The sequence below is a fragment of the uncultured Aliivibrio sp. genome (genome assembly GCF_946479765.1).
GTDB lineage: Bacteria > Pseudomonadota > Gammaproteobacteria > Enterobacterales > Vibrionaceae > Aliivibrio.
In genome coordinates this window covers 1-46,788 of record NZ_CAMLHO010000031.1, presented here as the reverse complement: position 1 = coordinate 46,788, position 46,788 = coordinate 1, and the positions used below count along the sequence as shown (strand labels likewise).

32 protein-coding genes are annotated in these 46,788 nt (G+C 39.3%); 21 read left to right on the top strand and 11 right to left on the bottom strand.

Translation table 11 applies throughout. The features are described 5' to 3' along the window. The first annotated feature begins 308 nt into the window (after window positions 1–308). From mtnN to Q1K78_RS12270, 4 genes are all read left to right on the top strand, one after another. Entirely contained in the window at window positions 309–1,004 is a 696-nt protein-coding gene (gene mtnN / locus Q1K78_RS12285; RefSeq protein ID WP_300179042.1) for a 5'-methylthioadenosine/S-adenosylhomocysteine nucleosidase, read from the top strand. 78 nt (window positions 1,005–1,082) lie between these two features. Continuing rightward, window positions 1,083–2,036, top strand: coding sequence for a cobalamin biosynthesis family protein (locus Q1K78_RS12280; protein WP_300179039.1), 954 nt, complete (start codon window positions 1,083–1,085; stop codon window positions 2,034–2,036). Window positions 2,037–2,079: 43 nt separating this feature from the next. Further along, a complete protein-coding gene (locus Q1K78_RS12275; RefSeq protein WP_300179036.1) occupies window positions 2,080–2,691 on the top strand; it encodes a TRIC cation channel family protein in 612 nt (203 codons plus the stop codon). 188 nt (window positions 2,692–2,879) lie between these two features. After that, window positions 2,880–4,187: a peptidoglycan DD-metalloendopeptidase family protein gene (locus Q1K78_RS12270; protein WP_300179048.1), complete on the top strand. Its 1,308-nt coding sequence runs from the start codon at window positions 2,880–2,882 to the stop codon at window positions 4,185–4,187. Window positions 4,188–4,249: 62 nt separating this feature from the next. On the opposite strand, the gene Q1K78_RS12265 is transcribed toward Q1K78_RS12270, so the two are convergent. From Q1K78_RS12265 to erpA, 3 genes are all read right to left on the bottom strand, one after another. Further along, window positions 4,250–7,345: an efflux RND transporter permease subunit gene (locus Q1K78_RS12265; RefSeq protein WP_300179033.1), complete on the bottom strand. Its 3,096-nt coding sequence runs from the start codon at window positions 7,343–7,345 to the stop codon at window positions 4,250–4,252. Window positions 7,346–7,354: 9 nt separating this feature from the next. After that, window positions 7,355–8,467 (bottom strand): efflux RND transporter periplasmic adaptor subunit, encoded by a 1,113-nt coding sequence (locus Q1K78_RS12260; RefSeq protein ID WP_300179030.1) that lies wholly within the window; start codon window positions 8,465–8,467, stop codon window positions 7,355–7,357. A 138-nt stretch (window positions 8,468–8,605) separates the two neighbouring features. Continuing rightward, the gene (erpA, locus tag Q1K78_RS12255) at window positions 8,606–8,947 is read right to left on the bottom strand and encodes an iron-sulfur cluster insertion protein ErpA (RefSeq protein ID WP_300179027.1); all 342 of its coding nucleotides are present in this window, start codon (window positions 8,945–8,947) and stop codon (window positions 8,606–8,608) included. Window positions 8,948–9,180: 233 nt separating this feature from the next. Here erpA and hemL point away from each other — a divergent pair, with 233 nt between their 5' ends. From hemL to Q1K78_RS12185, 14 genes are all read left to right on the top strand, one after another. After that, window positions 9,181–10,476: a glutamate-1-semialdehyde 2,1-aminomutase gene (hemL, locus tag Q1K78_RS12250; protein WP_300179024.1), complete on the top strand. Its 1,296-nt coding sequence runs from the start codon at window positions 9,181–9,183 to the stop codon at window positions 10,474–10,476. Window positions 10,477–10,730: 254 nt separating this feature from the next. Next, complete coding sequence (locus tag Q1K78_RS12245) at window positions 10,731–11,816, top strand: AI-2E family transporter (RefSeq protein WP_300179021.1); 1,086 nt, start codon at window positions 10,731–10,733, stop codon at window positions 11,814–11,816. Window positions 11,817–11,943: 127 nt separating this feature from the next. Then, window positions 11,944–12,963 carry a 16S rRNA (guanine(1207)-N(2))-methyltransferase RsmC gene (rsmC, locus tag Q1K78_RS12240; protein ID WP_300179018.1) on the top strand — a complete coding sequence of 340 codons (1,020 nt, stop codon included), beginning with the start codon at window positions 11,944–11,946 and terminating at the stop codon, window positions 12,961–12,963. A 161-nt stretch (window positions 12,964–13,124) separates the two neighbouring features. After that, entirely contained in the window at window positions 13,125–16,505 is a 3,381-nt protein-coding gene (locus Q1K78_RS12235; RefSeq protein ID WP_300179015.1) for a response regulator, read from the top strand. 619 nt (window positions 16,506–17,124) lie between these two features. After that, complete coding sequence (locus Q1K78_RS12230; protein WP_300179012.1) at window positions 17,125–18,798, top strand: ABC transporter substrate-binding protein; 1,674 nt, start codon at window positions 17,125–17,127, stop codon at window positions 18,796–18,798. Window positions 18,799–18,944: 146 nt separating this feature from the next. Beyond that, entirely contained in the window at window positions 18,945–19,931 is a 987-nt protein-coding gene (locus Q1K78_RS12225; RefSeq protein ID WP_300179009.1) for an ABC transporter permease, read from the top strand. A gap of 2 nt (window positions 19,932–19,933) precedes the next feature. Next, window positions 19,934–20,959, top strand: coding sequence for an ABC transporter permease (locus tag Q1K78_RS12220; protein WP_300179006.1), 1,026 nt, complete (start codon window positions 19,934–19,936; stop codon window positions 20,957–20,959). Between the two features lies 1 nt (window position 20,960). Further along, window positions 20,961–21,944 carry an ABC transporter ATP-binding protein gene (locus Q1K78_RS12215; protein WP_300179003.1) on the top strand — a complete coding sequence of 328 codons (984 nt, stop codon included), beginning with the start codon at window positions 20,961–20,963 and terminating at the stop codon, window positions 21,942–21,944. A gap of 22 nt (window positions 21,945–21,966) precedes the next feature. After that, a complete protein-coding gene (locus tag Q1K78_RS12210) occupies window positions 21,967–22,962 on the top strand; it encodes an ABC transporter ATP-binding protein (RefSeq protein WP_300179002.1) in 996 nt (331 codons plus the stop codon). Window positions 22,963–23,013: 51 nt separating this feature from the next. Beyond that, window positions 23,014–24,729, top strand: coding sequence for a glycoside hydrolase family 9 protein (locus tag Q1K78_RS12205; RefSeq protein WP_300178999.1), 1,716 nt, complete (start codon window positions 23,014–23,016; stop codon window positions 24,727–24,729). Window positions 24,730–24,734: 5 nt separating this feature from the next. Next, window positions 24,735–25,610: an N-acetylglucosamine kinase gene (locus tag Q1K78_RS12200; RefSeq protein ID WP_300178996.1), complete on the top strand. Its 876-nt coding sequence runs from the start codon at window positions 24,735–24,737 to the stop codon at window positions 25,608–25,610. A gap of 22 nt (window positions 25,611–25,632) precedes the next feature. Next, entirely contained in the window at window positions 25,633–27,534 is a 1,902-nt protein-coding gene (locus Q1K78_RS12195) for a family 20 glycosylhydrolase (protein ID WP_300179045.1), read from the top strand. A gap of 38 nt (window positions 27,535–27,572) precedes the next feature. After that, window positions 27,573–29,978 (top strand): N,N'-diacetylchitobiose phosphorylase, encoded by a 2,406-nt coding sequence (locus Q1K78_RS12190; protein WP_300178993.1) that lies wholly within the window; start codon window positions 27,573–27,575, stop codon window positions 29,976–29,978. Window positions 29,979–30,046: 68 nt separating this feature from the next. Next, window positions 30,047–31,459, top strand: a complete 1,413-nt coding sequence (locus tag Q1K78_RS12185) for a phosphoglucomutase/phosphomannomutase family protein (protein ID WP_300178990.1) — start codon at window positions 30,047–30,049, stop codon at window positions 31,457–31,459. Window positions 31,460–31,550: 91 nt separating this feature from the next. Here the strand turns inward: Q1K78_RS12185 and Q1K78_RS12180 are convergent, their stop codons facing one another. The 6 genes from Q1K78_RS12180 to Q1K78_RS12155 form a co-directional block, all read right to left on the bottom strand. Then, window positions 31,551–32,591, bottom strand: coding sequence for an ABC transporter ATP-binding protein (locus Q1K78_RS12180; protein WP_300178986.1), 1,041 nt, complete (start codon window positions 32,589–32,591; stop codon window positions 31,551–31,553). Next, the gene (locus Q1K78_RS12175) at window positions 32,591–34,222 is read right to left on the bottom strand and encodes an iron ABC transporter permease (protein ID WP_300178983.1); all 1,632 of its coding nucleotides are present in this window, start codon (window positions 34,220–34,222) and stop codon (window positions 32,591–32,593) included. Before Q1K78_RS12175 ends, Q1K78_RS12180 begins: the two co-directional genes overlap by 1 nt. A gap of 67 nt (window positions 34,223–34,289) precedes the next feature. Then, window positions 34,290–35,303 (bottom strand): Fe(3+) ABC transporter substrate-binding protein, encoded by a 1,014-nt coding sequence (locus Q1K78_RS12170; RefSeq protein WP_300178980.1) that lies wholly within the window; start codon window positions 35,301–35,303, stop codon window positions 34,290–34,292. A 173-nt stretch (window positions 35,304–35,476) separates the two neighbouring features. Then, window positions 35,477–36,706, bottom strand: coding sequence for an ammonium transporter (locus tag Q1K78_RS12165; protein ID WP_300178977.1), 1,230 nt, complete (start codon window positions 36,704–36,706; stop codon window positions 35,477–35,479). A 17-nt stretch (window positions 36,707–36,723) separates the two neighbouring features. Beyond that, on the bottom strand, window positions 36,724–37,062 hold the full coding sequence (locus tag Q1K78_RS12160) for a P-II family nitrogen regulator (RefSeq protein ID WP_045101235.1): 339 nt from the start codon (window positions 37,060–37,062) through the stop codon (window positions 36,724–36,726). A 167-nt stretch (window positions 37,063–37,229) separates the two neighbouring features. Beyond that, window positions 37,230–37,598 carry a YacL family protein gene (locus tag Q1K78_RS12155; RefSeq protein ID WP_300178972.1) on the bottom strand — a complete coding sequence of 123 codons (369 nt, stop codon included), beginning with the start codon at window positions 37,596–37,598 and terminating at the stop codon, window positions 37,230–37,232. A 144-nt stretch (window positions 37,599–37,742) separates the two neighbouring features. On the opposite strand from Q1K78_RS12155, the gene Q1K78_RS12150 reads away from it, so the two are divergent. From Q1K78_RS12150 to Q1K78_RS12140, 3 genes are all read left to right on the top strand, one after another. Then, a complete protein-coding gene (locus tag Q1K78_RS12150) occupies window positions 37,743–38,885 on the top strand; it encodes a sugar diacid recognition domain-containing protein (RefSeq protein WP_300178969.1) in 1,143 nt (380 codons plus the stop codon). Between the two features lie 131 nt (window positions 38,886–39,016). After that, complete coding sequence (locus Q1K78_RS12145; RefSeq protein WP_300178966.1) at window positions 39,017–40,282, top strand: GntP family permease; 1,266 nt, start codon at window positions 39,017–39,019, stop codon at window positions 40,280–40,282. A 12-nt stretch (window positions 40,283–40,294) separates the two neighbouring features. Further along, window positions 40,295–41,437 carry a glycerate kinase gene (locus tag Q1K78_RS12140; RefSeq protein ID WP_300178963.1) on the top strand — a complete coding sequence of 381 codons (1,143 nt, stop codon included), beginning with the start codon at window positions 40,295–40,297 and terminating at the stop codon, window positions 41,435–41,437. Window positions 41,438–41,500: 63 nt separating this feature from the next. On the opposite strand, the gene acnB is transcribed toward Q1K78_RS12140, so the two are convergent. Both acnB and Q1K78_RS12130 read right to left on the bottom strand, forming a co-directional pair. Then, a complete protein-coding gene (gene acnB, locus Q1K78_RS12135; protein WP_300178960.1) occupies window positions 41,501–44,089 on the bottom strand; it encodes a bifunctional aconitate hydratase 2/2-methylisocitrate dehydratase in 2,589 nt (862 codons plus the stop codon). 222 nt (window positions 44,090–44,311) lie between these two features. Continuing rightward, window positions 44,312–46,579 carry a patatin-like phospholipase family protein gene (locus tag Q1K78_RS12130; RefSeq protein ID WP_300178957.1) on the bottom strand — a complete coding sequence of 756 codons (2,268 nt, stop codon included), beginning with the start codon at window positions 46,577–46,579 and terminating at the stop codon, window positions 44,312–44,314. Window positions 46,580–46,788 lie beyond the last annotated feature (209 nt).

The window sequence follows — 46,788 nt, the reverse complement described above, 5'->3', positions numbered from 1 at the left end:
GATTATCAACTCACAAGTGCCCACACAGATTAATAGGTTCAAATTGTTAAAGAGCGCACCAATATTTGCTGAACTTGTGATTTAAATCACCGTTCTGCGTTGGTGGAGTCGGAGTATAGGCCGATGCGGATTTCATGCAAGCGTTTTATTTAAAAAAACAACCAACCGAACAATAAGCAACCATTCCGTATATAAAGCCATCAAAAAATTTAGTTTACCCTCCTTTTATCTCAATAAAACTCTTATTCCTCCACCTTAAATAGCTATGTTACAATTCAGTTCTATTCAAACGTTACTGAGATAAACAAATGAAAATCGGTATTATTGGTGCAATGGAACAAGAAGTTGCCATTCTAAAAGAACAAATTAACGGCTTACTAACAACAGTTAAAGCGGGTTGTACTTTTCATACAGGCACATTAAATGGGGCTGACGTCGTTTTACTTCAATCAGGCATTGGTAAAGTAGCAGCTGCCGTAGGGACAACTCTGCTTATCTCAGATCATAATGTAGATATTGTTCTTAATACCGGCTCTGCGGGTGGATTTGATTCATCATTAAATCTTGGTGATGTCGTTATTTCTACAGAAGTTCGTCATCATGATGCTGACGTAACTGCATTTGGTTATGAGATGGGACAGATGGCACAACAGCCTGCTGCTTTTAAAGCAGATGAAAAACTAATGGCAGTAGCAGAAAAAGCATTAACTCAAATGGAAGATAAGCATGCTGTACGTGGTTTAATCTGTACTGGTGATGCTTTTGTATGTACACCTGAGCGCCAAGCATTTATTCGTTCTCATTTTCCTTCTGTTATCGCTGTTGAAATGGAAGCTTCTGCCATTGCTCAAACTTGTCATCAGTTTGACGTTCCATTTGTTGTCGTTCGCGCAATCTCAGATGTGGCAGATAAAGAATCACCAATGAGCTTTGAAGAGTTTTTACCTCTTGCTGCACAAAGCTCATCAGAAATGGTAATTAAAATGGTTGCTTTATTAAAGTAGTCACATCGATATTGAGCTAGCCGCCTTGGTTGGCTCAATACTTCCTCTATATAGTATATATAATGATAGTAACTACTAATGTTTGATAAATTCTCTTTATTAATCGCAGATTATTCCCTACTTGTTTTATGGGGAGCTTTATTATTCCATTTACTTTTACCAATCCCTGTACACGCCCACCCCATGACAATTTGGCGTAAGTTCGCTGAATTACTCGCTACAAAAGTAAATACAGCTCGCTCTTATCAACAACGTTTAATTTCAGGGTCTCTTGCTTGGGCGTTAATGATTATCCCTGCAATTATTGTTTATATTGCTGCATTACCTCTTATCTGGAATCTACCTTTATTTAATTTAGGATTACTATTAATCTCTTTAGAATGGCGCGGTGTAGAAAAGTTATGTAAAGATGCAATACAAGCGATCAATCAAGAAAATAAACAAGAAGCAAAAACAGTTTTAATGCCTTGGTTAAATAGAGATGTAGAACCACTATCTCTTCTTGGTTTAGGTAAAGCAAGTGCTGAAACAATTGTTTTGGGTTATGCAAGAACCGTGATTGGAGTACTGTTCTGGTATGGCATTGCTGGAGGGATCGGGGCTTTTATTTATCGTTTATCTTTAGAATTAGCTCGCGCTTGGTCACCTTCGAGAGATACATTTAGGCCATTTGGTATTCCAGCACTAACCATTCAAACCATTCTAGATTTCGTCCCTTTAAAACTTTTTAGTTTTTTATGCCTTTTCGGGAAACATTTTCAAATCGCTCTCCACACACTCAAACAACAGAAAAAAAGTTGGCCAAATAAAAATAATGCATGGCTACTTATCATTATTGGCAAAAAATTTGAGCTTTCTATGGGCGGTCCTGTTATTTATCAAGGCAAGAAAATCAGTAGACCAAAACTTGGAGGAAAGATCGCACCTTCTGCAATTCATTTGGCACAAATACATCGTTTTTTAAGTTGGAGAATAGCTATCTGGCTAATCCTTCAAAGCACTCTAATGGTTATAATCAAACACGGTTTATAACTGTATTCTCAACAACATCATGCAGTAAGTCATAGAGGACAAGATGTTAATCTATACAATTGATATGTTCGGCACCGCCATCTTTGCTATTTCAGGAGTGTTATTAGCAGGACGATTAAAAATGGACCCTTTTGGCGTCACAGTACTTGCCAGTGTTACCGCTATTGGTGGTGGTACTATTCGAGATATGGCACTTGGTGCCACCCCTGTTTTCTGGATTACTGATACCAACTATTTATTAGTCATTTTTGTTACCTGTATTTTAACCATGTTAATCATCAGAAAACCTAAACGTCTCCCTTGGTATGTTTTACCTGTATCCGATGCTATTGGATTAGCTGTCTTTGTGGGGATAGGTGTTGAGAAAGCATTAAAATATAATGCAGACCCTATGGTCGCCGTAATTATGGGCGTTATCACTGGTTGTGGCGGTGGAATAATTCGAGATGTACTTGCCCGAGAAGTCCCAATGGTATTAAGAAGTGAAGTATATGCGACTGCTTGTATTTTAGGTGGCATAGCTCACACCTCTGCTCTCGAGTTTGATGTTCAGGGTTCAACAGCAATGCTTTTAGGGGTTGCTACTACATTGGTTATTCGATTAGCAGCAATTCGTTGGCACCTTTCATTGCCTACGTTCGCACTGAACAAATAGACCAATAGACAGGCAGCAATAGGCTGCCTTTCTATCAATTACCATTAACTTTGATGATTTATTGAACTTTTAATAAAAAAAAGGTGACTAAGCCTTATACTATAATCTTCTCTCATAGTAGTTAGGCTAAAAAAAAGCTACACTCTTATGTTGTTATTTGTATTCAATATTTACTACCTAATCGAATGATATTATCTAAATTAACTCGCATTCCTGTAATTCATCGCATTCTTATTGGTATTTGCAGCGCAGGGATAATCGCCGCTGTAGCTACTATTCCAGATTCTGTTGCACCTGATTCTGGGTTTTATAAACTCACCATTGGGCAAACTTATCCAACAGAAATTCGCCAAGAAGCTCTCATTTCTCATGACCAGACCTCTCCCAACAAGCAATTATCTTGGGAAAGCTACACGGTAAAATCGGGAGAGAGTGCATCCGTTTTATTTAGTCGAGTCGGGCTAACTGCTCGTCAACTATATAATCTAACCAATAGCGATAAAGAGATTGAAAAACAGCTGACTCGCCTTCGCCCTGGAGATAAATTAAAATTTGGCTTTAATAAAAATCAAGAAATCATCCAACTTATCCGTCCAATAAGTCAGTTTGAAACCTACCGTATTAGCAAAATTGGCGATAGCTATCTTGGTTTATTTGAAAAACAAGATATCGATACTCAACTTAACTACACGAAAGCTACCATTACTTCGAACTTCTGGAATGCTTCTATTGGCGCAGGACTAAATGCAAACCAAATCATGGAGCTGGCGGGTATTTTTGGTTGGGATATCGATTTTGCATTAGATATTCGAGAAGGTGATAACTTTAAAGTTCTTTATGAAGAGCGATATGTAGAAGGTGAATACGCTGGCAAAGGTAATATAATTGCAGCTTCTTTTACAAACCGTGGTGATACCTTTACCGCTATTCGTAATGATAAAAATGGTAATTTCTACGAGCCAAATGGCCGAGCAATGAAAAAGGCATTTTTACGCTCTCCAATTAACTTTCGTTATGTGAGTTCTAACTTTAATCCTCGTCGCTTACACCCAGTGACAGGCCAAAGAAAAGCACATAAAGGAACGGATTATGTCGCACCTATTGGCACCCCTATTTGGGCTGCGGGTGACGGTGTCGTCGATAAAGCAGGCTACAATAAGTTCAATGGTAACTATGTATTTATTCGCCACAGTAATACCTACATTACTAAATATTTGCACATGACTATACGTTATGTAAAAACAGGCCAACGAGTAAAACAAGGCGATACTATCGGTACCCTTGGTGGCACAGGGCGAGTGACTGGTCCTCACTTACATTATGAATTCTTAGTTAACGGTGTTCATAAAGACGCAAGAACGGTCTCGTTACCACAATCAACATCATTAGCAGGTAACGATAAGACAGAGTTTGAACTTGTAGCAAAAGAACGCCTAAAGCAACTTGAGCAGTACAGCCAATTTATTGTTGGCAACCACCCGGTACTCACTCACTAACAAGTTAAAGTACGATAATGCCCTACGGCGTCATGATCTGATGACGCCGTAGGGCATTATTTTTATCTCTCGTTCGAGTATTCTTTATCTCTACCTAACATCAGTAAACAAGGCGTTAATACCAGCGTTAATACCGTCGCAAATGCTAAGCCCCCAGCGACTGCCGTTGCTAGTTGTGACCACCACTGAGTACTAGGTGCACCAAACTCCACTTTTTGGCTCACCAGATCAATATTCATTTCCAGTACCATAGGCATTAAACCTAGGATCGTCGTCACCGTAGTTAATAGCACTGGGCGTAAACGTTGAACACCTGTTTGTAATATCGCATCTACTTTTTCAAGCCCTTCTTTACGTAACGTATTGTAGGTATCAATAAGCACAATATTATTGTTTACGACTATCCCAGCCAAAGAGATCACCCCTATCCCTGACATTATGATCCCAAACGGACGCTGGAATATCAGCAAACCAGCAAAAACACCAACGGTTGAAAATAAAACCGCACTCAGAATAAGAAAAGCCTGATAGAAACTATTAAATTGCGTTACCAAGATAATTGCCATTACAGCCAGTGCGACAATAAAGGCATTTTGAAGAAATTTAGCTGAATTATTTTGCTCTTCATTTTGCCCTCTTAATTTAAACTCAACATCCTCAGGTAAATCTAAAGAGTTCAATGCTGATTCAATCTTTGGTAACTCAATACTTAAGTTATAGCCATCACTCATATCTGCTTTAACAGTTAAGATCCGATGGCCATCAATTCGATGAATCGTATCTTGTTTATGAGTCGGAATGATCCGCGCAAAATTCGTAATAGGAACCAACCCATTTACCGTTTTTACTCTTAACTCATCAAAGCGCCCAATATCCCGATGCTCTTCAGGAAAACGAACAAGAATATCAACTTGTTCATCATTATCATCTGGTAAGTAATCACCAATTTTGAGCCCATTCGTAACAAATTGCACCGTATTACCAACCAGTGTCGCATCTGCACCAAAGCGCGCAGCATCATCTCGACGAATGTCTATTTTCCAATCAATTCCTTGTTTATTCGAGGTATCACTCACATTGGTAAAGGCTGGATTAGCGTCAATCCACTCTCTCACTTTCATGACTGATTGATTAAGCTGAACGCCATTTCTAGCACTGAGTTCGATAACTAAATCATGCTCACTCGGAGGCCCTGCATTTGGCGTACTGAACTCTAATTCAATACCTGCAATACCCTTTGTTTGCGCTCTTAAATCACTAATGATCTCTTTTACTGGCCGACGATATTGCCAATCGACTGGAGTGATCTGTATTTGTCCAATCTCATCATCACCTCCAGTTCGCGTGTAAATACTGTCTAACTCTTTCATTCCTAGTATTTGGTCTTGCACCTCAACCATTAATTTATCTTTTTCATTAATAGAGAGATCACCATGAGAACGCACTTTGACCGTTAAGAACGGAGGGTCAACATCAGGGAAGAAGACGACACCTAAACCGGCTTTAGCGTAAGTAAAACCAATCCCAACCGCTAGCACAATTGCCAACAGTAAAATTTTAAACGGGTGTTTTAATGCCATCGATAGCGTATGGAAGTAGAGTTTTGTAATTCCTTCAGCCTGACTATAATCTCCCTGACTCAGGGAATACAACCTCTCTCTCTTCTTTGGTAATACTTGTTGCGGCTTACCAAATAAACTCCCTAAAACAGGAACAAATAACAGAGCCATAACAAGGGATGCACTCAATGTCGCGATTAAGGTGAGAGGCAAGTACTTCATGAACTCACCCGTAATATCAGGCCAAAATAGCAAAGGAGCAAAAGCGGCTAATGTCGTTGCTGTTGAAGCGGTGATCGGCCAAGCCATTCGCTGCGCGGCTTCTCGATATGCATCAATGCGATGTGACCCTTCTTGCATTCGTCGATCGGCATACTCTGTAACTACGATCGCTCCATCAACCAACATCCCTACGGCCATAATAAGAGAAAACAACACCACGATATTGATGGTTAATCCCGACAATGCCAGCATTAATAAGCCAGTAAGAAATGAGCCTGGGATCGAGATCCCGACCAAAAGAGCTGTTCTTGCTCCCAAAATAGCAATAATAACAATCACAACCAGTAAGATGGCTGAAAGAATATTATTTTGCAGATCATTAAGCATGATCTTAACGTCTTTTGATTCATCCCATGTGTATTTTACCAATAAATTATTCGGCCATGAATCAAGCTCTTGAGCACCAGCTAAAACCGCTTTTACTATTTCAACCGTTTCAATAATATTTTCGCCAGAGCGTTTTTTGATGTCTAAAACAATCGCTTTTTCACCATTTAGCCGAGCGTAACTGTTTGGGTCTCTAAAGGCTTTTCGAACCGTTGCAATATCTCCAAAAGTAACAACTTGCTTACCATCCACTTTAATCGGTAGCTCAAGGACATCTTTTAATGAATCAAAAACAGAAGGCACCTTAACTGAAAATCGTCCATAACCGGTATCAACAAACCCTGCGGCTACCACTCGATTATTCAGTGCTATCAGGTTATAAATAGCGGCTTGATCTAATCCGTAACTTTCCAATAAAAGAGGATCGACAATAATTTCGACCACATCTTCCCGATCACCAGCAATATCAACTTCTAGTATTTGCTTATAGCTTTCAAGCTTATCTCGTAATTTACGAGCTATTTGTACAGTGGTTCGCTCAGGAACGGTTCCATATAAGACAACAGACAACACCGCTTGCTCTGCTGCTAAAGTAACTTCATTGACTGTTGGTTCATCACTCTCTTCTGGCAAATCTGGCTTTACCAAATCAACCGCGTCCCTTACATCCGTTAACGCTTTATCTAAATCAGTACCCACGTTAAATTCTAATGTCACTGAACCATGCCCTTCACCAGCAACGGCTGTCATTTCTTTAATTCCTTCAATAGAGCGCAACTCTTGCTCCATTGGACGAACTAATAAACGTTCTGAATCTTCAGGCGAAATGCCTTGGTGACTCATCGACACATAAATAATAGGTATAGTGATGTCTGGATTAGATTCTTTTGGAATGACTATATACGTAGATACACCGGCCACAAGCAGTAACACAAGTAGCATCAACATAGTTCGAGCACGACTTAATGCCGCATTAATAATAGCTAACATATGACGTCCCTATTTACGTTGAGCGTGAATGAAATCACCATCACGGACAAATCCTTGCCCAACAGTAATAATGTCGACTTCATCACCAAGCCCCGTTAACCAAATACCATCATCTTCTGCTTTTACTAATTGGATCGGCACAAATTTTACTTTCTGATCACTATCAGAATTCCCTTCACTTTGAATAACCGTTTTTACTCCTAAATCCCCCGCTTCATTTAGCGCTAACATGGCAGGAGAGACTTTTAACGCCAACTGAAGATCGAGGTTTATTTCTACTTCAGAACTCATGCCTGCATAGATCTCTGCTCCAACATTCGGTATTTCAACCTCAACAGAAAAAGTGTTGGTCGACAATGAAGAAACACTCGATATATAACGAACATAACCCTCAATTGAAGAACCATTAATAAAGAATACCTCTGCTTTTTGACCTTTATTAATCTGCTCAATATGCCTTTCACTGGCGTTAACTTCGATAACTAAAGGATCTAATACCACCACTTTAGCAACAGGATCACCACGACTGACAAAATCACCTACTTCAACAAAGAGGTGTTCAACAATGCCATCAAAGGGTGCTGTGATTGTGGTATTTTTTAAGATGAGTTCAGCATTTCTTACGCTTGCTCTGGCTTCTGCCAAAGAGGCCTCTGCTTGACTAAAAGCGACGTCTCCTTGCAGACCTTTACGACGAAGCTCTTTTGCTGCTTTAAATTCTTTCAGACGAACTGAGTAGATGGCTTTAGCTTGGCTTAAACGTAAATCAAGATCTGCCATATCTAGATGAGCAATCGGCTGACCTTTTTTTACTCTAACCCCTTTTCTTACTAATAAATCTTCAACTTGAGCAGCAACTTGAGCCCCTAATATCGTTTTACGATCAGGCGCTGTTCTTCCATATAATGAAATCGTTTTATGGGTGGGGGTTGATTCGAAGCGCTCAACAATAACATTCGCTAAAGGTACTTTTAAGGCGACATTATCTGATTTTATTTCTGTATTTTCGGCGTGAGAAGGGCCGCTCATTATCCAGAGAAATAAGCTCAAAAATAAAAAAGAAGAAATAATCCAAGGGCGATGAATAAGATAGGGAAAAAAGGCAGATGTGTATTTACCCATAGCAACAATCCTTAGTGCTTAGAAGGTAGGTAAACAGTAATACATCCTGATTTACTGTAAGTTTGATTCTCTTTTATACCGTAAATTTATAAAAAAAGGTAAGTAGAGAGTACTCAACTTACCTTTCTATCTCAGTTGTTACACACTAAACGATGCGCCACAGCCACATGTTGTTGTCGCATTTGGGTTATTAATAAAGAAGCGAGAACCCTCTAGGCCTTCTGTATAATCAACAACACCGCCAATCAAGTACTGTAAACTCATTGGGTCGACAACTAAAGTGACGCCATCATTTACTAGCGTCATATCGCCTTCGTTTACGTCTTCATCAAAAGTAAATCCGTATTGGAAACCGCTACAGCCACCACCTGTAATATATACACGTAGTTTTAGATTTGGGTTTTCTTCTTCTGCTATTAACGTTTTTACTTTTGCTGCAGCAACATCAGAAAACGTTAACGGCACAGATATATCACTCATTTCAACCTCTCAGATTGGTTTCCAATTCTATTTTAATTCTGATTATCTAATACCTGACTGTTTCATTCAAGTATTCAATACATCCATCACGCTTAACAGAGCAAGTTAGTTCTCATTCAGCATCATTATTTACTTATTAGATGGGGATTAATACGATCAACTCAAGCATTCTGATTCAATTTAGGTACAATAACCGACAACTGGTCCAATTGATTACTACGAGGATATAAGTAATGACCAAATCAGCAGAACTATTTGCAAAAGCGCAAGAGAAAATCCCTGGTGGCGTAAACTCACCTGTTCGTGCTTTTGCTGGCGTTGGTGGCTCACCAATTTTCATTGAGCGTGCCGATGGCCCATTAATTTTTGATGCCGATGGAAAAGCTTATATTGACTACGTTGGCTCTTGGGGTCCAATGATCCTTGGTCATAATCACGCAGCTATTCGTGAAGCCGTAATATCTGCTGCACAACGTGGCTTAAGTTTCGGTGCTCCAACAGAGACTGAAATTAACATGGCTGAACTTGTTTCTGAATTAGTACCATCAATGGAACAAATTCGCATGGTGAGTTCTGGCACAGAAGCAACCATGAGCGCAATTCGTCTTGCTCGTGGTTATACTGGTCGTGACAAAATCATGAAATTTGAAGGTTGTTACCACGGCCATGCAGACAGTTTATTAGTAAAAGCGGGCTCAGGTGCACTAACACTTGGTCAACCAAGTTCTCCTGGTGTACCTGCCGATTTTGCTAAATACACACTGACAGCGACATTCAATAATTTAGACTCTGTTCGTGAAATGTTCGCAGCAAATAAAGGTGAAATAGCGTGTATTATTGTTGAGCCAGTTGCTGGTAACATGAATTGCATTCCACCAATTAAAGGCTTCCATGAAGGTCTTCGTGAGATTTGTGATGCTGAAGGCGCTCTACTAATTTTTGATGAAGTAATGACGGGGTTCCGTGTTGCTGAAAATTGCGCTCAAGGCTATTACAACATTAAACCAGACCTAACTTGTTTAGGTAAAGTTATCGGCGGCGGTATGCCTGTTGGTGCTTTTGGTGGTCGTAAAGATATTATGCAATACATTGCGCCTACTGGTCCTGTATATCAAGCGGGTACACTTTCTGGTAATCCTGTCGCAATGGCTGCCGGTTTCGCTTGTTTGAAAGTACTAACCGAAGAAGGCAATGAAAAACGTCTTGCAAGTACAACGAAACAATTAGCACTAGGTTTGAAAGAACTAGCAAGCAAACACGGGATCCCAATGGTTGTTAATTACGTTGGTGGCATGTTTGGTTTCTTCTTTACAGATCAAGAAACTATCACTACCTACGAAGACGTAACTAAGTGCGACATCGAACAATTCAAACGCTTTTTCCATCTAATGTTGGCACACGGTGTTTATCTTGCACCGTCAGCATTTGAAGCAGGGTTTACCTCTTTAGCTCATGGACCAAAAGAAATTGAAGCAACACTAGAAGCGGCAGATCGTTGTTTTGCTAAAATGGCTTCTGAAGCTAAATAACTTCAAAGACAGTTAAATCATGGCTTCTCTATAAATTAGAGAAGCCATTTTTATTGCCAATAATAAATCACTAATATAACCAACCCCACAACAATTATCGGCATGATTGGTAATTTTTTTTTATTACTGCTACACGTCTCTTTCTCACAACAGCCCATTTTTACTCTCCATTATTCTTGCTAAGCTAACCAAGTACCTATATAACTTAACTCATCATTATTTATAAATAGCTTACCGCATCATAAGGGAAGAATGTGTCTCATTTCAATAAACTAAATTCTAGCCATTGGGTTTTAATCGCCGCTTTACTTGCAGCCGGTTATGCGTGTTTTCTATTAATACAACCTTATCTAAACCCTATTATTCTCGCCTTTATTATGTCTCTTTTATTTGCTCCTCTACATAATAAAATCAGCGAAAAACTACCAAACAGCCCCAATAGTGCTGCTATTTTATCTTGCATGGCACTCACATTTATTATTGCAATCCCTCTGTTTTTTGTCTTTGTTGCTATCGTTCAACAAGGTGCTACATTCTCTAAAGATGCCTATCATTGGGTTATAGAAGGAGGGGTACAAACTCTATTTGAACACCCAATTGTGTCTCAAGTATTAGCATTTATTAACAAGCATTTACCTTTTGATACTATTGACCCCGCAGAAATAACTCAAAAAGTCGCTCAATTAGCATCTCAAGTAGGAACGAAGGTCGTCGGTGTTAGTGCTCAAATTCTAGGTGACGTCACTAATGTATTAATGAACTTCTTCTTAATGTTGTTTGTTCTGTTCTTTTTATTACGAGACCAAGATAAAATTATTTCAGCTTTCCGTCATGTCCTCCCTCTTTCAAGAAGCCAAGAAGATCGCTTACTGGATGAGATCGAACAAGTATCAAAATCAGCTATTCTTGGTTCATTCTTAACCGCTATAGCTCAAGGCTTAGCTGGCGGTTTTGCAATGTGGCTAGCTGGCTTCCCAGGTTTATTCTGGGGAACCATGATGGGGTTTGCTTCATTTATACCTGTCGTTGGTACTGCTCTTATTTGGGTACCAGCAACAATTTACTTACTCTTAACGAACCAATGGGAATGGGCTATTTTCTTAACCGTTTGGGGGGTCTTAGTGGTAGGTTCAATTGATAACATCGTTCGTCCATTATTAATGCAAGGTAACTCTGGAATGAATACTTTGCTTATCTTCTTCTCTTTATTAGGTGGTATTCACTTATATGGCTTAATTGGTTTAATTTACGGTCCTATTATCTTTGCATTAACCTTAGTTCTTTTTAATATGTATGAGACTGAATTTAAATCATTTTTAGATCAACAAGATAATAATTAATACCTTAAACTCTATCAGGTAGAGGCTGTATTTCTTTACTCACGTAAACAGCCTCTTACTTTCCTTTTCCTTCCCCTTCCTTTATGGGACAATCTCGTCAGTTTTTTTGTATTCTTTCGAGGCCATCATGTCTTATTCTGCAGCAAGTCAAATCACCCAACGTCAACTCGCTTATTTTGAAGGTAAGCGTGTACTTATTGCTGGTGAACTTATTGATGATTTTCCACTTGAGCTAGTGAAACATTGCACTTCAACCTCCATTTTTACCACAAATTACGGCTATTATAAGCAGTTTGAAAATAACCATGACATCAAGTGTTACTTTGGAGTAGAGCTCACAGAAGAAACCGATGCCGATATGATCTTGCTGTACTGGCCAAAAGCAAAAGCTGAAGCTGAGTATTTACTCACTATGCTACTGGCAAAGTTAGGTAAAGATACTGAAATTGTGGTCGTTGGTGAAAATAGAAGTGGCGTTAAAAGCATTGAAAAGATGTTTGCCGATTTCGGTCCTATAAGTAAATTTGATTCAGCTCGTCGTTGCAGTTTTTATTGGGGGCAATGCACTGAATCTGTGCCTAGTTTTACTCTTCAAGAGTGGTTTAAAGAGTATCAAGTTCAATTTAAAGAGCACACTATTGAAGTACGAAGCTTACCTGGCGTGTTTAGTCATGGCGAATTTGATAAAGGTTCAGAATTATTACTGCAAACCTTACCTAACTTACGCGGCCATGTTCTAGATTTTGGTTGTGGCGCAGGGGTTCTTGGATCGGTAATGAAAACACTCAATCCTAAAATTCACTTAGACATGGTGGATATTAGCGCTCTTGCTATTGCTTCCTCTATTGAAACATTAAAAGCCAATAACCTTGAAGGCAATGTATTTGTGAGTGATGTTTACTCTGACACCAAAGAGAAGTATCAATTTATTATCAGCAATCCTCCGTTTCATGCAGGATTAAAAACTCATTATTCTTCAACTGAGGAGTTACTAGAAAAAGCACCTAAAAATCTAACCCATAAAGGGCAGTTAATTTTAGTTGCCAATAGTTTCTTACAGTATCCACCTATTATTGAAAAATCTTTTGGTGAATGCTTAACCTTAGCAAAAAATAATAAGTTTAAGATTTATTCCGCACAAAAATAATCGCACCCCGCCGCACTTTACTATTCTGCTGCTTGATTTTTAACGTAACTTACGTATAAGAAGCAGCAGAACTTCACGTTAAAATTAATTATCACATACTCACTGACACGTTAATTGTGTCAATTTTGCTGAATGGAATACAGAGCAAACTAGGCCTAAAAATGGAAAAAAAACAACACTTTAAACGTCTTCAAAATACGTTAATGATTGCATTTCTTGTATTAAGCATTACCCCATTGTCAATTATTGCCATCTTCTTCCTTCAATCGCATAGCCAAGATCTTGCAACACAAAGTACTGCGCACCTTGTATCCTTAAGGGATAATAAAGAACAACAAATTACCAATTACTTTAAAGCTAGAAAATCTGAAGTATTAGGGTTTGCACGATCTGAACTCGCTAACGCCAGTGGTGGTCGATTTTATGGTTTAGTCAGTGCTTTCCCAAACTTAGGCTCCTCTATTGAAAATGCCAGAGAAAATGCACAACAAAGATACATAGAAGGCTCTGGTAATAAAATTCGCACCAGTATTTTACCTGAATCAGATTCATATATAGGTAGTGAACGTTATCGCCTCCTACATAAACGCTATCACTGGGCTTATCAAGAGTTACTCAAACGCTCTGACTTTACCGACATACTACTCATTGATATTAATAGTAATGTCGTCTATTCAACCAAAAAAGAAGATAACTATGGAACCAATTTACTCACAGGTAAATATAAAGGAACCACATTAGAAAAAACTTACAGCCAAGTACGTTCAATGGTTGAAAACACTAAAAACAAAGACAATATACCCGTTATATTTTCAGATTTTTCTTATGTAAATGGAGAAAATATCTCATGGTTTGCTGCTCCTATTGTTCAACAAGGCTATTTACATAGTTTCGTTTTATTTAAGCTACCAAATACTGGGCTTACCAACCTTTTAGATAACAACCAAGAAAATACATCAACTAAAACTTACTTTGTTGGTGAAGATTCTTATTCTCGAATTACTAATAATGATAAGAACAAAAATCTAACGGATAATATAGCCGCTGCACTTTCTGGAAAAACTAACGTCGGTAACTTTATAAATAAATACGACCAAAAAGTATTAGCTGCTTTTACTCCGATAAATATAGATAATCACACCTGGGGCCTATCTATTGAACTACCAGAACAAGAAGCCTTTGCTCGAATACAGCAATTAGAGAAAATATTTATTATTGCTATGATCATCGCTATTGTTTGTGTAGTCGTCGCCTCTCACTTTTTATCAAATTCAATAACTGCGCCTCTATTACGACTGACTTGGGCTGCTGAACGAGTATCCGCAGGAGATCTCGATCAAGACATGATCAGCACAGATAGAAAAGATGAAATTGGCCGCCTTGCGGTTAGTTTTGCACGAATGCAGCGCTCAATCCGAGACAAAATACAGCTGATTAAAACTCAAAATGAAGAATTAGAAGTAAACCTGACGATTATTCAAAATAAGAATAGTGAATTAGAAGCAGCAGATAAATTAAAAGATGAATTCTTAGCGACAACATCTCATGAATTGAGAACGCCATTACATGGGATGGTTGGTATTGCAGAAGCTCTCTATACGGGGGCAAATGGACCAATATCAGCCTCTCATAGGCACCAACTGGAGATCATTATTAATAGTGGTCAACGATTAACGAATCTCGTAAATGACTTATTAGATTACCATAAAATGCGCCATGGTAATTTAGACATAAACCGTCATGTTGCCGAACTCTCCTCAGCAACGAGCTTAGTTCTTGAGTTATCTCAACACTTACTTGGTAATAAATCGATTCGGATCATCAACCAAGTAGATAAATCATTACCTTCAGTTTATGCCGATGAGCAACGCCTCGAGCAAGTTCTCTATAACTTAATTGGTAATGCAATTAAGTATACCTCAGAAGGGAAAATTGTTATTTCAGCCAGTGTAATCGACCAATTTTTACGAGTTCAAGTAGTAGATACAGGCCATGGAATCCCTGCAGATGAATTAGAGCATATTTTTGAACCCCTTATTCAAGCTGGTCATGATTCAAATCGCTATAGACAAGGTTCTGGACTTGGTTTATCGATTAGTCGTCAATTGATCGAATTAATGGGCGGATCTCTTTATGTAAGTAGCCAACCAATGGTAGGTGCAACCTTCAGCTTCACTGTGCCATTAGCAACTAAGGAGCAAATCCAACAGCATAAATTACTCACGAAAGAAGATATCGCTCATTATCAAACACCAGAGAAATTAGAATATAATCTAGATGAATTAACAGAAGATCTACCAGAAAACCCTAACGGCCCCTTACTGTTAGTCGCCGATGATGAGCCTGTTAACCTCCAAGTATTAAGTAGCTTTTTAAAACTTGAAGGCTACCGTGTAAAAACAGCTAATGATGGCCCTGAAACCTTACAAGTGCTTGAAGAGGAAAAACCAGAGCTTCTGCTATTAGATGTTATGATGCCAGGGATGAGTGGTTATGAAGTATGCCAATCATTAAGACAAAAATATAATCACTCACAACTGCCTATAATCATGCTAACCGCATTGAATCAAACTCAAGATCGCGTTCGTGGATTTGAATCTGGAGCAAACGATTATTTAAGTAAACCATTTAACAAACAAGAGTTAGCGGCAAGAATTAAAGCTCATATTCAGGCAAGCCAAGCCGAAGGCTTTATTAATGAAAATAGTCGTTTACAGCAAGAAATACGTCATAGAGAACAAGTTGAAGTAAGCCTACTAGAAACACAAAGTCATATTTTAGAGCAATTAAACCACGCTCACGAAGCCATCATTTGCGCCAAAAAAGATGGTTACATCCAATATGTGAACCAAGCGGCAGCTAAATTATTTCAGCTAACTAAAGAACAACTTTCTCGTTACTCGATTGATGAACTGATTGCTAAACGAAGCTTAGTAGAAAGCAAACTGAATTATAGAGGTAATATTGACGTCTATATTAATAGTGAAATTAAACAAATTAACGCAGACCTATTACACCTGCCAGCAGAGTCAGGGCTATCACTAATGCTTATCGTCAGTCATAAAAATGAGGCTAGTGAACAAAGAATTCATGATTTAGAGCACGCCGTAGAGGCCCTGTCCGCCTTTGCGTTTGAAGGTGATAAACAAATGCTAGATTCGTTATCTTTAGTCGGTGGAGATATCGCTCAGCTTGTAATTAAAGCAAATGAAAACAAAGATGATAAAGGTACAATCATGCGCGAATTGATTGTAGATGGCATGATTTCAGGGCTGAGTTACTGGGAAGAGTCAACAGGACAAACAAAATACACCCTAGCTGAAGAAAGTGGATTATGGCGTGTATATCTTGATAGAAGTACGCTACAAACTCGTACTCTTGATAAGTATCTTAGGGTTGAAACTTTACCTAAGACACCAAGATGGCGCACAGTAATAAGTACATTAGAGTATATTTTAGAACACTGCAACCAGCTCAATACTCAACGAGATAAGCTCATTAGAATAAAAGATAAGTTAAAAGTATTAATCGTATCAAGTTAATAATATACAAATTTTACTCAACTAAAAACCTACCTTTATTGTAGGTTTTTTTTCAATTATTCAAATTTACATAGCGAAATAAGCATACCTAACCATGACTTTCACCCCTCTGATTTTGTTATTTTTACATGCTAATAATTGGCTCTTAATAGATTTGTCATAATAATGAGAAGCGACTCACAACAAACCTAGCATGATAATTTTAGCAAAAAAATTAACGACACAGATCACTAGTGACCAGTATCACCATCTATTTAAAATCAAACCAAACCTTTACGAATAAAGAATATAACAGTAAGTAAGCACTAACATTCCACTTTACAGGTCGCCATACAAGAGAGGGAGATCACACTGAGAAGTGTGACCACAAAACAAACAAGCACATTCAAAGTAACGCTTTTAACGTCAAAATGGTGAATTTTGCCGTTTTTAACGGTAATGGAAATTGACGTTTTAGTGGAAAAACGGTTTCCTATACATGCCCAAGGCCTACAGGCCACTCAAAAAACATTTAAAAAGTAATTTTAAAAATGAAATTGAGGTAGGTCTTAATGTGTGTTTATCAAACTGATAAAGACGTATATATCGTGAAACATAAAGCAAAGAGTAAGGAACAGCTATGCTTGCCAATATTAAAAAAACTACACTAGCTGCTGCAGTACTTGCAGCAACAACGGGTTTTGCAGCTACGGATGCAGCAGCTCGAAGTGAGCTAACAATAGTACCTGATTTCTACCCTACAATGATTCAAAACTTTAACCCGTACCTTGCAACTAACCTTCGTACAACAACAGATTTTGTTTACGAACCGCTAGTTATCTTTAATGAAATGCACGGTAATAAACCAGTAATGCGTCTTGCAGAAGACTTCCGCATGTCCGATGACCTAATGAGTGTTACTTTTGACATTCGTAAAGGTGTTAAATGGTCTGACGGCGAAAAATTCACTGCGGACGATGTTATCTACTCTTATCAACTACTGAAGGACAAGCCAGAACTTGACCAACGTGGTATCAATAAGTGGGTTACAAAAGTTGAACGTTTAAATGAATACCAAGTTAAATTCACTTTATCAGAAGCTAACTCAAACGTACCTTACGAAATTTCACTCGTTCCAGTTGTTGCTGAGCACATTTGGTCAAAAGTGGAAAATCCAACAACGTTTACTAATGAAAACCCAGTTGGTACTGGTCCGTTCACTGAAATCGATACATTTACACCTCAACTTTATATTCAGTGTCGTAACCCTAATTACTGGGATAACGATAACCTAGATGTTGACTGTTTACGTGTACCTCAAATCGCAAACAATGATCAATTGTTAGGTAAGGTAGTTAACTCGGAACTAGACTGGACATCTTCATTCATTCCGGATATCGACCGTACTTACGCATCAGCTAGTCCTAACCACCAATACTGGTACCCGCCATCAGGTACGCAGGCGTTAATGGTTAACTTCAAAAACCCAGATGCAGCTAAAAACGAAGCATTAACAAACGTTGAGTTCCGTCGCGCTATGGGTATGGCTCTTGACCGTCAAACTATCATTGATATCGCATTCTACGGCGGCGGCACAGTGAATGATTTCGCATCTGGGATGGGTTATACATTTGAAGCATGGTCTGACGAAGCAACTCATAATAAGTATAAGAAATTTAATACTTACAATGTTGAAGCGGCTAAAAAACAACTTGCTAAAGCTGGTTTTAAAGATGTGAATGGCGATGGTTATGTTGATACTCCATCAGGTAAATCATTTGAGCTTCTAATTCAATCTCCAAATGGTTGGACTGACTTCAACAACACCGTACAGCTAGCTGTTGAACAATTAGACGAAGTTGGTATTAAGACAAAAGCACGTACTCCTGAATTTGCAGTTTACAACCAAGCAATGCTAGAAGGCACATACGACCTTGCTTACACCAACTACTTCCACGGTGCAGATCCACATCTATACTGGAACAGTGCATACAACTCAGCACTGCAAGAAGGCGATGGTATGCCTCGTTTCGCAATGCATTACTTTAAAGATGCGAAACTAGATGCACTACTTGATAGCTTCTACAAAACAGCAGACAAAGACGAACAAATCGAAATTGCTCATGGTATTCAGAAGATCATTGCTGAAAATCAAGTAACGCTTCCAATTATGTCTGGTGCTTACATGTACCAATATAATACAAAACGCTTCACTGGTTGGTGGAACGAAAAGAACCCTCAAGGACGTCCAAATATCTGGGCTGGTATTCCTGAGCGTCTTCTACACGTTCTTGACCTAAAACCTGTTAAGTAATATGTAAGCCTTTGCGGTGTACCTCTTGTGCACCGCCTATTCTCCCCCTTCCCTACTAGCTAAAGGATTGGCGCTTGTCGTCAGGGGATTTTGCGTCCTGATTTCCAGGTCAGGCAAATAATATCTGGATGAGTAAGGTGTGAGTTATGGGATTTTTTCTAAGACGTTTATCGTTCTATTTTATTGCGTTGGTCGTTGCTGCAACGATTAACTTTATCATTCCGCGAGCAATGCCAGGTGACCCCGTTGTCATGATGTTTGCGAATGCCACAACTCAGGTAACTCCTGAGCGTATCGAAGCTATGAAACAACTACTTGGTTTTGTTGATGGTCCTCTCTATCAACAATACTTTATTTACATCAAAAACATTCTAACTTGGGAATTAGGCACTTCTATTAAATTCTACCCATTAAGTGTAAATACACTATTAGGTGGCGCATTTGGTTGGTCTCTTTTCTTAGCCGGTACAGCCGTTATTTTATCTTTCTCTCTAGGCTCTATCTTAGGTATTTTCGCAGCATGGAAACGCGGTAGTGCTTACGACACCTTTATTTCTCCTGGGATGTTGGTTATCCAAGCAGTACCACAGGTGGTTATCGCCATGCTTGCCATGTTTACCTTTGCCGTCGGATTAAAATGGTTCCCTACAGGATATGCATATACTCCCGGAACAATTCCAGACTGGACCAGTTGGGCGTTTATTAAAGATGTCGCTTATCACGCAATACTTCCCCTACTTTGTGCGTCAGTCGTTCAAATTGGCGGGTTCTTAATTAACATGCGTAACAACATGATTAACCTGTTGGGTGAAGATTACATCACCATGGCAAAAGGAAAGGGATTAAGCGAAAACCGAGTGGTATTTAACTACGCAGCACGTAACGCAATGCTACCAAGTGTTACTGCATTATCTATGTCTTTAGGTATGGCTATCGGTGGTCAACTTATCGTTGAAATTATCTTTAACTACCCAGGTCTTGGTTCTGTATTGTTTAACGCAATTACGTCTCGTGACTACCAAGTTCTTCAAGGTCAGCTACTTATCATGACTCTGTTCATGCTGTTCTTTAACCTTCTTGCTGACATGTTATACGTTGTTCTAGACCCTCGCCTACGCAAGGGAGGAAAATAATAATGAAAGGCTTAATTAAACTTCTTTCTGGTAACCCTAAATCTCTATTTGGTTTAGGTATCTTATTCATATTTATCTTCGTTGCAGTGTTCGCACCGTTTCTTAGCGACCATGCTCCAGATAAACGTTCAGGTAAACCACATGAATACCCAAGTTTTGTAGTAAATGCTGCTGAAAACAACCCTGATGGCTGGGTATCTGAAAACTTAGCAACCGATCGTCGTACATTACTTATGTCTAAAAAAGCAGACCATGTAATGGGGACAACTCGTATGGGTCGTGATGTTTGGTCTCAACTTGCTCATGGTGCTCGTGTATCACTAGCGGTTGGTTTTGGTGCAGGCTTAGTGGTGTGTTTCTTAGCAACAGTTATCGGGATCTCTGCAGGTTATTTCGGTGGCAAGGTTGATGACATATTAACGGCTGCGATGAACATCATGTTAGTTATTCCTCAGTACCCATTGCTGTTCGTACTTGCAGCCTTTATTGGTGAAGCAGGACCAATGACCATAGCCCTCATAATTGGGTGTACATCCTGGGCTTGGGGCGCGCGCGTTATTCGCTCTCAAACCTTAGCTCTACGTGAAAAAGAATTTGTAAGAGCCGCAGAAGTATTAGGTGAATCATCATGGCGCATCATCTTTGTTGAGATTCTTCCAAACCTTATCTCTATCGTAGGTGCTAGCTTCATCGGTTCGGTAATGTACGCAATCATGATGGAAGCAACTATTTCATTCTTAGGTCTAGGTGACCCAAGTACGATTAGCTGGGGCATCATGCTGTACAACGTACAAACGTCTTCATCTATCTTGATTGGCGCTTGGTGGGAACTAATAGCTCCTTGTATGGCACTGACTCTTCTCGCTGTCGGCCTTGCAATGCTTAACTTCGCAGTCGATGAAATTGCTAACCCACAACTTCGTTCTCACAAAGGAATGAAACGCTGGAAAAAATTAGCAGCTCAAGATACGACTGAACGTAAACCAGATTTAGCTAAACCCGTATTAAATTGGAACAGGGAAGATTGATATGACTGACCCACAAATTTCTATCCGCAATCTGTGTGTGGATTACATTACTGAATCAGGTGATGTGCGTGCTGTAAACAATGTGAGTTTTGACATTGGTAAAGGTGAAGTCTTTGGTCTGGCTGGTGAATCAGGTTGTGGTAAATCAACCATTGCATTCTCTTTAATGCGCCTACATAAACCGCCAGCATTCATCACTGGTGGTGAGGTTATATTTGATGGCCAAGACATCTTAAAATATAGCGATCCACAAATGCAGGCTTTCCGTTGGAGTCAAATGTCAATGGTATTCCAAAGTGCCATGAATGCATTAAACCCTGTACTTCCGATGGAAGAGCAGTTTTGTGATGTAATCATGCGCCATACGACGATGACTCGTGAACAAGCGATTACTCGTGCTCAAGGCCTATTGGAAATAGTTGATATTCACCCTAGTCGTTTAAGTGATTATCCTCATCAGTTCTCTGGCGGAATGCGCCAGCGTTTGGTTATTGCAATTGCATTAGCACTAAACCCTAAAATGATCATCATGGATGAACCAACGACGGCACTAGATGTTGTTGTTCAACGTGAAATTTTACAAAAGATTTATGCGCTTAAAGAAGAGTTTGGTTTCTCCATTCTATTCATTACGCACGATTTATCATTAATGGTTGAGTTCTCAGATCGCATTGGGATCATGTACTCAGGTGAATTGATCGAAGTTGCTTCGTCAAAAGAGATCCTTACCTCGCCTTACCACCCATATACGAAAGGATTGGGGAGTTCATTCCCACCGTTAACGGGACCAAAAACTAAATTAACCGGTATCCCAGGAAATCCTCTTAATTTATTAGAGATTCCACAAGGTTGTCGCTTCCAGTCTCGTTGTGACCGTGTACATGAAGCATGTCGTACGATTCCTACACAGCTTCGTCAGATTGAGCCTGGTCACTTGTCAAATTGCCACCTTTACGGTGAGACAATTGCACAAGCAAAAGCATAAAACGGATTTTCTGGAGTAAATTATGAGCAAAGCATTTGGCAAACTACTGATTGAAGGTAAAAATCTAGTTAAAGATTTCCCTGTAAGTAGCAACGCACTTAAGAACCCAATGATGCGAGCAATCAACGACGTATCATTCAAAATGTACAAAAGTCGTGGTCTTTCCGTTGTTGGTGAATCAGGTTCTGGTAAATCCACCACAGCAAAAATGATCGCAAAAATGTACGCACCAACAGACGGCATCATCGAATATAAAGGCCGTGATATTCAAGATATCGTTAAGAAAAATGATCTCATGAAATATCGAGAAGGCGTACAAATGGTATGGCAAGACCCATTTGGCTCTTTAAACCCAACGCACAATATTTTTCACCATATTGCTCGTCCACTTCTTATTCATAAGAAAGTCACTCCGGGTAATAAAAAAGAACTAGAGGAACGTGTTTACGATCTTCTAGAACAAGTTGGGCTTATCCCACCAAAAGAGACCGCTGAAAAATATCCGCATCAACTTTCAGGTGGTCAACGTCAACGTGTCAACCTTGCTCGTAATATCGCAGTAGGTGCTGAGGTTGTTCTTGCTGATGAACCAACATCTATGCTTGATGTATCTATCCGTGCAGGTGTTCTAAACCTAATGGAAGAGATGAAGTTTGAAAAAGAAATGTCTCTACTTTACATCACTCACGATATCGCAACTGCTCGTTACATCGCAGAAGATCTAGCAGTAATGTATGTCGGACATATGGTTGAATGGGGCGACACCGATGAGATCATTCACGATCCTCAACATCCATATACTCAACTATTAGTATCAGCAGTACCAGATCCAAGCAAATCGATTCATACCAAACTGAAAGGTAACAAGGGGGAAATACCTCTTTGGACGCCAGAATCAGTAGGTTGCCCATTTGCAGGTCGTTGTATTCACGTAACAGAAAAATGTAAAGAACGTATGCCTGCCGTAACAAAGCTGTCAGACAACCATTTTGTTCGTTGTTATTTGTACGAAAATTAATTTCATACAAGTTAACCTCAAACAGCAGTAATTGGTATTTTGGAGAAATAGATGCAACTGTTAACAAACCACATTGGCTACGAATTTAATGGCCCTAAGTCAGCCGTATTATTAACTGGCACCCCTCTTAATAAAGAGCTATTAGGTAAAATCATTTGTACTCAAACGCAGCAAGTAAAACATCAGTTTTCTATTTCTTCATCACTCCAAGTGGCAAATTGGCACCAAGGATACTTTTCAGAAATCCATTTTTCTGATTTTACTGAGCATGGTGAATTTACTTTAGTGATTGATGAGATAACTTCCCATCCTTTCACTATTGGTACTGATTTATTAATAAAAAATACCTTTTCTGATGTTTTGCATTATTTTAAATCTCAACGCTGCAGCGGCATTTTTGACAAGCAAGATAAGAAAGCCCCTGTATTAAATAGTAATGAAACCGTTGATGTTCATGGCGGTTGGTACGACGCGTCTGGTGATGTAAGTAAATACTTCAGTCACCTTTCTTACACTAATTATTTGAACCCTCAGCAAATTCCGATGGTAGTTTGGAATATGCTAAAAGGGCTTGAATTAACTCAAAACCTATCGGATTTTGCAGCATTCTCCCGCACACGCCTTAAGGAAGAGGCATTGTTTGGTGCTGACTTTTTAGTTCGAATGCAAAATCCGGCAGGTTTCTTTTACATGACCGTATTTGATAAGTGGAGTAAAGACGTTAATCAACGTGAACTCTGTGCTTACGCGACTCAAGAGGGTCTTAAGTCAGATGATTACCAAGCCGGTTTCCGTCAAGGTGGAGGTATAGCCATTGCAGCTCTTGCTTCTGCTTCTCGCTTAGATATTGATGGTGAATTTACTAGTAAAAACTATGTAGAAGCCGCGATAAAAGGCTATTGGCATCTGAAAGAGAATAACCTTAATTATTTAAATAATGGCGAAGAAAATATTATTGATGAATATTGCGCCCTTCTTGCCGTTATCGAACTATTTAAAGCAACTCAAGATAACGCATTTTTACTTGAAGCTCGTTCATGGGCAGAAAAATTATCAGCTCGCCAGCAAAGTGATGAACATCAAAATAATTTCTGGTCTGCAACTCAAAATGGCGAACGTCCTTATTTCCACGCAGCAGAAGCCGGTCTTCCTGTTATTGCTCTTTCGCAATATTTAGATATTGAGTCTGATAATAGTCGTTGTGCGCATGCACTAACCGTTATTACTCAAGCTATTGAATTTGAAATAAACATTACTGCTGAAGTAAATAATCCTTTTGGCTACCCTCGTCAATATGTCAAACCCGTTAATTCAGAGAAACGCAGTGCATTTTTTGTTGCTCATGACAATGAATCTGGTTACTGGTGGCAAGGAGAGAATGCTCGCCTAGGTTCTTTAGCAAGTATGAGTTATTTAGTCTTACCTCATATTACTTCTAATGATATTAAACAGAAGTTAGAGAGCTTTGCTCAGAACAATTTGAACTGGGTATTAGGGTTAAATCCTTATGATATGTGCATGTTAGATGGCCATGGTCATAACAATCCTGATTACCTTCCTCACCTTGGCTTTTTTAACGCTAAAGGTGGTGTCTGTAACGGTATTACTGGCGGTTTTGACGATGAAGAAGATATCGCTTTCAATCCTGCGCCACACGGTGAGGATATGCTACAAAACTGGCGTTGGGGTGAACAATGGATCCCTCACGGCGCATGGTATTTATTAGCAATTATGACTCAGTCATCTTATCAAGCGAAGCAAGGATAATAATCATGACCTATTTTTATGTTGGAATTGATGGTGGTGGTACTTCTTGTCGCGCTCGAATTCGCAATGCACAAGGTGAGTTATTAGGTGAAGCGAAAAGCGGCAGCGCCAACATCTTACTTGGTGTCGCAGTCGCAATGGATTCGATCATTACAGCAATAACTCAAGCAGCAGCACAAAGTGAATTATCAGAAAATGACTTTGCAACAATGCATGTTGGTCTTGCCCTTGCTGGTGCAGAGCAAAAATCAGCTTGGCATGAGTTTATGCAACTAAAACACCCTTTTGCTTCAATGACATTAAATACAGATGCTTACGGCGCATGTTTAGGTGCTCATAAAGGCAAAAATGGAGCAATCATGATTGCAGGAACTGGTTCTTGTGGTATCTACATCCAAGATGGTCAACAGCATGTTGTTGGAGGGCGAGAATTCCCAATATCAGACCAAGGTGGCGGTGCGATTATGGGGCTTCATTTAATTCAACGTACGCTTTTAGCTTCCGATGGTATAAAACCTACGACAACTCTAACCGAACATGTATTAGCGCATTTTACTCATGATATCGACAGCATTGTTGATTGGTCTAAAACGGCTCGTCCATGCGATTACGGACAGTTTTCTCCAACTATTTTCGCTCTTGCATTAAAAGGAGATGATCTTGCTATTGAGCTATTACAACAAACAGCTAGCGATATAGAAATGTTCTTAACTGCTTTAAATAAAAAAGGCGCAACACAAATTGCGTTAATGGGAAGTATTGGCGAACGCATTGTTGAATGGTTATCCCCTTCTATTCGCCAGTATTTAGTTCAACCACAATGTGATGCTATTGAAGGTGGCATCATGATGGCAGGGAAAGCTGAACATAACTTGTTCTAGCATTTTTATAAGGAAAAAGATGATGGATTATCGTGTAGATCTTGTTGTTCTGTCAGAAAAAGACAATCTAAGCCGCTTTGGCTTAACGTTACACAATTTAAGCGATGTGGATCTTCATCATTGGCAATTTCATTTTACAATTGATCGCTTCATTGCTCCACACAGTAATACGCAAGGTACTTTGGAACAAATCGGTAGCTTCTGTAAGCTCATTCCAAATGCCAATCAAATGCTAAAAGCCAATAACCATTATTACGTAGAATTCAATATTGGAACCGCCCCTTTTCGTTTTATTTCTGATGGTCTTGATGATGCTGCTATATTCATTGCCGATAGCGAAAAACCTCAATTTTTAGAGGTCTCTATATCTCCAATAGTATTAGCGTCACCACATACTGAACGAACTCAAATACCAAGAGTGGCACCTGCTGAATTATCGTTAATCCCAAAACCAGAATCAGTGCAACGTCTTGATGGTTTGTTTGATTTAAATGATATTTCACTCGAAACCCAAACTCATCTAGCGGATGGGGCTGCAACTTGGTTAAGTGAAGAACTTCAAGTAATAACATCAAAAAACTACCCTATGAGTACAGATGGTCAAATTCTATTTATTGCCAATCCGACCTTGGATAGAGGGGCTTATCAGCTTACGGTTACTGAAAACACAATTAAAATTAAAGCCGGTTCAAATGAAGGTTTCACCCATGCTTGTGCCACATTATTGCAACTGGTAAATGAGCATACTCAGAAAATTCCATGCACTAAGATTAAAGACCAACCTCGATTTCATTACCGCGGCATGATGCTTGATTGTGCCCGTCATTTTCACCCTCTTGAAAGAGTGAAAAGACTCATAAATCAATTAGCCCAGTATAAGTTTAATATGTTCCATTGGCATCTAACTGATGACGAAGGCTGGCGTATTGAAATTAAAGCGTTTCCAGAATTAACTGACATTGGTGCGTGGCGTGGGCCAGAGGAAATAATCGAACCTCAATATACTCACGTAGCAAAAAAACACGGCGGATTTTATTCACAAGAAGAGATCAAAGAGGTAATAGTTTATGCCGATATTCGCGGTATTACGGTTATTCCTGAAATAGATATCCCAGGCCACTGCCGTGCAGCAATTAAAGCATTACCCCATTTATTGGTTGATAAAGACGATCATTCAAACTACCGCAGTATTCAACATTACACCGATAATGTTTTATCTCCGGCAATTGAAGGAACCTACACCTTTATTGATACCGTACTTGAAGAAATTGCAGAGCTATTTCCAGCTCCTTACATTCACATAGGTGCAGATGAAGTACCTAAAGGTGTCTGGACTGATAGCCAAAAATGCCAAGCATTAATGAAAGAACAAGGCTATAGCGACCCAGTTGAACTGCAAGGTCATTTATTACGTCATGCTGAAAATAAACTCAAACAACTTGGTAAACAAATGTTGGGTTGGGAAGAAGCTCAACATGGAAACAAAGTCAGTAAAGATACCGTTATCTACTCTTGGTTAAGCGAAGAAGCAGCACTTAACTGTGCAAAGCAAGGCTTTGATGTCGTCCTTCAGCCAGGCCAAACTACTTACCTAGATATGGCACAAGATTATGCTCCTGAAGAACCGGGGGTTGATTGGGCTAACGTGCTGCCTCTTGAAGATGCATATAACTATGAACCATTAGCAGAACTTGCTGATAACGACCCTATTCGTAAACGAATTCTTGGTATTCAATGCGCGCTTTGGTGTGAAATCATCAATAACCAAGAACGCATGGACTACATGATTTTCCCACGCCTTTTAGCGATGTCTGAAGGTATGTGGACACAAAAACAACACAGAAACTGGACAGACTTTTTATCAAGGTTAAATGGACGATTACCAACCCTAACACGTCAGGGTATTAATTTCCGTCAACCATAAGTCACCCATTTATTAGTATTTTAGTTAAGGATAGAACAATGAAATACGGCTTTTTTGATAACGACAATCGTGAATATGTAATCACACGCCCTGACGTACCAGCACCATGGACTAACTACTTAGGCACAGAGAAATTCTGTACGGTTATTTCTCACAATGCTGGCGGTTACTCTTTTTATAACTCTCCAGAGTATAATCGTGTTACTAAATTCCGTCCAAACGGCACATTTGATCGCCCTGGACACTATGTATACCTTCGTGATGATGAAACTGGCGATTACTGGTCAATCTCATGGCAGCCTGTAGCAAAAAGCTTAGATGAAGCAAGCTACGAAGTTCGTCACGGCCTGTCTTACTCTAAATTCAAATGTGATTACAACGGCATTGAAGCAACTAAAACCTTATTTGTTCCAAAAGGTGAAGATGCTGAAGTGTGGGATGTGGTAATTAAGAATACCAGCGATAAGCCTCGTGTTATCTCTGCATTCTCTTTTGTTGAATTCTCATTCAGCCATATTCAATCTGACAACCAAAACCACCAAATGTCATTGTACTCCGCAGGTACGTCTTATAATGAAGGTGTGATCGAATACGATCTTTACTATAACACCAATGATTTTGAAGGCTTCTACTACTTAGCTTCTACTTTTGATCCAGATTCATACGACGGTCAACGTGATAGTTTCTTAGGTGCATACCGTGATGAAGCCAATCCAATTGCCGTTGAAAAAGGTCAATGCTCTAACTCAGCACAAACGTGTTACAACCACTGTGGTTCTCTCCATAAGCAATTTACTATTCAACCGGGTGAAGAAGTACGTTTCGCTTACGTGCTTGGTTTAGGTAAAGGCAACGGTGAACGTCTACGTCAAAAATACCAAGATGTCGCAAATGTTGATGCTGCATTCCAAGAGATCAAAGATCATTGGAGCGAGCGTTGTGAAAAATTCCAAGTTAAATCACCAAACGAAGGTTTGGATACGATGATCAACACTTGGACACTGTATCAAGCAGAAACCTGTGTCGTGTGGTCTCGTTTTGCTTCATTCATTGAAGTTGGCGGACGTACAGGCCTTGGCTACCGTGATACCGCTCAAGATGCGATATCTGTTCCTCACTCTAATCCTGAAATGACACGTAAACGTATTGTCGATTTACTACGCGGCCAAGTGAAAGCGGGTTACGGTCTACACTTATTTGATCCTGATTGGTTTGATCCTGAAAAAGCTGACGTTGTTCCATCAAAGTCACCTACGGTTGTTCCAACCCCATCGGATGACGATAAGATCCACGGTATTGAAGATACGTGTTCTGATGACCATTTGTGGATCGTTCCAACGATCATCAAATATGTAATGGAAACCGGTGAACACTCTTTCTTTGATGAAGTGATCCCATACGCTGATGGCGGTAACGCTACGGTTTATGAACACATGAAAGCAGCGTTAGATTTTTCAGCAGAATATGTTGGCCGTACTGGCATTTGTAAAGGTTTACGAGCGGATTGGAATGACTGTCTAAACCTAGGTGGTGGTGAATCATCAATGGTTTCATTCTTACATTTCTGGGCATTAGAAGAGTTCTTAGATTTAGCTAAATTCCGAAATAATGATGCCGATGTAGCTAAATACTCTGAAATGGCAGCGAACGTACGTGAAGCGTGTGAAACTCATCTTTGGGATGAAGAAGGTGGTTGGTACATTCGTGGCCTAACCAAAGATGGTGACAAGATTGGTACTGCACAACAAACTGAAGGTCGAGTTCATCTTGAATCAAACACACTCGCTGTTTTATCTGGTGCGGTATCTCAAGAGCGTGGCGAAAAAGCGATGGATGCGGTAGATGAGAATCTATTCTCTGAATACGGATTACATTTAAACTCACCGTCATTCTCAACACCAAATGATGACATCGGTTTTGTTACTCGTGTTTATCAAGGCGTAAAAGAAAATGGCGCAATCTTCTCTCACCCGAATCCATGGGCCTGGGTCGCTGAAGCTAAATTAGGTCGTGGTGACCGTGCTATGAAATTTTACGATGCACTAAATCCATATAACCAAAATGACATGATTGAAAAGCGTGTGGCAGAACCTTACTCATACGTTCAATTCATCATGGGTAAAGATCATCAAGATCACGGCCGCGCTAATCACCCTTGGTTAACCGGTACTTCTGGTTGGGCTTATTTCGCCGTGACTAACTTTATTCTTGGGGTACGAGTTGGGTTTGAAGGCTTAACAGTGGATCCGTGTATCCCAACAGATTGGCCTGAATTCTCAGTGACTCGTCAATGGCGTGGTGCTACATACAACATTCAAGTTAAGAACCCTAACTCAGTAAGTAAAGGCGTTCAATCAATCACAATTAATGGCGAAGAAGTTAACGGCGCAGTCCCAGTCCAAGTGGAAGGCAGTGTTAATGACATTATCGTAATCATGGGTTAAGTACGTTTAATTTAAATGATAAAAGTAAGGAGCTTATAGCAAGCTCCTTACTCTAAAAGGAATTTACAATGATTCAATTTGGTACTGGCGGATGGCGTGCTTTCATTGGTGAAGAGTTCACTAAGGATAATGTATGTCTTGTCGCTCAAGCGTTATCTAATATTATGATCAATGAACAAGCTCAAGAAAAAGGCTTTGTTATTGGTTATGACCGTCGCTTTCTTTCAGATAAAGCAGGTAAATGGTTCGCTGAAGTAGTCGCTGCAAACGGCATTAAAGTCAGCTTTATTGACCGATTCGTCCCAACCCCGATTGTTATGTTCCAAGCCAAAGAGATGGGGTGTATTTACTCAGCTTGTATTACCGCCTCTCACAATCCAGCGGATTACAATGGCGTTAAAGTCTTTATTGAAGGCGGACGCGATGCTGATGAAATCATTACTCAAAAAATTGAGCAACAAGTTGCCCATCTAACACAGCAAGATGTCAGTAGCGTCGATTTTGAAGAGGCGCTAAATGATGGTTCTATTGAAATAATCAATCCAATGAACGATTTTGTTGATTCGATCATCGATAAAATTGATATGGATTCAATTAAAAAAGCCAACTTACGTGTACTAATTGATCCTATGTTTGGCGTAGCAAAAAATGCCTTACAAACCGTATTAATCAGTGCTCGTTGTGATGTTGATGTGATCAATGATAGCGAAAACCCTTCTTTTGGTGGCCTTATGCCATCCCCAAATGCAGCCACACTTTATCGCTTAAAGCACTTAGTCGCTCATGATGGTTACGATATTGGTATCGGTACTGATGGTGATGCTGACCGCTTAGGTATCATTGATGAAAAAGGTCACTTTATTCATCCAAATGAAGTGTTATTACTGCTTTATTATTATCTTCTTGAGTACAAAGGCTGGAAAGGCTCTATCGTACGTAATATCGCAACCACACACTTACTAGACAAAGTTGCAGCTGATCACGGAGAAAAGAGCTTTGAGGTTCCAGTAGGCTTTAAGCATATTAGTTCACAAATGGAAGCGGATGATTCTTTACTTGGTGGTGAAAGTTCGGGTGGTTTAACTATTCGTGGACACATTAAAGGAAAAGATGGCGTATTCGCTTCAAGCTTATTAGTTGAAATGATCAGTGTTACTGGTAAAAAACTCTCTGAAATGCTTGATGAAATTTATGCTAAATATGGTTATGCCTATACTGCCGAAGGCGACTGCACATTCAAAGCAAGTGAAAAAGAAGCACTGTACAATAAAATTTATATTGAAAAACAACTACCAGAATTTGAACATGAAATTGAAAAAGTCAGCTATGACGATGGCGCTAAAGTTTATTTCAAAAATGGTGGTTGGGTAATTGCTCGATTCTCAGGAACAGAACCATTGCTAAGAATTTTTGCTGAAATGGAAGACCAACTAACAGCAGAAAAAGTATTGAATGAAATGAAAGCTTTCCTTTCTCTTTAGTTTCCTGCGTATTTTAAATAAAAATACGTCTCTAAAGACTTAACCCAGCTAATACTTGAGTCGATTGGCTGGGTTCTTTTTATCTAAAAGCTTAATTGTTTTCTTGAATAAATACGATTGGGCAATGGGGCTTTATATCTACTCTTACTCTCTCACCATTCGATAAAGAATCATTAGATACGCCAATTAATTGCGTCCCATCATCTTCAATTACATATCTGCACGTATCACCCATAAACTGCAACTCCTTAACAATAGCACTGCCTTTGGGATCTCGATACAGAGTAATATTTTGCGGACGAAGTAATACATCGGCTTTTTTATTGGTGTCTTCAGTACTGCGACCACAAGAAATCAAACCGACGGTACTATCAATATTTCCATCTTGTTGAATGATTCCTGATACGTACGATCCACCACCTAAAAAGTCAGCGACAAAACGACTGTTTGGTGAATAATACAAATCATTGGCACTACCGAATTGCTCAATCACACCATGATTCATTACTGCCAATTTATCAGAAAAAGCAAATGCCTCTTCACGGCTATGAGTAACAAAAATGGCCGTTACGCCTTGAGCTTTAAAAATACGGCGGATCTCTTTAATTAGATCATGACGCACTTGGGTATCAATATTAGAAAATGGCTCATCCAATAATAGAAGATCAGGTTCGCTGGCTAACGCTCTTGCAATCGCAACACGCTGTTGCTGACCACCAGATAATTGGTGTGGGTAGCGATCACCAAATCCACTTAAATGAACAAGATGAAGCATCGTCTCAACTTTATCTTCAGCACGTTTCTTATCCCATTCTTTTAATCCAAACCCAATATTTTCATTCACTGTAAGGTGAGGAAATAATGCGTAGTCTTGAAAGATCATACCAATATTACGCTGCTCTGGTGGTAGCCACGTATTATTGTTTGTAATCACTTTTCCATTAAGGTTCATCTCACCTTTCGATAAAGGCAGAAGCCCCGCAATGGCTTTAAGTAATGTTGTTTTACCACAACCACTTGCTCCTAATAAACAAACGATTTCACCAGACTCAACATCTAAAGAGAGCTGAGATAAAATATCCTGATCATGATAGCTACAAGTTAAATTAGAAATAGATAATGCAGAATTCATTAATGATGTTGCTCCAAAGAACGGTTAACTATAATCAATGGGATTAAGCCAACTAAAACCAATAATACCGCAGGCATGGCTGCAATTTCTAATTGCTCATCAGAAGCAAAATTAAATACGTACGTTGCTAATGTTTCAAAATTAAATGGGCGTAATAACAGCGCTGCATTTAACTCCTTCATGGTTTCTATAAACACTAATAAACCAGCGATTAAACAACCACGACGAATTAATGGAAAATGAACTCGACGTAACATAGACCATGTTCCACAGCCTAAAGTGCGCGATGCCATATCTAATGACGGTGGGATTTTATTTAAATTACTTTCAATCGAGCCAATCGCAACCGCAGAAAAGCGAGTTACCGATGCAAAGATTAACGCAAAGATTGAACCCGAGAAAATTAAGCCAACCATCCCAAAACCTAACTGCTTTGAGATATCATTAACCAAATGATCCAATCCAATCATTGGCAACATAACACCAATAGCAAGCACTGTTCCGGGAACGGCATAACCAAGAGATGCTAAACGCATAGGCATTACGCTCCACTTATTATTTGGTTGTAAGCGATGTAAAAAATTCACCACCAAAGCAATAATGACAGCGATAACCGCTGCAATAGAAGATACATATAAACTATTTAACGCATATTCTTGAAACTCTGCAGTCCAACTTTCTTCAAAATAATCAATGGAATAACTGATTAACTGTAATAAAGGGAGAATAAACGCAATAAACACTAACCCCCAACACCAAGCAAATGCACCCCATTTTTTCCAACCATGAAGTTCATATTGAAACTCTTCGTTGGTATTAAACTTCTCTTGGAACATTTTCTGTTTACGACGGCTGTATCGCTCACCACTGATCAGTAAAAGAATCCCCATTAGCATAAACGTAGATACTTTAGCAGCAGCATTCAAATTCGAATACCCTAACCACGTATCATAGACCGCCGTTGTTAATGTATTTACTGCGAAGTAGCTAACTGTGCCAAAATCACCTAACGCTTCCATTGCAACAAGAGAAAGAGCAACCGCAATTGAAGGACGGGCTAGAGGTAAAGAAATACGTTTAAAACTTTCCCAAGGCGTACATTTCAATAAACGTGCAGATTGCAGCAAACTGATGTTTTGCTCCATAAAGGCCGCACGAGCAAGTAAATATACATAGGGATATAACACCAAAGACATCACCAAGATTGCACCGGTTAATGTTCTGATATCAGGGAACCAATAATCACTATAAGACTGCCATCCCGCTACATCTCGGAGTAACACTTGAATTGGACCTGCAAAATCAAGCCAATCAGTATAGATATAACCCACAATATAAGCAGGCATAGCTAAAGGAAGAACCAACGCCCATTGTAATATTGAAGAGGAAGGAATTCGGCACATGGCCATAAACCATGCAGAAGGAACGCCTAAAATTAAGGAAAAGAACATCGCACCAAATACTAATAGAACCGTATTTAACGTATAGGTAGGCAAAACGGTATTAAACAGATGAGTAAAAATATCATCAGTATTACCTAGTGCGGTATATAGGATCGCTATGATCGGCAAAACCAGTAGTAGGGCCAAGCTCCAGCTACTGGTTTTCCAGAGTAATAATTTTTCTTTCATTGCCTAAACTGCAAGGCTCTTTTTTAAATGGTGAGGTATTGTTACCTCACCAATAGTAAATATCAAATTAAAGATCAAATTTAACTTCGTCTAGAAGCTTGATTGCTTTTGTGTGGTTATCTGCAATAGCATCTAAAGATAAAGTATCTGCTTTAAAGTCACCCCAAGATGCAACTAATTCTGAACGTTTAACTCCTGGTTTTACTGGGTATTCGTAGTTCACTTCAGCGTACATACCTTGTGCTATATCACCCGTTAAGAATTCCATTAGTTTTAATGCATTGTCTTTATTTGGTGCGTATTTAGCCATTGCCATACCACTGATGTTTACGTGTGTACCATCTGTGTTTTGGTTAGGGAAGTTAATGTATACCGATTCAGCCCATGATACTTGCTTAGGATCATTAACCATTTTACCTAAGTAATAGCTGTTACCTAAAGCAACATCACAAAGACCTTCTTTAATTGCTTTAACTTGTGCACGATCATTACCTTGAGGTTTACGTGCTAGGTTTTCTTTTACGCCTTCTAACCATGTTTTTGCTTCAGCTTCACCGTGATGAGCAATCATAGAAGAGACTAGAGATACATTGTAAGGGTGCTTACCGCTACGAGTACAAATTTTACCTTTCCATTCAGGATTAGCTAGATCTGCATAATCAAAATCAGCACCTAACTTACCAACACGGTCACGAGACGAATATACGTTACGAGCACGAAGCGTTAATGCAAACCACTCATTATCTGTATCACGATATTGAGCTGGAACATTTGCATCAATTGTTGTGCTGTCCACTGATTGAACTAGATTTTTATTCGTTAACTCCGCTAGACGGCTAATATCTGTAGTTAATACTACATCAGCAGGGCTTAACTCACCTTCTTGAGCCAGCTTTTCAGCTAGACCTTTTTTAGCAAACTTCACATTAACTTTAATACCAGTCTCTTTGGTAAACTCTTTAAACATTGGTTCAACCAAGAAAGGCTGACGATAAGAGTAAACGTTAACTTCTTCTGCAGCCATAACACTTGGAGCGAACATGCCTGCAATTAATGCAGAAACTGATAATAACTTTTTCATGATATTCCTTTAAAATCTCTAGTTACAAATGGTAATAAGAATACTTATCAATATCGCTATTATACAAATCAATTTTAAAATGACAATGATCTAACGCATTTTTTACAAAAAAAAGCCCCAACATCATTGATATCAGAGCTTTATATTTTGTAAATTATTATGAATTGGTGGATTTATTTCACACTAACAAACTCAGGATAAGCATCTACCCCACAATCATGAACATCCATGCCTTCAAGCTCTTCATCTTCTGTTACTCGAATACCCATTGTTGCCTTAAGTATCGCCCAAACAACAAGACTTGCACCAAATACCCATGCAAAGATAACGACCGCACCGAACAGTTGAGCGCCAAACGTTGCATCCGGATTGTTTAGTGGAACAACCATCAGGCCAAATAATCCACACACACCATGAACAGAAATTGCACCTACTGGATCATCAATTTTAATTTTATCAAAAGCAACAATACTAAAGACAACCAGTCCACCAGCGATTGCACCAATACTTACAGCAGCTAAAGGCGATGGTGATAAAGGATCCGCAGTAATGGCAACAAGCCCAGCCAACGCACCATTAAGTACCATAGTTAAATCCGCTTTTCCCCACGTGGTTTTACAAACAAATAACGCGGTGATTGCACCGGCGGCGGCGGCGGCATTGGTGTTCAAAAATATCTGACCAACTGCGGTAGCGTTTTCAAAATCAGAAATCATTAATTGCGAACCACCGTTAAACCCAAACCACCCAAACCATAAAATAAAAGTACCTAACGTTGCTAATGGCATATTAGAGCCTGGAATTGGGTAGATTTGACCTTTCTTACCATATTTACCTTTACGAGCACCAAGCAACAATACGCCAGCTAATGCAGCTGAAGCCCCGGCCATATGAACAATACCAGAACCTGCAAAGTCACTAAAACCTGCTTCTGATAAGAAACCACCCCCCCATGTCCAGTAACCTTCCATTGGGTAAATAAAGGCAGTTAAAATCGTAGAGAATACAAGAAAAGACCAAAGCTTCATTCGTTCAGCAACTGCACCTGATACCACTGACATCGCTGTTGCTACGAAAACGACTTGGAAAAAGAAATCAGACTCTAATGAATGATCGGCACCTTCCGATTGAGTACCAATCAAAGCCCCAATCGAGGGAATAAAACCGCCTGCTGTATTATCAACGTACATAATGTTGTAACCAACCACTAAATAAGTCGTACAGGCAATGGCATACAAACACAGGTTTTTAGTTAAGATTTCAGTGGTGTTTTTTGAACGAACTAAACCCGCTTCTAACATGGCAAAGCCTGCGGCCATCCACATAACCAATGCACCTGACATTAAGAAGAAAAAGGTATCTAGTGCGTAACGTAGTTCTGATACTGTTGTTGAAATGTCCATAATATTGTCCTTTATCCTTAAAGTGCTTCAGTGTCAGTTTCGCCAGTACGAATACGTACTGCTTGCTGAAGGTCATAAACAAAAATCTTACCATCTCCAATTTTTCCGGTATGCGCCGCCTTGGTTATCGCTTCAATAATGTTATCAACATGCTCAGCTTGAACTGCAATTTCTAATTTTACTTTTGGCAAGAAATCGACTTGATATTCTGCGCCTCGATACAGTTCTGTATGACCTTTTTGACGACCAAACCCTTTTACTTCAGAGACTGTCATTCCATCGACTCCCGCTTCTGCGAGCGCTTCACGAACATCGTCTAACTTAAATGGTTTAATAATGGCATTAATTATTTTCATGATTCAATCCTTAGAATTACTTGCAACTTATAATTAACAATCCAATTCGTGTGCCAACTTTTAAAAACAATAATAATCAATAGGTTAATTTATTCTTTTTTATAAAATAAAAAAACTGCACTAAATAAGTGCAGCCTTTCCCGAATAATGAGCAATTATAATGCGAATTAAAAACGTCGGATAAATGCTTCCCAACTTTGGAGCATAGATTCAAAATCCTCTAACCCACATACCGATATACATTCATCGTCATATATATGGATATCTTCTTCAAATTCTTCTTCCGAATTTTCAAAAATCGCATTTTCTTGCACGATAACTTCTTGATCGGTTAAAATTAGTGTCATTACCTTCCCTGAACGTTTCCATTCATCTTGTGTATTTTTTACTGCCGCAATTTGTTGATACAACTCTGCTAATAATTCAATGTCTTTTGCAACATCTTCTACAAGCCAACGTCCCATCGCTTCATGACCCATAGAGAAGTTCGCATGGTAAGTACCATCAAGTGTATTTTTCTTAAATTCGTAATCCATCGGACATCCTAACGATTAACAAGTATTAGCTCACACGTTTTTAATCAAAGACAATGCCGAGCTACTTTCCTTAAGTATAATCCCATCTCTACTATTTTTATAGCAAACCACCTAACTCACTGACCGATAAACAGAGACAATATAATGCAGTTAACAACAGTAATCGCGAAACAGATTGTTGAACGCTCGATGAAAATAATTAAACATTCAGTCAATGTGATGGATGAATATGGTGTGATCATTGGTTCAGGAGATATATCTCGCCTTAATTGTCGTCATGAAGGTGCGATTTTAGCGATTAATGAGAATAGAATTGTAGAAATTGATCATGCGACAGCCCAACAATTACGAGGTGTAAAGGCAGGGATCAATCTTCCAATCATTTTTCAGAATAACATTATTGGTGTCGTTGGTATTTCAGGAAAACCTGCTGATATCCAGCAATACGGCGAGTTAGTGAAAATGACTGCTGAACTGATTATTGAGCAAGCTGCTCTAATGACAGAAATACAGTGGAGTAAACGACACAAAGAAGAATTAGTACTGCAACTTATCCAACCCTCAGATCTCAATACTCAGCAATTGTATTCTATTGCAGAACGATTAGAACTCGATCTTAAGCAACCTAGAATCGCGACCATCATTAAAGTCGATTCATTTAATGGTGAAAACCTCTCTCTTACTCATCTACAAAAACTGGTTCACTTACTCGAATACCCTGAACGAGATAATTTGGTTGCCATCAGTTCTGTCACTTTAAATGAAGTAGTCGTTTTAAAACCAATAACACTAACAGATACGGGATGGAATCGATGTCATGAAGAAAAGCGTATTCGCCAGCTTTTCCAGAGGATATCTCATGATGAAAAGTTCACGATAAAAATAGCTCTCGGTGATTACTTTCCTAATTTAGAAGGGTTAGCTCAGTCTTATATGACCGCGAAAGCGACCATGAATACTGCAAATTCTAAAAGCCGAATTCTATTTTATCAAGATAATGTACTACCCGTTCTTATTGATGGCTTACGGAATGATGTTTGGCGTTCACAACAATTAACGCTCCCACTGAAAAAACTATTGTTAGCTGATACAAAAGGCAGCTTACTAAAAACATTGCGCACTTTTTTTACTCATAACTGTGATTCAGCTCAAACATGCAAAGCGCTTCATATTCATCGAAATACTCTTCGTTACCGATTAGAAAAAATAGAAAGTGAAACAGGCTTAAATATCAATAAGATAAATGAAAGGACTTATTTGTATTTAGCTATATTAGCCAGTAAATAATACGAGAGTATTTGTGCAACTGCACAACATATGAATTATCTAATCAATTAATTTTTGTTCATGCGTCTAAAGCTTATTTTCTTGGTTACAGATAGATTACCGACATCTTAATTATTAAATGGAACATTAATATGATCGAAGTATCTACTTTAGGTGCAATTGCTGCGCTGATCGTGGCAATTACACTCATTTTGAAAAAAGTGCCGCCAGCGTATGGCATGATCATTGGTGCTTTTATCGGTGGTATTGTTGGAGGTGTATCGCTAACTGATACCGTTAACTTAATGATTGGTGGCGCTCAAGGTATTGTTACTGCTGTACTTCGCATTCTCGCAGCTGGTGTTCTTGCTGGTGTATTAATCGAATCAGGTGCTGCAACATCAATTGCTGAAACCATTGTAAAGAAAGTCGGAGAAACTCGCGCTTTGCTTGCTTTAGCTGTGGCGACAATGATCTTAACAGCCGTTGGGGTTTTTGTTGATGTTGCCGTTATTACTGTTGCTCCTATTGCTCTCGCAATTGCTCGTCGTGCAGACCTTTCAAAAATGGCAATCCTATTAGCGATGGTTGGTGGCGGTAAAGCTGGTAACGTAATGTCACCAAATCCAAACGCTATTGCAGCTGCTGATGCCTTTAATGTTCCTTTAACTTCGGTAATGGCTGCCGGTGTTATTCCTGGTTTATTTGGCGTCGTTTTCGCTTACTTTATTGCTAAAAAATTGGTGAATAAAGGCAGTAAAGTTCAAGAACACGAAGTCATCTCTGTTGATCATTCTCGCCTACCAAGTTTTGTTGCTTCAATTGTTGCCCCTCTTGTTGCTATCAGCCTTCTTGCCTTACGCCCTATCGCAGGAATTAATGTTGACCCTTTAATTGCCCTTCCGCTTGGTGGCTTACTTGGTGCTGTAGCAATGGGCCGATTTAAAGACGCTAACCATTTTGCAGTATCCGGTCTATCTCGAATGGCTCCCGTTGCAGTGATGCTACTAGGTACAGGTACACTCGCTGGTATCATTGCAAATTCAGGTCTCAAATCAGGGTTGATTGAAGTATTAACTGCATCTGGTCTTCCTTCTTATTTATTAGCACCAATTTCTGGTGCCATGATGTCATTAGCGACAGCATCAACCACCGCTGGTACTGCGGTTGCTGCAAGTGTGTTTAGTCATACTATTCTAGAGCTTGGCGTGCCTGCTCTTGCTGGTGCAGCAATGATCCATGCGGGTGCAACGGTATTTGATCATATGCCACACGGCAGTTTCTTTCATGCGACAGGCGGTGCAGTTCATATGGATATGAAAGAACGTTTAAAACTTATCCCTTATGAGTCGGCAGTAGGTCTAATGATCGCAACCGTTTCTACTCTAATTTTTGGTGTCTTCGGTTTATTTGTTTAATAAGGCTTTATTATGAAAATTGTTATCGCTCCTGATTCATACAAAGAAAGTTTAACCGCAATGGAAGTCGCTACGGCAATTGAAGCTGGATTTAAACAGGTATTACCTAACGCTGAATATATTAAATTACCGATGGCCGATGGCGGTGAAGGGACTGTTCAATCTCTAATTGATGCTACTGGTGGATCTATAATTGAACATACGGTTACCGCTCCTCTTGGTGAGAAAGTAACTGGATTCTATGGATTACTTGGCGATGGACAAACCGCAATTATAGAAATGGCAGCGGCATCAGGCTTACATCTTGTTGAACCAAGTTTACGTAACCCTTTACACACAACAACCTATGGAACTGGCGAGTTAATTAAAGCCGCATTAGATAAAGGGGTTAAACATATCATCGTAGGTATTGGTGGCAGTGCTACCAACGATGGCGGTATTGGTATGGCTCAAGCTCTTGGTATTAAGCTGCTAGATAAAAATGGTAATGATCTTGCTTTTGGTGGAGGCTCATTAGCACACCTTGCAACGATCGATACATCAAATAAAGATCCCCGCCTTAATGATATTACGCTTGAAGTCGCGTGCGATGTTGATAACCCATTATGTGGCCCTAAAGGTGCTTCTTATATTTTTGGCCCACAAAAAGGGGCAACTCCAGAAATGGTAAAAACATTAGATTCAAACCTAAGCCATTACGCTGATGTGATGAAATCACAATTGAATAAAGACGTAAAAGATACTGAAGGCGCTGGGGCTGCTGGTGGACTTGGTGCTGCGCTACTTGGTTTATTTGATGCCACTCTTCGCCCTGGTATCGAAATAGTGATGGATGCCGTAAACCTATCAAATATAGTATCGAGTGCTAATCTTGTCATCACAGGAGAAGGTCGAATCGATAGCCAAACCATTCATGGTAAAACTCCTATTGGTGTAGCAAGAGCAGCGAAAAAATTCAATTTGCCTGTTATTGGGATTGCTGGTTGTTTATCGGATGATTGCGCAGTTGTTCATGAATATGGCATTGATGCGGTATTCAGTGTCGTTCCTCGCTCTGTATCATTAGAAACAGCACTAAAAGAAGCCGCGATTAATGTTGAAAACACAGCAAGAAATGTCGCTGCAATCTACTCGATGAATATTAAAAATAATTAACTTAAGATTCAACGCAATAAAAAAGCAGCCAATTTGGCTGCTTTTTTCATTTATAAACAAAAGTTAAGCGGGTTCTTGGAAGATAACCGTATCTGCTTTTTCTGTATACTGACCCATTTTATGGAAATTCAAGTAACGATACGTATCTGCTGCTGTTGCATTAATCTTTTCAGCGTACTCTAAGTATTCAGCTTGCGTTGGAATTCGACCTAAAATCGCACCAACCGCTGATAGCTCAGCAGAAGCAAGATAAACGTTAGCACCAGTACCTAAACGGTTCGGGAAGTTACGAGTTGACGTCGACATTACTGTCGATTTATCAGCAACACGCGCTTGGTTCCCCATACATAGAGAACAACCTGGAGTTTCAATACGAACACCAGCACGACCAAAGATGCCGTAGTAGCCTTCTTCAATTAACTGGTCTTTATCCATTTTAGTTGGTGGTGCAACCCATAAACGTGTACTTAAAGAGCCATTAAACTCTTCTAACATTTTACCTGCCGCACGGAAGTGACCAATATTTGTCATACAAGAACCAATGAATACTTCATTAATTTCTGTACCTTGAACTTCTGAAAGTAAACGAGCGTCATCCGGATCATTTGGAGCACAAAGGATTGGTTCTTTAATATCAACAAGATCAATTTCGATCACATGCGCGTATTCCGCATCTTTATCCGCTTCCATCAATTCAGGATTAGCTAACCACTCTTCCATTGAAGTAACGCGACGCTCAAGAGTGCGACGCTCACCATAACCTTCAGAAATCATCCACTTCAACATAACAATGTTTGAATTCAAGTACTCCTCAATCGACTCTTGAGAAAGCTTAACGGTACAACCAGCCGCTGAACGCTCTGCCGATGCATCTGATAACTCAAACGCTTGTTCTACCGATAAATGTTCAACACCTTCAATCTCAAGTACACGACCAGAGAATTCATTTACTTTACCCGCTTTAGCAACGGTTAGTAGACCTTGCTGAATACCGTAGTAAGGGATTGCATGAACCAGATCACGCAGTGTAATACCTGGTTGCATATCGCCTTTAAAACGAACCAAAATTGATTCAGGCATATCCAGAGGCATAACACCTGTCGCAGCAGCAAAGGCAACAAGGCCAGAACCAGCAGGGAAAGAAATACCTAGAGGGAAACGTGTATGTGAATCACCACCCGTACCCACGGTATCAGGTAGAAGCATACGGTTTAGCCAAGAGTGAATAACACCGTCACCCGGACGAAGTGAAACTCCGCCACGATTCATAATAAAATCAGGCAATGTATGGTGAGTATTAACATCAACAGGTTTTGGATAAGCCGATGTATGACAGAATGACTGCATTACAAGATCAGCAGAGAAGCCAAGACAAGCAAGATCTTTTAGTTCATCACGAGTCATAGGGCCAGTAGTATCCTGAGAGCCCACGGTGGTCATTTTAGGTTCACAATACTGACCAGCACGAACACCTTCAACTCCACAAGCTTTACCAACCATCTTCTGAGCTAAAGTGTAGCCTTTATCTGAAGCCGATGGATCAACGGGTTTAGCAAATAAATCTGTCTCTTCAAGACCAAGGGAAGTACGAGCACGGCTTGTTAAACCACGACCAATGATCAGTGGAATACGACCACCAGCACGGACTTCATCAAGCAATACTTTACCAAGATTAAAGCTAGAAATCTCCACGCCATCTTTACGAACAACACCTTCATAAGGAAAGATATCAATGACATCCCCCATATTCATCTCTTGAACATTCAATTCAATCGGTAGCGCACCTGAGTCTTCCATTGTGTTGTAGAAGATCGGCGCGATCTTACCACCTAAACAAACACCACCAGTGCGCTTGTTCGGTACATAAGGAATATCATCACCCATAAACCACAGAACAGAATTTGTCGCCGACTTACGAGAAGAACCCGTACCAACTACATCACCAACATACGCCAATGGAATACCGTCTTTTTGCAGTTCTTCAATTTGATTAATAGGGCCAACACTGCCCTCTTGATCTGGATTAATGCCCTCTCGTTCCATCTTTAACATCGCTTTCGCATGTACAGGAATATCAGGACGAGACCAAGCATCTGGTGCTGGTGATAAATCATCGGTATTAGTTTCACCCGTGACTTTAAATACTTTAACGGTAATTTTTTCAGCTACTTTTTCTTTTGCTGTAAACCAATCAGCATCAGCCCAAGATTGAAGAACTTGTTGAGCTGAAGCATTGCCAGCTTTCGCTTTTTCTTCTACATCGTAAAAAGAATCAAACATTAATAATGTATGGGATAATGCTTTAACTGCGATCGGCGCTAATTCGACGTCATCAAGTAAACTTACTAATGAATCGATATTGTAGCCGCCTTGCATCGTACCTAATAACTCTGCTGCTTTTTCACGACTCACTAATGACGAAGAAATATCACCAGTTGTAATTGCAGTTAAAAAACCGGCTTTGACATAAGCCGCTTCATCAACACCTGGGGGAATGCGATTTTCTAGTAAATCAAGAAGGAGTTCTTCTTCACCTTGTGGCGGATTTTTTACTAGTTCAACTAATGCTGCTACTTGCTCAGCATTTAATGGTCTTGGGACCACACCTTCAGAAGCACGTTCTGCGACGTGTTTACGATAAGCTTCAAGCACGACTTAATTCCTCACTTTCTGGTCTACTCTTAATGAGTAAACATCCTTGGAAACGATTCAGTTTATATCCATTAACTTTTAAATACTGTTATAAATCTCAATAAAACAAGAGAATATGATGTCGATATAGACTAAAAATGTGGCCAGACTATATCAAATTTAACTTAAAATTAAAATCTAACGACATCAAACAACATATGACTTATGGCGCACTTTTAAAAATTATAATGTTGCACCAATGCTTAAATATACCGATTCGTGGCTTTGCTCTGTTCTACCATAAGCTAAAATAATTGGTCCTATTGGTGAGTCTATTCCTGCAAAAACAGACCCTGCAGTATAAATTGGAGCTTCTTTAAAACTTTCACCATTCCAGAGCCCCCCATTTTCTATTGAGCCACCTAAATATATAGGGGATTGAAATAAACCAAAGTCGTTATCCATTAAACGATAGCGATAAACAAGACTAGCAAACATTAAATTCTGCCCAGTTAAGCTGTCTTTTGGTGTTCCTGATAAACGTAAAAAACCACCAAGAGATTTAGGTTCTAATTGTAAATCACCTTTTTTATTTTCTACAATACCGTATTCAAAGTTACCGACGAAAGTATGACGAGAATGAGTCCAAGCAGCTCTTGTATTGACTGTAAACTCTATAACCGAATCTTTTGTCCCATCCGAATCGATAGCGCTATCATCAACATTATCATGAGAATATAAATACTCAGAACGAACGTAGAAGCCTTTAGTAGGAAAGGTATAATTATCCAGTGTATCAAGACGATATTGAGCAAAAATACCTTCTCTTGTATAACTTGCATCAATACTTGAAATACTGGTAAAAGCAACATCACCCTTGGTATACCGACCACCAATTCTAAAATCACTCCATAGGTGCCCCTGTAAACCAAACGCTCCTTCAAATACAAGATCACTGTATTCTAGAGGGAAATTATTATCAATTGAGCTCAACTCATTTCCTGAAAGGGAGAATTTTTTCTGTTCTACACTATAAATCGATTTAAAAGAGGTAAATAATAGTTGGTTCACTAAAAAGGGAGTATACAACTCAGCTGAAATTAATTTATCAGTCCCGAATTCGAAATTTGTTCTCAATTCTGAACGATTATCTCTTAATCCTGTTAATTCAATATCGGTAAAATTTATAGAAATACCTAATGAATATTTACTTTGATTATCAAAATCATCTTCTAAAGCAAAACGAAAGTCTAAATAATTTGGTCCCCAACTTTTTTCTTTTACCTCAACAATAAGATCATGGGAACCAACATCATTTCCTTCATAATAATAGTCAACTCTTTCAAATCTATCAATGACATACAGGTCTCTGATGTGCCCTTCAAGTTCATTCGCGGTATAAGCTTTGCCTTCTTTAAGATTCAATCGGTCTAACAGCATTTTCTCTGTATATAGACTATTATTAGCTAGTTTTATTTTATTAATTGGTAATGATTCACCACGGGTGAGCTGCTCAGTTTTCAGTTTTTTGTCTTCTAAATATGCTTGATAATCAATTTTGGATAAAACCAATTTATTTAATTCTTTATGTTTTTCATACGCAATATCATAACCCTTACCATAAGCAAAAGGCATTTTATCAAATTCTGCTGTTTCCATTTTTCCGACATGAGGTGAAAGTAAAATGTCTTGTTCATCTAATAATTTTTCTTGTTGGAGTGTACTATTTTTTACAATGTAATTAGTCAGTTGCCCCATAACAGATAAATAACTAGATATGTCTTTAGCTTCTAGATAGTCCGAACCAATATCAACAGCAATAATAATATCCGCCCCCATCTCTCTTGCTATATCAACAGGCATATTATTAACACTACCACCATCAACCAATAAAAGGCCGTCATATTCAACTGGTGGTAAAGCTCCTGGTACTGACATACTAGCCATCATCGCTTTTGATAAATCGCCTTTATCCAAAATGACAGGTTCGAGTTTTTCAATATCGGTTGCTACCGCTCTAAACGGGATAGGAAGATCGTCAAACGATTCTAAATAAGGAACATTACCAGAAGTAGTTCGAAGGATTTTTGCCATATTTTGGCCTTGAACAAAGCCTTTTGGTGCTTTTAATTCTGTAAATGAGAAACCAATATCGGTTCCTATTTGGTAGCGATCTTCATATTCTTTATCTCTGATTTGCCTTTCACTTCGCTCAACTTTATCAACAAAACCGCTATTCCAATTCACGGAATCAATAAATACTTCAATTTCATCGGCACTCAATCCTGATGCATATAACCCTCCAATATATGCCCCCATACTAGTACCTGTAATGTAATCAATGGGAATATGCATTTCTTCTAATGATTTTAATACGCCGATATGTGCAGCACCTTTTGCACCACCGCCAGCAAGTACGAGACCAATTTTAGGACGAGGTTCATCGGCAAGTGATACTGATGAAAATAGATATAGGGCAATAGAAGAAAATAATAGAGGCTTAAAACACATGATGTCATCCTTGAAATAGCAATATGAAAGAATACAGGATGAAAGAGTAGAGAGGAAGCTTAACCAACGGAACTACCACTCCGCAGTGTCTACTTGCACCATTTACTTTTCTACAGACGTAAAAAAGCCCTAATCTTTCGATTAGGGCTTTTTTAAATAGTGGCGGAGTGGACGGGACTCGAACCCGCGACCCCCGGCGTGACAGGCCG

Coding starts and splice junctions, on each gene's coding strand:
- Q1K78_RS12275 (WP_300179036.1), top strand. CDS start 2,080: ATGTTAATCTATACAATTGATATGTTCGGCACCGCCATCTTTGCTATT.
- erpA (WP_300179027.1), bottom strand. CDS start 8,947: ATGAGTGATATATCTGTGCCGTTAACGTTTTCTGATGTTGCTGCAGCA.
- Q1K78_RS12280 (WP_300179039.1), top strand. CDS start 1,083: ATGTTTGATAAATTCTCTTTATTAATCGCAGATTATTCCCTACTTGTT.
- Q1K78_RS12165 (WP_300178977.1), bottom strand. CDS start 36,706: ATGGACATTTCAACAACAGTATCAGAACTACGTTACGCACTAGATACC.
- Q1K78_RS12175 (WP_300178983.1), bottom strand. CDS start 34,222: ATGAAAGAAAAATTATTACTCTGGAAAACCAGTAGCTGGAGCTTGGCC.
- Q1K78_RS12215 (WP_300179003.1), top strand. CDS start 20,961: ATGACTGACCCACAAATTTCTATCCGCAATCTGTGTGTGGATTACATT.
- hemL (WP_300179024.1), top strand. CDS start 9,181: ATGACCAAATCAGCAGAACTATTTGCAAAAGCGCAAGAGAAAATCCCT.
- Q1K78_RS12155 (WP_300178972.1), bottom strand. CDS start 37,598: ATGGATTACGAATTTAAGAAAAATACACTTGATGGTACTTACCATGCG.
- Q1K78_RS12180 (WP_300178986.1), bottom strand. CDS start 32,591: ATGAATTCTGCATTATCTATTTCTAATTTAACTTGTAGCTATCATGAT.
- Q1K78_RS12260 (WP_300179030.1), bottom strand. CDS start 8,467: ATGGGTAAATACACATCTGCCTTTTTTCCCTATCTTATTCATCGCCCT.
- Q1K78_RS12195 (WP_300179045.1), top strand. CDS start 25,633: ATGGATTATCGTGTAGATCTTGTTGTTCTGTCAGAAAAAGACAATCTA.
- Q1K78_RS12210 (WP_300179002.1), top strand. CDS start 21,967: ATGAGCAAAGCATTTGGCAAACTACTGATTGAAGGTAAAAATCTAGTT.
- Q1K78_RS12150 (WP_300178969.1), top strand. CDS start 37,743: ATGCAGTTAACAACAGTAATCGCGAAACAGATTGTTGAACGCTCGATG.
- Q1K78_RS12235 (WP_300179015.1), top strand. CDS start 13,125: ATGGAAAAAAAACAACACTTTAAACGTCTTCAAAATACGTTAATGATT.
- Q1K78_RS12140 (WP_300178963.1), top strand. CDS start 40,295: ATGAAAATTGTTATCGCTCCTGATTCATACAAAGAAAGTTTAACCGCA.
- Q1K78_RS12230 (WP_300179012.1), top strand. CDS start 17,125: ATGCTTGCCAATATTAAAAAAACTACACTAGCTGCTGCAGTACTTGCA.
- Q1K78_RS12185 (WP_300178990.1), top strand. CDS start 30,047: ATGATTCAATTTGGTACTGGCGGATGGCGTGCTTTCATTGGTGAAGAG.
- Q1K78_RS12265 (WP_300179033.1), bottom strand. CDS start 7,345: ATGTTAGCTATTATTAATGCGGCATTAAGTCGTGCTCGAACTATGTTG.
- Q1K78_RS12225 (WP_300179009.1), top strand. CDS start 18,945: ATGGGATTTTTTCTAAGACGTTTATCGTTCTATTTTATTGCGTTGGTC.
- Q1K78_RS12220 (WP_300179006.1), top strand. CDS start 19,934: ATGAAAGGCTTAATTAAACTTCTTTCTGGTAACCCTAAATCTCTATTT.
- Q1K78_RS12130 (WP_300178957.1), bottom strand. CDS start 46,579: ATGTGTTTTAAGCCTCTATTATTTTCTTCTATTGCCCTATATCTATTT.
- rsmC (WP_300179018.1), top strand. CDS start 11,944: ATGTCTTATTCTGCAGCAAGTCAAATCACCCAACGTCAACTCGCTTAT.
- Q1K78_RS12205 (WP_300178999.1), top strand. CDS start 23,014: ATGCAACTGTTAACAAACCACATTGGCTACGAATTTAATGGCCCTAAG.
- Q1K78_RS12170 (WP_300178980.1), bottom strand. CDS start 35,303: ATGAAAAAGTTATTATCAGTTTCTGCATTAATTGCAGGCATGTTCGCT.
- mtnN (WP_300179042.1), top strand. CDS start 309: ATGAAAATCGGTATTATTGGTGCAATGGAACAAGAAGTTGCCATTCTA.
- Q1K78_RS12200 (WP_300178996.1), top strand. CDS start 24,735: ATGACCTATTTTTATGTTGGAATTGATGGTGGTGGTACTTCTTGTCGC.
- Q1K78_RS12145 (WP_300178966.1), top strand. CDS start 39,017: ATGATCGAAGTATCTACTTTAGGTGCAATTGCTGCGCTGATCGTGGCA.
- Q1K78_RS12160 (WP_045101235.1), bottom strand. CDS start 37,062: ATGAAAATAATTAATGCCATTATTAAACCATTTAAGTTAGACGATGTT.
- Q1K78_RS12190 (WP_300178993.1), top strand. CDS start 27,573: ATGAAATACGGCTTTTTTGATAACGACAATCGTGAATATGTAATCACA.